General features: G+C 63.0%; 51 protein-coding genes (2 of these 51 cut by a window edge). 21 read left to right on the top strand and 30 right to left on the bottom strand.

Going from position 1 to position 57,671, the window contains the following annotated elements; all coding sequences use genetic code 11:
• Positions 1-65, top strand: the 3' end of a protein-coding gene (ubiA, locus tag KHO33_RS31370) for a 4-hydroxybenzoate octaprenyltransferase (protein ID WP_200563811.1). It extends 799 nt beyond the left edge of the window; only the last 65 of its 864 coding nucleotides appear in the window; its start codon lies off the left edge, out of view; it ends in the stop codon at positions 63-65.
• Positions 66-190: 125 nt separating this feature from the next.
• Here ubiA and proC read toward each other — a convergent pair whose 3' ends face one another.
• From proC to KHO33_RS31340, 6 genes are all read right to left on the bottom strand, one after another.
• Positions 191-1,006 carry a pyrroline-5-carboxylate reductase gene (gene proC / locus KHO33_RS31365; RefSeq protein WP_200563809.1) on the bottom strand — a complete coding sequence of 272 codons (816 nt, stop codon included), beginning with the start codon at positions 1,004-1,006 and terminating at the stop codon, positions 191-193.
• A gap of 53 nt (positions 1,007-1,059) precedes the next feature.
• Positions 1,060-1,758 (bottom strand): YggS family pyridoxal phosphate-dependent enzyme, encoded by a 699-nt coding sequence (locus KHO33_RS31360; protein ID WP_200563807.1) that lies wholly within the window; start codon positions 1,756-1,758, stop codon positions 1,060-1,062.
• Positions 1,759-1,909: 151 nt separating this feature from the next.
• Positions 1,910-3,136 (bottom strand): glycolate oxidase subunit GlcF, encoded by a 1,227-nt coding sequence (gene glcF / locus KHO33_RS31355; protein ID WP_054037770.1) that lies wholly within the window; start codon positions 3,134-3,136, stop codon positions 1,910-1,912.
• A gap of 8 nt (positions 3,137-3,144) precedes the next feature.
• Entirely contained in the window at positions 3,145-4,233 is a 1,089-nt protein-coding gene (gene glcE, locus KHO33_RS31350; RefSeq protein WP_054037772.1) for a glycolate oxidase subunit GlcE, read from the bottom strand.
• A gap of 269 nt (positions 4,234-4,502) precedes the next feature.
• The gene (locus KHO33_RS31345) at positions 4,503-5,996 is read right to left on the bottom strand and encodes an FAD-linked oxidase C-terminal domain-containing protein (protein WP_093644629.1); all 1,494 of its coding nucleotides are present in this window, start codon (positions 5,994-5,996) and stop codon (positions 4,503-4,505) included.
• Positions 5,997-6,096: 100 nt separating this feature from the next.
• A complete protein-coding gene (locus KHO33_RS31340; protein WP_200563805.1) occupies positions 6,097-7,512 on the bottom strand; it encodes an FAD-linked oxidase C-terminal domain-containing protein in 1,416 nt (471 codons plus the stop codon).
• 235 nt (positions 7,513-7,747) lie between these two features.
• Between KHO33_RS31340 and KHO33_RS31335 the strand changes: the two genes are divergently transcribed.
• Positions 7,748-8,302 carry a cob(I)yrinic acid a,c-diamide adenosyltransferase gene (locus KHO33_RS31335; RefSeq protein ID WP_054037776.1) on the top strand — a complete coding sequence of 185 codons (555 nt, stop codon included), beginning with the start codon at positions 7,748-7,750 and terminating at the stop codon, positions 8,300-8,302.
• A 99-nt stretch (positions 8,303-8,401) separates the two neighbouring features.
• Positions 8,402-9,607, top strand: coding sequence for an NO-inducible flavohemoprotein (gene hmpA / locus KHO33_RS31330; protein ID WP_200563803.1), 1,206 nt, complete (start codon positions 8,402-8,404; stop codon positions 9,605-9,607).
• Positions 9,608-9,662: 55 nt separating this feature from the next.
• On the opposite strand, the gene KHO33_RS31325 is transcribed toward hmpA, so the two are convergent.
• The 6 genes from KHO33_RS31325 to KHO33_RS31300 form a co-directional block, all read right to left on the bottom strand.
• Positions 9,663-9,995 carry a helix-turn-helix domain-containing protein gene (locus KHO33_RS31325; protein WP_054037778.1) on the bottom strand — a complete coding sequence of 111 codons (333 nt, stop codon included), beginning with the start codon at positions 9,993-9,995 and terminating at the stop codon, positions 9,663-9,665.
• A gap of 3 nt (positions 9,996-9,998) precedes the next feature.
• A complete protein-coding gene (locus KHO33_RS31320; RefSeq protein ID WP_054037780.1) occupies positions 9,999-10,337 on the bottom strand; it encodes a type II toxin-antitoxin system RelE/ParE family toxin in 339 nt (112 codons plus the stop codon).
• Between the two features lie 198 nt (positions 10,338-10,535).
• Positions 10,536-11,609 carry a 3-deoxy-7-phosphoheptulonate synthase AroG gene (aroG, locus tag KHO33_RS31315; RefSeq protein WP_054037782.1) on the bottom strand — a complete coding sequence of 358 codons (1,074 nt, stop codon included), beginning with the start codon at positions 11,607-11,609 and terminating at the stop codon, positions 10,536-10,538.
• 404 nt (positions 11,610-12,013) lie between these two features.
• Positions 12,014-13,480 (bottom strand): metalloprotease TldD, encoded by a 1,467-nt coding sequence (gene tldD, locus KHO33_RS31310; protein ID WP_200563801.1) that lies wholly within the window; start codon positions 13,478-13,480, stop codon positions 12,014-12,016.
• Between the two features lie 96 nt (positions 13,481-13,576).
• Positions 13,577-14,467, bottom strand: coding sequence for a carbon-nitrogen hydrolase family protein (locus tag KHO33_RS31305; protein WP_200563798.1), 891 nt, complete (start codon positions 14,465-14,467; stop codon positions 13,577-13,579).
• Positions 14,468-14,590: 123 nt separating this feature from the next.
• The gene (locus KHO33_RS31300; RefSeq protein WP_234480470.1) at positions 14,591-18,790 is read right to left on the bottom strand and encodes a YhdP family protein; all 4,200 of its coding nucleotides are present in this window, start codon (positions 18,788-18,790) and stop codon (positions 14,591-14,593) included.
• Positions 18,791-18,976: 186 nt separating this feature from the next.
• On the opposite strand from KHO33_RS31300, the gene glnE reads away from it, so the two are divergent.
• Positions 18,977-21,769 carry a bifunctional [glutamate--ammonia ligase]-adenylyl-L-tyrosine phosphorylase/[glutamate--ammonia-ligase] adenylyltransferase gene (gene glnE / locus KHO33_RS31295; RefSeq protein ID WP_200563794.1) on the top strand — a complete coding sequence of 931 codons (2,793 nt, stop codon included), beginning with the start codon at positions 18,977-18,979 and terminating at the stop codon, positions 21,767-21,769.
• Between the two features lie 29 nt (positions 21,770-21,798).
• On the opposite strand, the gene recN is transcribed toward glnE, so the two are convergent.
• Together recN and KHO33_RS31285 are read right to left on the bottom strand one after the other, a co-directional pair.
• Complete coding sequence (gene recN, locus KHO33_RS31290; protein WP_200563792.1) at positions 21,799-23,469, bottom strand: DNA repair protein RecN; 1,671 nt, start codon at positions 23,467-23,469, stop codon at positions 21,799-21,801.
• 93 nt (positions 23,470-23,562) lie between these two features.
• Positions 23,563-24,465, bottom strand: a complete 903-nt coding sequence (locus tag KHO33_RS31285; RefSeq protein ID WP_054040984.1) for an NAD kinase — start codon at positions 24,463-24,465, stop codon at positions 23,563-23,565.
• Positions 24,466-24,678: 213 nt separating this feature from the next.
• Here KHO33_RS31285 and hrcA point away from each other — a divergent pair, with 213 nt between their 5' ends.
• The 3 genes from hrcA to KHO33_RS31270 all read left to right on the top strand — a co-directional run bounded on the left by hrcA (position 24,679) and on the right by KHO33_RS31270 (position 27,360).
• The gene (gene hrcA, locus KHO33_RS31280) at positions 24,679-25,698 is read left to right on the top strand and encodes a heat-inducible transcriptional repressor HrcA (protein WP_054040981.1); all 1,020 of its coding nucleotides are present in this window, start codon (positions 24,679-24,681) and stop codon (positions 25,696-25,698) included.
• A gap of 175 nt (positions 25,699-25,873) precedes the next feature.
• Complete coding sequence (hemH, locus tag KHO33_RS31275) at positions 25,874-26,944, top strand: ferrochelatase (protein ID WP_154565839.1); 1,071 nt, start codon at positions 25,874-25,876, stop codon at positions 26,942-26,944.
• An 8-nt stretch (positions 26,945-26,952) separates the two neighbouring features.
• Entirely contained in the window at positions 26,953-27,360 is a 408-nt protein-coding gene (locus KHO33_RS31270; RefSeq protein ID WP_054040979.1) for an RNA-binding S4 domain-containing protein, read from the top strand.
• Here the strand turns inward: KHO33_RS31270 and KHO33_RS31265 are convergent.
• Positions 27,332-27,493, bottom strand: coding sequence for a hypothetical protein (locus tag KHO33_RS31265; RefSeq protein WP_012431795.1), 162 nt, complete (start codon positions 27,491-27,493; stop codon positions 27,332-27,334). The genes KHO33_RS31270 and KHO33_RS31265 overlap by 29 nt on opposite strands.
• Before the next feature lie 377 nt (positions 27,494-27,870).
• Between KHO33_RS31265 and grpE the strand changes: the two genes are divergently transcribed.
• From grpE to pabB, 5 genes are all read left to right on the top strand, one after another.
• Positions 27,871-28,455, top strand: coding sequence for a nucleotide exchange factor GrpE (gene grpE / locus KHO33_RS31260; protein ID WP_054040977.1), 585 nt, complete (start codon positions 27,871-27,873; stop codon positions 28,453-28,455).
• 69 nt (positions 28,456-28,524) lie between these two features.
• On the top strand, positions 28,525-28,743 hold the full coding sequence (locus tag KHO33_RS31255) for a hypothetical protein (RefSeq protein ID WP_407946206.1): 219 nt from the start codon (positions 28,525-28,527) through the stop codon (positions 28,741-28,743).
• Positions 28,744-28,896: 153 nt separating this feature from the next.
• Positions 28,897-30,852 carry a molecular chaperone DnaK gene (dnaK, locus tag KHO33_RS31250; RefSeq protein WP_175052137.1) on the top strand — a complete coding sequence of 652 codons (1,956 nt, stop codon included), beginning with the start codon at positions 28,897-28,899 and terminating at the stop codon, positions 30,850-30,852.
• Positions 30,853-31,118: 266 nt separating this feature from the next.
• The gene (gene dnaJ / locus KHO33_RS31245) at positions 31,119-32,261 is read left to right on the top strand and encodes a molecular chaperone DnaJ (RefSeq protein ID WP_175052138.1); all 1,143 of its coding nucleotides are present in this window, start codon (positions 31,119-31,121) and stop codon (positions 32,259-32,261) included.
• A 24-nt stretch (positions 32,262-32,285) separates the two neighbouring features.
• On the top strand, positions 32,286-34,166 hold the full coding sequence (pabB, locus tag KHO33_RS31240) for an aminodeoxychorismate synthase component I (RefSeq protein ID WP_200563790.1): 1,881 nt from the start codon (positions 32,286-32,288) through the stop codon (positions 34,164-34,166).
• 81 nt (positions 34,167-34,247) lie between these two features.
• On the opposite strand, the gene KHO33_RS42675 is transcribed toward pabB, so the two are convergent.
• From KHO33_RS42675 to KHO33_RS31205, 8 genes are all read right to left on the bottom strand, one after another.
• Positions 34,248-34,382, bottom strand: coding sequence for a hypothetical protein (locus tag KHO33_RS42675; RefSeq protein ID WP_267914820.1), 135 nt, complete (start codon positions 34,380-34,382; stop codon positions 34,248-34,250).
• A 140-nt stretch (positions 34,383-34,522) separates the two neighbouring features.
• Positions 34,523-35,338, bottom strand: coding sequence for a 3-methyl-2-oxobutanoate hydroxymethyltransferase (gene panB, locus KHO33_RS31235; protein ID WP_200563788.1), 816 nt, complete (start codon positions 35,336-35,338; stop codon positions 34,523-34,525).
• A gap of 35 nt (positions 35,339-35,373) precedes the next feature.
• The gene (locus KHO33_RS31230) at positions 35,374-36,054 is read right to left on the bottom strand and encodes a deoxynucleoside kinase (protein WP_200563786.1); all 681 of its coding nucleotides are present in this window, start codon (positions 36,052-36,054) and stop codon (positions 35,374-35,376) included.
• The gene (folK, locus tag KHO33_RS31225) at positions 36,051-36,599 is read right to left on the bottom strand and encodes a 2-amino-4-hydroxy-6-hydroxymethyldihydropteridine diphosphokinase (RefSeq protein ID WP_200563784.1); all 549 of its coding nucleotides are present in this window, start codon (positions 36,597-36,599) and stop codon (positions 36,051-36,053) included. Before folK ends, KHO33_RS31230 begins: the two co-directional genes overlap by 4 nt.
• A gap of 48 nt (positions 36,600-36,647) precedes the next feature.
• Positions 36,648-38,222, bottom strand: a complete 1,575-nt coding sequence (gene pcnB, locus KHO33_RS31220; RefSeq protein WP_200563782.1) for a polynucleotide adenylyltransferase PcnB — start codon at positions 38,220-38,222, stop codon at positions 36,648-36,650.
• Entirely contained in the window at positions 38,219-38,905 is a 687-nt protein-coding gene (locus KHO33_RS31215) for a histidinol-phosphatase (RefSeq protein WP_200563780.1), read from the bottom strand. Before KHO33_RS31215 ends, pcnB begins: the two co-directional genes overlap by 4 nt.
• Positions 38,898-39,671, bottom strand: a complete 774-nt coding sequence (gene hda / locus KHO33_RS31210) for a DnaA regulatory inactivator Hda (RefSeq protein ID WP_054040965.1) — start codon at positions 39,669-39,671, stop codon at positions 38,898-38,900. Before hda ends, KHO33_RS31215 begins: the two co-directional genes overlap by 8 nt.
• Before the next feature lie 93 nt (positions 39,672-39,764).
• Complete coding sequence (locus KHO33_RS31205) at positions 39,765-40,841, bottom strand: AI-2E family transporter (RefSeq protein ID WP_054040963.1); 1,077 nt, start codon at positions 40,839-40,841, stop codon at positions 39,765-39,767.
• 159 nt (positions 40,842-41,000) lie between these two features.
• Between KHO33_RS31205 and purM the strand changes: the two genes are divergently transcribed.
• A complete protein-coding gene (gene purM / locus KHO33_RS31200) occupies positions 41,001-42,056 on the top strand; it encodes a phosphoribosylformylglycinamidine cyclo-ligase (protein WP_200563778.1) in 1,056 nt (351 codons plus the stop codon).
• Positions 42,057-42,128: 72 nt separating this feature from the next.
• On the opposite strand, the gene miaA is transcribed toward purM, so the two are convergent.
• A complete protein-coding gene (gene miaA / locus KHO33_RS31195; protein WP_200563775.1) occupies positions 42,129-43,085 on the bottom strand; it encodes a tRNA (adenosine(37)-N6)-dimethylallyltransferase MiaA in 957 nt (318 codons plus the stop codon).
• Between the two features lie 43 nt (positions 43,086-43,128).
• The gene (gene mutL / locus KHO33_RS31190; RefSeq protein WP_200563773.1) at positions 43,129-45,174 is read right to left on the bottom strand and encodes a DNA mismatch repair endonuclease MutL; all 2,046 of its coding nucleotides are present in this window, start codon (positions 45,172-45,174) and stop codon (positions 43,129-43,131) included.
• A 273-nt stretch (positions 45,175-45,447) separates the two neighbouring features.
• On the opposite strand from mutL, the gene KHO33_RS31185 reads away from it, so the two are divergent.
• Positions 45,448-46,122, top strand: a complete 675-nt coding sequence (locus KHO33_RS31185; RefSeq protein ID WP_054040961.1) for a DedA family protein — start codon at positions 45,448-45,450, stop codon at positions 46,120-46,122.
• Positions 46,123-46,291: 169 nt separating this feature from the next.
• Here KHO33_RS31185 and KHO33_RS31180 read toward each other — a convergent pair whose 3' ends face one another.
• The 3 genes from KHO33_RS31180 to KHO33_RS31170 all read right to left on the bottom strand — a co-directional run bounded on the left by KHO33_RS31180 (position 46,292) and on the right by KHO33_RS31170 (position 48,625).
• Positions 46,292-47,104, bottom strand: coding sequence for a mechanosensitive ion channel family protein (locus tag KHO33_RS31180; protein ID WP_200563771.1), 813 nt, complete (start codon positions 47,102-47,104; stop codon positions 46,292-46,294).
• A 193-nt stretch (positions 47,105-47,297) separates the two neighbouring features.
• Entirely contained in the window at positions 47,298-47,762 is a 465-nt protein-coding gene (locus KHO33_RS31175; RefSeq protein ID WP_328822816.1) for a hypothetical protein, read from the bottom strand.
• Positions 47,763-47,965: 203 nt separating this feature from the next.
• The gene (locus KHO33_RS31170; protein ID WP_200563769.1) at positions 47,966-48,625 is read right to left on the bottom strand and encodes a hypothetical protein; all 660 of its coding nucleotides are present in this window, start codon (positions 48,623-48,625) and stop codon (positions 47,966-47,968) included.
• Between the two features lie 292 nt (positions 48,626-48,917).
• Here KHO33_RS31170 and KHO33_RS31165 point away from each other — a divergent pair, with 292 nt between their 5' ends.
• The 5 genes from KHO33_RS31165 to ugpC all read left to right on the top strand — a co-directional run bounded on the left by KHO33_RS31165 (position 48,918) and on the right by ugpC (position 54,463).
• Positions 48,918-50,156: an ABC transporter substrate-binding protein gene (locus KHO33_RS31165; protein WP_200563767.1), complete on the top strand. Its 1,239-nt coding sequence runs from the start codon at positions 48,918-48,920 to the stop codon at positions 50,154-50,156.
• Between the two features lie 22 nt (positions 50,157-50,178).
• Positions 50,179-51,051: a carbohydrate ABC transporter permease gene (locus KHO33_RS31160; protein ID WP_054040955.1), complete on the top strand. Its 873-nt coding sequence runs from the start codon at positions 50,179-50,181 to the stop codon at positions 51,049-51,051.
• Complete coding sequence (locus KHO33_RS31155; protein ID WP_054040994.1) at positions 51,048-51,899, top strand: carbohydrate ABC transporter permease; 852 nt, start codon at positions 51,048-51,050, stop codon at positions 51,897-51,899. The genes KHO33_RS31160 and KHO33_RS31155 overlap by 4 nt, the downstream gene beginning before the upstream one ends.
• A gap of 112 nt (positions 51,900-52,011) precedes the next feature.
• Entirely contained in the window at positions 52,012-53,217 is a 1,206-nt protein-coding gene (locus tag KHO33_RS31150) for a porin (protein WP_054040953.1), read from the top strand.
• 151 nt (positions 53,218-53,368) lie between these two features.
• Positions 53,369-54,463, top strand: coding sequence for a sn-glycerol-3-phosphate ABC transporter ATP-binding protein UgpC (gene ugpC / locus KHO33_RS31145; protein WP_200563765.1), 1,095 nt, complete (start codon positions 53,369-53,371; stop codon positions 54,461-54,463).
• A gap of 7 nt (positions 54,464-54,470) precedes the next feature.
• Here the strand turns inward: ugpC and KHO33_RS31140 are convergent, their stop codons facing one another.
• Complete coding sequence (locus KHO33_RS31140) at positions 54,471-55,499, bottom strand: LacI family DNA-binding transcriptional regulator (protein ID WP_054040950.1); 1,029 nt, start codon at positions 55,497-55,499, stop codon at positions 54,471-54,473.
• A 129-nt stretch (positions 55,500-55,628) separates the two neighbouring features.
• Between KHO33_RS31140 and KHO33_RS31135 the strand changes: the two genes are divergently transcribed.
• On the top strand, positions 55,629-56,516 hold the full coding sequence (locus tag KHO33_RS31135) for a phosphatidylinositol-specific phospholipase C (RefSeq protein WP_200563764.1): 888 nt from the start codon (positions 55,629-55,631) through the stop codon (positions 56,514-56,516).
• Positions 56,517-56,608: 92 nt separating this feature from the next.
• On the top strand, positions 56,609-57,412 hold the full coding sequence (locus KHO33_RS31130) for an inositol monophosphatase family protein (RefSeq protein ID WP_200563762.1): 804 nt from the start codon (positions 56,609-56,611) through the stop codon (positions 57,410-57,412).
• Positions 57,413-57,545: 133 nt separating this feature from the next.
• Here the strand turns inward: KHO33_RS31130 and KHO33_RS31125 are convergent, their stop codons facing one another.
• Positions 57,546-57,671 carry the final stretch of a hypothetical protein gene (locus KHO33_RS31125; RefSeq protein ID WP_234480493.1) on the bottom strand. Its footprint extends 177 nt past the window's final position, so the window shows 126 of its 303 coding nt (coding positions 178-303); the start codon falls outside the window, past its right edge; the stop codon is at positions 57,546-57,548.

Raw genomic sequence — 57,671 nt, 5'->3', positions numbered from 1 at the left:
ACAACTGGCTGGGCGGCGCGTTGTTTGTCGGTATCGCAGCGAATTACGCGGCGGCTTCGTTTTAATTCTTGCGCGCTTCTGTTCCGCCGCGGACGCCGCCTCGGATGAGTTCGAGGCGCAGCGTCCTTGGGCGTACTTTCTACTTTCCTGCCGTGCTGGCAATTGCCAGCTGATCGCCAGCTGAGCGCCCTTACAGCTTGCCGAACTCGTCGCCCATTTCCCTGGCGCGCGCATTGGCGGCAAGCGCGCCGCGTACGATCGCATCCTTGATCCCGCTCGCATCGAACGAGGCCAGCGCGGCCGCCGTGGTGCCGCCCTTCGACGTCACACGTTCGCGCAACAGGCTCGGCGGCTCGTCCGAGTTCGCCGCCAATTGCGCGGCACCCGTGAACGTCGCGACTGCCAGCGCGCGGCCTTGCGCTTCATCCATACCGAGCTGGCGCGCGGCTTCCTGCAGCGCCTCGATGAAATAAAACACGTAAGCAGGGCCACTGCCCGAGATCGCGGTGACGGCGTCGATTTTCGCTTCGTCGTCGAACCAGACGGTTTCGCCAACTGCGCCCAGCACCTGAGAGGCGAGCGCGCGGCCGGCTTCGTCGACGCTGCCGGTTGCGACGAGGCCGGTTACGCCCATGCCGATCAGCGCGGGCGTATTCGGCATCACGCGCACGATGCGCGCGTGGCCGTTCAGCCAGCGCGACATGTCATCCATGCGAATACCCGCGACGATGCTGATCGCCAGTTGCGACGCTGTCAGATGCGGCGCCAGTGCCTCGGCGACACTCTTCAGGATCTGCGGCTTCACCGCCAGCACGACGGCGTCGTACGACGCGAGCGCAGCGTCCGCGGCGGCGCCGGTCTTGACGCCGAATTGCTGCTCATTGCGTTTGCGCGCGTCTTCGTTGGGGTCGATTGCGTACAGGTCAGTGGGCGCGACGCCGCGCTTGATGAGACCGCCGATCAACGCGGCGGCCATATTGCCACCGCCGATAAAAGCAATTTTCATGATGTTCCGAAAGAAGTGCCGTGAGGTGTCGAGAAGAGAAAGGTCTGAAACGGTCAGTGAGAGTAATCGCGCGAGCCGAAAATCGCGGTGCCGACGCGCACGATTGTCGCGCCTTCCAGCACGGCGGCTTCGAGGTCGCTCGACATGCCCATCGAGAGCGTATCGAGTTCGAGGCCGTCGTTACGCAGACGCTCGAACAGTTCACGCAGTTGCCGATGCGGTGCGCGCTGTTCTTCGATGCTGCCGGCCGGCTCCGGAATCGCCATCAGGCCGCGCAGGTTCAGTTTCGGCAGCGCGGCGATTGCCTGCGCGACCTCGACGGCCTCGGGAATGCTCGCACCGCTTTTCGATGCTTCGCCGCTAATGTTGACCTGCAGGCAGACGTTCAAGGGCGGCAGGTTGTCGGGGCGCTGCTCCGACAGCCGTTGTGCGATTTTCAGGCGGTCGACCGAATGCACCCAATCGAAATTCTCGGCAACCGGGCGCGTCTTGTTCGATTGCAACGGTCCGATGAAATGCCATTCGAGCGCGGCCCGCAGATCGGCCAGCGCTTCGATCTTGGTGATGGATTCCTGCACGTAGTTCTCACCGAACGCGCGTTGGCCGGCTGCGTAGGCGGCGCGCACGTCTTCGGCGGGAAACGTCTTCGAGACCGCGAGCAGGGTGATCGAACGCGGATCGCGTCCGGCTACCTGCGCGGCGAGGACAATGCGCTGCTGCACCGCTTCGAGGTTGTGAATCAGATCGGGCATGGAACGGAACCGGAAGTCTGGCGAAAGGCGATGATCGAATTATACGGACGCCGCCATCTCGTGCCGCTTTATGCCCCTGCGGGATAGGCGCACGCACTTGCGGTGATGTACCGCAAGCCACGTGCCGCGCTTATTGTCGAAATCGTTCGCCTCAGGCGGACAACATGTGCTCCACCAGTTCGATCCAATGCGCGACCGGCGTGGACGTGCCGCTTTGCAGATGCGCAATGCAGCCGACGTTGGCCGACACGATCACCTGCGGCTCCTGCGCCTGCAGCCGCTCGAGCTTCTGGTCGCGCAGTGCGTACGAGAGCTTGGGCTGGGTCAGCGAATAAGTCCCGGCCGAGCCGCAGCAGAGATGATTGTCGGCGGGCAGGCGCACTTCCACGCCGAGCGCCGTCAGCAGATGTTCGACCTTGCCGCGCACCTGCTGACCATGCTGCAACGTGCACGGCGGATGGAACGCCACCGTATGGATCGCGCGGCGGCGTGTCACGGCGACGAGCGCTTCTTCGAATTCCGGCAAAATCTCCGCGACGTCGCGCGTCAGCTCGGTCACGCGGCGCGCCTTCTCCGCGTACGCGGGGTCGTTGCGCAGCAGATGCCCGTATTCCTTGACCGTCGCGCCGCAGCCGGACGCGTTCATCACGATCGCTTCGACACCCTGTTCGATATACGGCCACCACGCGTCGATGTTGGCGCGCAGGTCGTCGAGCGCTTCGTCGTTGTAGCCCAGGTGCAGACGGATCGCACCGCAACAGCCTGCGTCGGGCGCGATCAGCGTTTCCACGCCGAGCGCATCGAGCACCCGTGCCGTCGCGACGTTGACGTTCGGCATCATCGACGGTTGCACGCAGCCGGCGAGCATCAGCATCTTGCGCGGATGTTTCGCGGTCGGCCATTCGAGCGGACGCTGGCGCGCGGGCACCTTGTCGCGCAGTTTCTTCGGCAGGAGCGGGCGGATATGCTGACCGATTCGCATGGTCGGCGTGAACAGCGCGCTGTTCGGCACGAAGCTCGCGAGCAGCCGGCGCACCATCCGTTGGCCGAACGGGCGCGTGACCTTTTCCTCGGTGATCTTGCGACCGATCTCGACCAGCCGGCCGTATTGCACGCCGGAGGGGCAGGTCGTCTCGCAGTTGCGGCAAGTGAGGCAGCGGTCCAGGTGAACCTGGGTGCTGCGCGTGACCGCCGCGCCTTCCACCATCTGCTTGATCAGATAGATGCGGCCGCGCGGGCCGTCGAGTTCGTCGCCGAGTATCTGATAGGTCGGGCAGGTCGCGGTGCAGAAGCCGCAGTGCACGCAATTGCGCAGGATGGCGTCGGCTTCGTCGCCATCGGGCGTGTTGCGAATGAAGTCCGCGAGGTTGGTTTGCATCGCGTCGCTCAGAAGTCGGGGTAGAGGCGGCCGCGATTGAAGATGCGGGCCGGGTCGAAGGCGGTTTTCAGGCCGCGATGGATTTTCATCAGCGGTGCGGGCAGCGGTGTGAAGACTCCGGCGCTGCGGTCGTAGCCATAGCCGCTACGAAAGATGGTGGCGTGGCCGCCGGCCTGTTTGGCGCTGATGCGCACGGTTTGCGCGTCAGTGTCGGTGATCCACCAGCGCTGGCCGCCGCCCCATTCCATCAGTTGCGCGCCGGGCAATTGCATTGGCTCGGTGATCGACGGCAGCGCGAGGCGCCAGAGCGCGGCCTTCGGCGGGATGGCCGCAAAGAACGAGTCGGTCTGTTCGCGCAGGCCGGCCCAGAAGCGCTCCGCTTCGACGGCATCGACGACTTCGCCGCCGAGCGCCGTGCGCGCCGCTTTGACCGCGGCTTCCGCGCCGGCCATCCGCACGGCCAGCGTGCCGTGACGCCAGGCGCTCGCCGTGATCGGCAGCGGGCGGCCGCCCCATTCGTTGAGCTTGCGGACTGCATCGGTGCCGTTCATGTCGAATTTGAGCGTGGTTTCGGCCTGCGGCAGCGGCAGTACCTTGACCGACAGTTCAAGGATCAGTCCAAGGGTGCCCAGCGAACCCGCCATCAAGCGGGAGACGTCGTATCCGGCGACGTTCTTCACCACCTGGCCGCCAAAATGCAGCACCTGGCCCTGGCCGTTCATGATGACCGCACCCAGCACGAAGTCGCGCGCCGCACCGGCCGACGGGCGGCGTGGCCCGGCGATGCCTGCCGCGATGCAGCCGCCGAAGGTGGCCTGCGGCCCGAAGTGGGGCGGCTCGAAGGCGAGCATCTGATGGTGTTCGGCGAGGGCGGCCTCGATCTCCAGCAGGGGCGTGCCCGCGCGCGCCGTGATGACCAGCTCGGCCGGGTCGTAGGCGATGATGCCGCGATAAGCGCGCGTGTCGAGGATGTCACCTTCCAGCGTCTGACCGTACCAGTCTTTGGTGCCGCCGCCACGGATGCGCAGTGTGCGCCCTTCGGCGCTGGCTGAACGCACGCGTTCAGACCAAACGGCGACGATGTCGTCCTCTTCCATGGTGTCCTGCTTCGTTGTGTTTCGATTGATTGTACCGGGCGGCAGCGCGCTGGCAACCCGGAGCGGACCCGCATCGGGTAATCAGGGTGGGAGCGGGGAAGCGCTTGGGGCTTGGGACTTGTGGATGTGCCGGTGGGAAGCGCACGCAGGGAGGCGGGCTGGTCGTGGGCGGGGGGTCCCGCTATGTGGACAGGCGGCGCGGAGCCGGGCGTCGGCCGCACCATATGACGCTGCGGGCCCGTCTTGGGCCGGCAGCGGCATCAGCCGTCTTAAAACCGCGGCAGGTCCGGGTGCGGCAGCAAGCCGCCGCGCACGTGCATCTTGCCGTACTCGGCGCAACGCGCGCGGGTGGGAATGCCCTTGTCGGGATTGAGCAAGCCCGGCGCGTCGAAGGCGCGTTTGACCGCGTGGAATGCGTCGCGCTCTTCGGGCGAGAACTGCACGCACATCGAATTGATTTTCTCGATGCCCACGCCGTGCTCGCCGGTCACCGTGCCGCCCAGCTCCACGCAGGTTTCGAGAATGTCTGAACCGAAGGCTTCGGCCCGGTGCCACTCGTCCATATCGTTGCCGTTGAACAGGATCAGCGGATGCATGTTGCCGTCGCCGGCATGGAATACGTTGATGCAGCGCAGGCCGTATTTCTTCTCCATGACTTCGATGCGCGCCAGCAGCGGCCCGATACTGCGGCGCGGCACGGTGCCGTCCATGCAGTAGTAATCGGGCGAAATGCGGCCCGCCGCGGGAAACGCATTCTTGCGCCCGGACCAGAAGCGCAGCCGTTCATTCTCCGAGCGCGAAATCTGGATGCGGGTTGCACCCTGTTCGCGCAGCACCGCGGTCATGCGCACGATTTCGTCGGCGACTTCTTCAGCCGTGCCGTCCGATTCGCACAGCAGGATCGCCGCCGCGTCGAGGTCGTAGCCCGCGTTGACGAATTCTTCGACCGCGCGCGTAGCCGGTTTGTCCATCATCTCCAAACCGGCCGGAATGATGCCTGCTGCAATGATGCCGGCGACCGCGTTGCCGCCTTTGACGACGTCGTCGAAACTGGCCATGATGACCTGCGCCGTTTGCGGCTTCGGGATCAGCTTGACAGTGACTTCGGTGACGATCGCGAACATGCCTTCGCTGCCGATCAGCACCGCGAGCAGATCGAGCCCGGGCGCGTCGGGCCCGAGCGAACCGAATTCGACGATGTCGCCTTCCATCGTCACGGCGCGAACACGCAGCACGTTATGCACGGTAAGGCCGTACTTGAGGCAGTGCACGCCGCCCGAATTCTCGGAGACGTTGCCGCCGATCGTGCAGGCGATCTGCGACGACGGATCGGGCGCGTAGTAAAGGCCGTAGGGCGCGGCGGCTTCGGAGATCGACAGATTGCGCACCCCCGGTTGCACGGTCGCGGTCCGGGCGTACGAGTCGACTTCGACGATCTTGCGGAAGCGCGCAAGCGACACCACCACGCCGTGCCGGATCGGCATTGCCCCACCGGACAAACCGGTGCCCGCGCCGCGCGGCACGATCGGCACGTCGAGCCGGTGGCAGATCTGCACGATGCGCTGGACCTGCGATTCCGTCTCGGGCAATGCGACCGCGAGCGGCAGACGTCTGTACGCGGCGAGGCCGTCGCACTCGTAGGCGACGGTGTCTTCTTCGCGATACAGCAGACAGTGGTTCGGCAGCACGGCCATCAGCGCCTGCACGACTTCGCGCTGGCGCTGGGCGAGAACTTCAGCCGTCAGTTCGACGGGTGCGTTCATATGACTTGTCTCCTCGTGTCTTTCACGCTGCGTGCCCGGTCAAGCCTGGTTGTGCGGCAGTTGGCGTTGCCGCTGCCGCCCCTTGAGCGTTGACGATTTCTCAAGCCGCCCAGGAAAAGATCTTGCCCGGGTTCATCAGATTGTGCGGATCGAGCGCGTGTTTGATGGAGCGCATCGTGTCGACCGCGACTTCGCCGTGTTCTTCGAGCAGGAAGTTCATCTTATGCAGACCGACACCGTGCTCGCCCGTGCAGGTGCCGTCCATGCGCAGCGCGCGTTGCACGATGAGATGGTTCAGGCGCTCGGCCTCGACGAGCTCTTCGGGCTTGTTCGGATCGATGAGGATCGCGACGTGGAAGTTGCCGTCGCCGACATGGCCGACGATCGGGCAGGGCAGCGGCGACTCCTTCAGATCCAGCTCGGTTTCCATCACGCATTCCGCGAGACGCGAGATCGGCACGCACACATCCGTCGTGACGGCGCGGCAGCCGGGTTTCAGTTGCAACATCGCGAAATAGGCGTTGTGGCGCGCGTTCCACAGGCGGCTGCGGTCTTCCGGCCGGGTGGCCCATTCGAAGCCTTCGCCGGCATTCTGCGCGGCGAGCTCCTGCACGAGTTCGGCTTGCTCTTTCACACTGGCTTCAGTGCCGTGGAATTCGAAGAAGAGCGTGGGAGCCTCACGCAACGTCAGGTTCGAATGGCGATTGATCGAGCGGATCGCAAGCGAGTCGACGAACTCGACGCGTGCAATCGGCACGCCCATCTGAATCGTTTCGATGACCGCGTGCACCGCATCGCCCATCGATGGGAACGTGCAGACCGCGGCCGAGACCGCTTCCGGTTGCGGATACAGGCGAACGGTGATTTCGGTAATCACGCCGAGCGTGCCTTCCGAGCCGACGAACAAACGCGTGAGGTCGTAACCCGCCGACGACTTGCGCGCGCGCGTGCCGGTCTTGATCACGCGGCCGTCGGCGAGAACCACCGTCAGCCCGAGTACGTTCTCGCGCATCGTGCCGTAGCGCACGGCGTTGGTGCCCGAGGCGCGCGTGGCCGACATGCCGCCGATGCTCGCGTCAGCACCCGGGTCGATCGGGAAAAACAGGCCGGTGTCGCGCAGTGCTTCGTTCAACTGCTTGCGCGAAATACCGGGTTCGACGGTGACGGTCAGGTCTTCGGCGTTGATCGACAACACGCGGTTCATTTCCGACAGGTCGATCGATACGCCGCCTTGCACCGCCAGTAGATGCCCTTCGAGCGACGAACCGTTGCCGTAAGGGATGATCGGTACGTTGTACTGGCCGCACAGCCTGACGATGGTTTGCACGTCTTCCGTATTGCGCGCGAATACGACGGCGTCGGGCAGTTGGGGATCGAACGGCGATTCGTCGCGGCCATGGTGGGTGCGCACGGCTTCCGCGGTGGACACGCGTTCGCCGAAAACGGCTTTGAGGGCAGTCAGCAACTCGGCGGGAAACGGCCGGCGTAGCGGGGCCGGCGGCACGGGATGATTCACGCATGTCTCCTGATATTGGGGCGGAGCTGTTCTACAGCTTGTGCTTCATTTTACGCCGATCACCCACGGGGCGGCGTTGGGGACGGCTGCCGCTCCTATAATGGCGGCGACCTCACGATGCGCGCAATATGGATAACCCGGTGGCCAGCCTGGTGGCTTACTTACCGGATTCACCGGATGGATTCGCCGGCGTCGCGCAGACGCATCGTTACTGAATGAATGGATGGGAGACATCATGGGCAACCGCTTGAACAAGATCGCCACCCGTACGGGCGACGACGGCAGCACCGGCCTCGGCGACGGCCGGCGCGTGCGCAAAAACAGCGCGCGCATTGCCGCAATCGGCGACGTCGATGAACTCAATTCGAATCTCGGCGTGTTGCTGTGCGAAACGCTGCCCGACACGGTGCGGGCGGCGCTGGTTGCGATTCAGCACGACCTGTTCGATCTTGGCGGCGAGCTCTGCATTCCCGGCCACACAATGATTACCGACACGCATCTCGGCCAACTCGACGACTGGCTGGCCGATTACAACGCGACCCTGCCGCCATTGAAGGAATTCATTCTGCCCGGCGGCTCGCGCGCAGCCGCACTGGCGCATGTGTGCCGGACAGTGTGCCGGCGCGCCGAACGGTCGATCGTTGCCCTCGGTGAAAGCGAGGCGGTCAATGAGGCGCCTCGCCAGTACGTGAACCGCTTGTCCGACCTGCTGTTCGTGCTCGCGCGCGTGCTCAATCGCGCGGAAGGCGGCAGTGACGTGTTGTGGCAGCACGATCGCAGCGCCGGCTAACACGGTGCTTCGGTCCCTTTAAACACCTGTGACAATCTGTCCGGGGCAAAACTCCTCCTTAAAGATGTATCGTAAATGAATCTTTAAGGAGGAGTCGTTATGACCGCACTTACCGCCGACCAGATCGCCCGTGTCAAAGCCACCGTTCCTGTGCTTGCCGTACACGGCACGACCATCACCAAACACTTTTACAAGCGCATGTTCGCGCACCATCCCGAGTTGAAGAACGTCTTCAACCAGACTCATCAGAAGAGCGGCAATCAGCCGGAGACGCTGGCGAAGGCGGTATATGCATATGCCGCCAATATCGATAACCTCGGCGCGCTGGGTCCCACCGTCTCACGTATCGCGCATAAGCACGTGAGTCTGAATATCCGGCCGGAACAGTATCCGATCGTGGGACGCCACCTGTTAGGCGCAATCGTTGATGTGCTCGGCGACGCAGTCGATCAGGAGACGCTCGGCGCATGGGAAGTCGCTTATGGGCAGCTCGCGGATATTTTCATCGGCACAGAGGCCAAGCTCTACGAAGGTGCTGCGTGGAGCGGCTTCCGGCCGTTCAAGGTGGCGCGCAAGGAAGTGGAGAGCGATGAAATCACGTCGTTCTATCTGACGCCCGCAGATGGCTCGCCAGCCTGCGGCTTTGAGCCTGGCCAATATCTGAGCGTGAAGCGTTTCGTGGATGAACTCGGCGTCGATCAGCCGCGGCAGTACAGCTTGTCGGATGCGCCGAACGGCAAGTGGCTGCGTATCTCGGTGAAGCGCGAAGCCGGCCGCGAAGATACAGCACCCGGCCATGTATCGAACCTCCTGCACGACGGTGTGGAAGTGGGCGCGGTGGTGCATGTCAGCGCACCAGCGGGCGACTTCACGCTGGACCGCAAGAAGACGACACCCGTGGTGCTGATGAGCGGCGGCGTGGGCGTGACCCCGATGACCTCGATGCTCTCCACGTTGCTTGCCGACCAGAGTGCGCGCAGCGTGACCTTCGTGCATGCCTGCCGCAATGGCCGGGTGCACGCGTTCCGGCAGTGGCTGAACGATACGGTCGCAGCGCATCCCAACGTCACGCGTGCGGTGTTCTATGAAGCCATTGAAGCGTGCGACCGCGCTGGTATCGACTACGACTTCGAGGGCCGCCTTGACCTCACGAAAATCGCCGGCAAGGTGATCGTTCCCGACGCGGACTACTACATCTGCGGGCCGGTGCCGTTCATGCGCGCGCAATGCGAGGCGTTGGCCTCGCTCGGTGTGGATGCGGCGCGGATTCACACCGAAGTGTTCGGTTCAGGCGCGGTGGAGTAAAACAAAGGCGCACGGCAAGCGACGTGTGAAAGCACGCGAGGGCGCGCCGTGCGCGTTACCCAACTGCCAGCGTGACCGGCTTCCCGATCCGGCTCATCATTTCGACCAGGGTATCGATAGTGAACTTGGTGGTCTTCTTGTTGACCACGTCTGACACGCGCGGACGCGACACCATCAGAATTTCGGCCGCCTCGGCCTGCTTCAGATGATGTTGTTCGATCCAGCTGGACAGCTCGGTCATCAGCTGTTCCTTGAGCAGCCGCGTGTCGTTGATCTGTTTTTGCGAAGCGGCGTGCAAGCGCTTCGCTTCTCCGGCGGAAAAGCCGAGTTCGAGAAACAGGTTTGCGCCGGGTTTTGTTACGTGACGGATTTTCGTGTCGATCGTCATTTGTTAAGTTTTCCTATCATTGATGATGGCGCGGTACCGCATCTCGGCGATCTTTCTATCCTGCGGCGGTAGCTTCTGCGTTTTCTTCTGGAAACAATGCAGTACATACAGCGCTTCCACGAACTTGGTGACATACATCACGCGGTAAATACCGTCAGCCTCCTTGATGCGAATCTCGCGTGTTCCAGCACCGATCGAGTCAAACGGCTTCCAGTCGTCTGGGTCGAGACCTGCCTGAATCTTGCCAAGCTGAAATCCAGCCCGCCGACGTGGCTCTTCGGGAAAGGCGAGTAAATCGTGATAGCTGGAACCCATCCAGCGAATTTCTTTTTCGTGCTCCATAACCGCCTTTCATGTACAAAATCTTATACGCAACACTCAGCCTGGTCAAGTCGTATCCGACCCGGCAACGAGTTGTTACGGTACAGAGGCGGCGAATGGAGCACCATTCGTCCGTTCGGCTAACAAAAAACCCGGCTACGTGAGCCGGGTTTTCGTTGAGTCAACTACAGCGATTGCGCAGAGGCGCGTAGAGACTTTTTAGTTGCCGCTGCCGCGCGCCACACGCCGTTGCTTGATCGCTTCGGCGAGACCCTCCAGCACGGTGACGCTTTCGTCCCAGCCGATGCAGGCATCTGTGATGCTCTGGCCGTACGTCAGCGCGCAGCCTTCCTGCAGATCCTGGCGGCCCGCGATCAGGTGCGATTCCACCATCACGCCGACAATCCGTTCGTCACCCGAAGCAATCTGACGGCCGATGTCCGCGCACACCGGAATCTGGTTCTCGTGCTTCTTCGAGCTGTTCGCATGGCTCGCGTCGATCATCAGGCGCGCCGCGAGGCCGGCCTTGCCGATGTCGGCGCATGCCGCGTTGACGCTGTCTGCATCGTAGTTCGGCGTCTTGCCGCCGCGCAGGATGATGTGGCAGTCCTCATTGCCAGCGGTCGAGACGATAGCCGAGTGACCGCCCTTGGTGACCGACAGGAAATGGTGCGGCTGCGACGCGGCCTTGATCGCGTCCACGGCGATCTTGACGTTGCCGTCCGTGCCGTTCTTGAAGCCGACCGGGCACGACAGTCCCGAAGCCAGCTCACGGTGCACTTGCGACTCGGTCGTGCGCGCGCCGATCGCACCCCACGAGATCAGATCTGCAATGTACTGCGGGCTGATCATGTCGAGGTATTCGGTGCCAGCCGGCAGGCCGAGTTCGTTGATACGCAGCAGCAGTTCGCGCGCGGTGCGCAGGCCGTCGTTGATCTTGAAGCTGTTGTCCATGTGCGGGTCGTTGATGAGACCCTTCCAGCCCACCGTCGTACGCGGTTTTTCGAAGTACACCCGCATCACGATTTCGAGTTCGCCGGCGAAGCGCTTGCGCTGTTCGACGAGACGCCCGGCGTATTCCATCGCCGCCTTCGTATCGTGAATCGAGCACGGTCCGATGATGACGATCAGACGGTCTTCCATGCCGTGCAGGATGCGATGCATCGCGTTGCGCGAGTTGTAGATCACGTCGGACACCGTTTCGTCGCAAGCGAATTCGCGGATCAGGTGAGCGGGCGGCGTGAGTTCTTTCAATTCGCGGATGCGGACATCGTCGGTGTTGTGCGGGGGCATGTTTGTTCTCCTGAATCGGTCGTAGCGTGTTCGCGCGGGCAATGAAGGCTGCAATCAGACGGCAATCAGGCAGCGATGCCACGGCGAACAACAATCAAAAAGATTTCAACGGCAAAAGTTTCAAAGGCGTGAGGCGAAAAAAAAACCGCCAGGCTAGCTGGCGGTTTTCGTGAATTCTGGGTGTCTTGCGTGCACTAACACCCCTCTCGATCCGCCAGCGGTCTGAGATGCCAAAAAAAGTAAAAGTAAAACTTGGCGGACATGGCGAAATTGGGTCGCTGGTCAAAAAGGGTGAGTGACTTTATAACCCGTGCAGGCTGGGCTGGCAAGCTGCAGGGGGTAAAAATGCGGCAAATCCGCATACTTCGAACATTATATGCACGAAGTATGCGTCTACACCAAAATCAGGCCGTACCGCCGACCGTCATCTTGTCGATACGCAGCGTCGGCTGACCGACGCCCACCGGCACGCTCTGGCCTTCCTTGCCGCACACGCCGACGCCCGAATCGAGCTTCATGTCGTCGCCGATCATGCTGACGAATTTGAGCGATTCCGGCCCGCTGCCGATCAGCGTCGCGCCCTTGACCGGGTAGGTGACCTTGCCGTTTTCGATCATGTACGCCTCGGAGGCCGAGAACACGAACTTGCCGTTCGTGATGTCGACCTGGCCGCCGCCGAAGTTCACCGCGTACAAACCGTTCTTCACGGACGCGATGATTTCCTGCGGGTCTTTGTCGCCGTTGAGCATGTACGTGTTGGTCATGCGTGGCATCGGCAGCGCGGCATACGATTCGCGGCGCGCATTGCCCGTGACCGGCATCTTCATCAGGCGTGCATTCAGCGTGTCCTGGATGTAGCCCTTCAGGATGCCGTCTTCGATCAGCGTCGTGCACTGGGTCGGATTGCCTTCGTCGTCGATGTTCAGCGAGCCGCGGCGGTTCGGCAACGTGCCGTCGTCGACCACGGTCACACCCTTCGCCGCAACCTGCTCGCCGATTCGACCCGCGAACGCCGACGATCCCTTGCGGTTGAAGTCGCCTTCGAGGCCGTGGCCGATCGCTTCGTGCAGCAGCACGCCGGGCCAGCCCGGTCCAAGGACCACAGTCATCGCGCCGGCCGGAGCCGGGCGGGCGTCGAGGTTCACGAGCGCGGCATGCACGGCGTCGTCGACATAACCCGACAGCACTTCGTCAGTGAAATAGCCGTAGTCGAAGCGGCCACCGCCGCCGCCGCTGCCGATTTCGCGGCGGCCGTTCTGCTCGGCGATCACCGTGACCGACACGCGCACGAGCGGACGGATATCGGCCGCAAAGCCGCCGTCGCTGCGTGCGACCAGCACCACGTCGTATTCACCGGCGAGGCCAGCCATCACTTGCTGGATGCGCGGATCGCGGCCACGCGCCATCTGTTCGATGCGCTCGAGAAGCTTGACCTTGGCGGTCGCGTCGAGCGAATGCAGCGGATCGGACGGCAGGTACAGATCGCGCCCGGCAATGCCGGTCAGCGACGAGGCCACCTTGATCTTCTGCTTGCCGCCGCCCGCCTTGGCAATCGAACGGGTGGCGAGCGCCGCCTGACGAATTGCCTCGGGCGACAGATCGTCCGAATACGCGAAGGCAGTGCGATCGCCCGCCACGGCGCGCACGCCAACACCCTGGTCGATGCTGAAGCTGCCCGACTTCACGATGCCTTCTTCGAGACTCCACGCTTCGCTGCGCGTGTACTGGAAGTACAGGTCGGCGTAATCGATCTTGTGCGTGAAGATTTCGGCGAGCGTGCGGGTGAGCAGGGATTCGTCGAGACCGTAGGGCGTCAGGAGAATGTCCTTGGCGGTGGCGAGATTACGGATACCGGGTTCGATGATGTTCATGCGAAGTATGTTCTGCTCGATACGAAGGATTCGGTTAGCGCTTCTATCACCACTATATGAGTGACGGGCGCCGCACTTTCAATGTCAGGTAATACGTCAGCAGCTCAGCACGCGGTGACGCCAGGCGGGCAGGCTCTGCCGCACTTCGTCGATGCGCGCACGCTCGAGATTGCCGCTCACCACGCCGGCGCCTTCGTCGCGCACCGCGACGACTTCGCCCCACGGGTCGATCAGCATGCTGTGGCCCCATGTCCGGCGGCCGTTTTCATGTTTGCCGCCTTGCGCGGCGGCCAGCACGTAACACTGGTTTTCGACCGCCCGGGCGCGCAGCAGCATCTCCCAATGCGCGCGGCCGGTGGTGTAAGTGAACGCCGACGGAACCACGATCAGCGCGCAGTCGCCCATGCGCCGGTACAGCTCCGGAAAGCGCAAATCGTAGCAGACCGACAGGCCGACCCGGCCGAACGGCGCCTCGAAGGTGCGGACTTCGCCTCCGGGGCAGATGGTGCGCGCCTCGTCGAACGATTCTTCGCCCTTTTCGAAATTGAATAGATGGATCTTGTCGTAGCGCGCGGCCTCGTTGCCTTGCGGGTCGAACACCAGCGTGGTGTTCAGGACGCGTGCGGGTTCCTGCGACATCAACGGCAAGGTGCCGCCGATCACCCACACCTTGTGGCGGCGCGCGGCGTCGGCGAGAAAGCGCTGGATCGGGCCGTCCTGGTAGGGCTCGCGCACGGCGAGTTTGTCTGTGTCCTTGAAGCCCATGAAGCAGAAGTATTCGGGCAGCAGGACCAGTTGCGCGCCGTCGGCGGCGGCTTCGGCGATCAGGCGCTCCGCTTCGGCCAGATTGCGTTCGCGATCCGGCGTGCTCACCATCTGCAACGCAGCAAGGCGAAAGGCGCTTTCGGGGGACCCGCCGGACGCCGCAGTGGGCGAGGCGGTGGACGACGCAGCGGACGAAGATGAAGAGACGTGTGTTTCGCTCATGAGCGTTTCGAAAAACTCCCGGCAAGGCCGCGGCGCGAACCGTTGGCGCCGCAAACGTCGTTCAAGGCTGGCTGGGGACCGCGGCGCGGCACGGCGCTCTTCTGATCAAACACAGGATTGGGCTCAGTGCGCTTCCACGGTCGAAGCCGGAGCGTCCATCTTACCGCGATCGCCCTTCACCCGCTCGATGTGCGGTTTCGACCACGGGCCGGTGATTGCGTACTCGCGTGCAAACGCCGTGGACACTGATTTGCTGAACGCCAGATCGGCCACCAGCGCACCCAGCCCGAGCAGCGGATTGATCACGGTCGCGGCGATCACGGCGGCGCCGGCGCTGACGGTCGGCACGATCTGCACGTGCAGATCCTGGGTTTCCTGTGCCAGATCCACCGAGCCCTTCATTTCGGCGCGCGCCGGCGCCGTCACCATCTCGAAGTTCTCGGTGCGGCCAATGCCATTGTGAATCTCGCCCGTGCCGGTGACGCGCTCGAACGGCAACCCTTCGCCGATGACGTCGCGGAAATTGAGTGTGGCGAAGCGTGCGAGGCTTTGCAGGCTGAGTACGCCCAGCAGTTTCGCGACGCCCGGATCGACCTTGAGGATCTGCCCATGGCGCAGGTCGACGGCCAGATTGCCGTTGAGCGTCGGATAGTCGATGGTGGTCGGCCCGCCGCGCCACACCACCTTACCCGACAGCGTGCCGTTGCCGGCCTTGATCGTGTGCGGCTGGCCGAAGCGCTCCAGCAGCCCGCCGGCGTCCTTGATGTCGAGTTTGAAATCGAACACGGTACGGCGCGGCGTCGCTTCGTCGGCGGTGTTGCCGAGACCCGTCGAGGTACGCCAGTTCGCGGTGGCGGTCAGCGTGGCGGCGGGGTTGGTGATGTCCAGCTTGTCCAACTGCCAGACCGGCACACCGTCTTCTTCGAAGTTGTGCGCGTCGACTTCGAGCCGGCCTATGTCGCGATCGCGCACGATCAACTCATTGACCACCAGATCGATCGACGGCATGTTCTGCGCCGGCGCCGAAATGGCCTGGCCGAGCAGGTCTTTATCGGTGGCCGAGGGGATGACCACCCGGGCAAAGCGCGCCTGCAGCGTGCCCGGCGATTCCTTATTGGCACCCGGCAGCCAGGAAACGTGGCCCGACACCTGGTTCGACGCGATATTGGCCTGCCATTTGCCGTCCGCATGCGACGCGCCGACGATCACGCTGTCCCAGTGCCGCTTGAGCAGTGTCAGTGTGCCGACGTGCACCGCGAAGCGGCTCGGCAGGAATTGCGCAACGGTTGGATTCGGTGTGGCCGGCGCGGCTGCAGCGGCGGGCGCAGGAGTGGGCGCGTCCTTGTTGCGCATCTGCGTGACGAGCGCGCGCCAGGCATCGGCATCGAACGCTTCGACGTCGACGGCGGCGATCACGCCCTCGGACGGCAAGTCGGCGGGCTTGTTGACGCCGATCGCGCCGCTCACGACCGTCGGCGGCGTTTTCGGCTGGTAACGCAGCAGATAGGTGGCGGCAATCGGGCCGAAGGTGAGGTCGGCTCGTTCCAGGCCGGCTTCGCTTGCGCTGGCGTACGGGCTGACCGCGAAGTGCAGCGGCATCGGCGTGCCGACGGGCTTATTGAACGGTGCGGGGAAGTCGAGCGCGAGGCCGGTCAGATCGGAGTTCGCCGTGACTTCCGGCAAGCGCCCCTTGGCACCGCGCACGTTGAGCGCATAGGGAGCGCTGCCGCTCATGCGCGTCAGCACCTGCGCGGCCGGACCGTGCAGATTCAGGCCGCGCGCGGCATCGACGGCGATATGGCCGCCGAGGTCGAGTGCATACGTGCCGTCCTGCTTCAGGCCGCCGTTCGCGTGCACGTCGCCGCCGAGGAACTGGCCAGAGAGCCGGTCGACCTGCGCTGTATGCTCGGTAAAGCGCACCTTGCCGTTCAGTTGCGACAGTGGTGGCACGTTGTCGACCGTCAAACGGTTGTTCTGAAAGCCCACTGCGCCTTCCACGGCGATATGCGGCTTCGGCGTGCGCGGCACCGTCAGCTTGAGCGCCAGCGCGGCGGGCCCTTCGGCGCGCACTTTCTCGGTCGCATGTTTGGACATGATGCCGAGCGAGCTTTCGTTGACGTAGTCGAGCATGTCGGCAAGCGGCCCACGGCCGTTGCCCGTGATGATGAGGTCGGACGCCCTGGTGCCGAGATCGTCGATCTTGCCGTTCACCTTGTTCAAAGCGACCCGCTTGTAATGGGCGCGGTCGATATCGAAGCGCAGCAAGTTCTCTTTGAGTTCGAACACGCCGTCGATGCCATCCAGCGGCGGCCACACGTTCGGCGTGCCGTTCTTCATCTTGCGCGGCGGGTACGGCGAAGGGTCGAACTTGCCGCCCTTGAACGGCGCGACGATATGGAAGACCCCGGCCTCCGGCGCGCGGGAGTACGGGAATTTGGTCAGATCGCCGTGGATTTCGATCGTCGCGCTGCGCGAGACACCGGCTTGCAGCCCATGGCCCAGGTAGATGCGCAGCTTTTCGCTGATGCTGGTCGGCAGATAGCGGACGATGCGCGTGACCTGTGCGCGCTGGAAGTCAGCCTTCAGGTCGAGCGAGCCGCGCCCATGGCCTGGATTGCTGTAATCGACGGTGGCGGTGGCGTCGGCGTCGGCGTTCGAGATGCCGAAGTCGGCCAGCTTGACGCTGAAGGCCGGGTGATTTTCGCCCGGCGCCTTCGGCGTGATGGTCCAGTCCGCCCGGCCGTGCAGGCGGTCGAGTGTCAGGCGCGGGTCGTCGAACACGCCCGGCAACGTAATCGCGACGTTGGAGGTGTTGAGCGTCGCGGTGCCGTGGTTTTCGTCTGCATCGACGCTGCCCCACAGGTTCTCGATGCCGGGAATGCCCGCGCGCGGGTGATTCAGCGGGGTGAGCCCCGGCGGCGGTTCCTGCGCGGCGATGCTGATGCCCTGCAGATCGCCCTTGAAACGATAGCGCTCGATCGGCTCGGCGCCGCTTGGCCGGTGGTCGCTGCCCGCTTCGCCCGATTCCGGTTTGCCGCGTTCGACCTCGATCACATAGTTCGACACCATGCCGCGTGGATTGAAGCGCACCAGGTTGTTCAGCAGGGGGCGCGGCAACGGCAACGCGCGGCTGAATTCGGCGAGGATGCCCAGGTCGACGCGGTCACCACTGACGCTGACGAGTTGGCCGTGCTGCAGCGAGGCGGTCCGGTAGCGGCCGTGCAGCGTGGTTAGCGCGAGGGTGCGGGTGAGCGGCGTGCCGTCGTCAAGCGGCGGCTGGCCGAGCTCGGCGTGCAAGTGGTTCAGTTGCAGCGTGTAGTCGCCCTGGTTGACGTCGAGACCCCAGGAGAAATTGGCGATCGGCACCAGCAGCTTGGGCTGGGTCGGGCGGACCCGCATCGCGACATCCGTGCCGGCCAGTTGCCCGCTCGCCGACTTCATGCGGCCATCGGCGAAGTCGGCCCAGATCGCATTGTCGATGCGGCCGGCGAACATCTCGATCGGGAAGTTGATGTAGCGCGCGAGGGTCGGCAGATCGACCGGACCGGTCGACATATAAACCTGGCCCGCCCAGTTGACCGGCTTGCCGATCGCCGAGAGGCGGGCGTGTTTGAAATGCGTACGGAAGTCGATCGGCCCGTGCAGGACCTGGCCGTCGGCGGGCGCCTGCAACGCGAGGCGGTGATCGTAGCCTTCGTTGAGAATCGCGATCCGGATGTCGCGCAGGGCGAGTTCCGGTGCGTCATGCTCGGCATCGCGCCAGCGCAGCACGCCGCCGCGCACCACGATCGCCTGCTGGCGCAAGAGCCACGTGGACAGGGTGTCGTTGCCGCTGTGCCGGGTGGGAACCGGCACGCCCGCCACCGAGATCACGCCGTCGCTGCTGCGCGACACCAGCACGTCCGGTTGATCGACGATCAGGCTGGAAAGCGCGGGATGAAACTGCCAGAGCGACTTCCACGAAAGCGCGGCGGTGGCGTGCGGAATGGTTAGGGCCGCTTTGCCTTCCGGGTCGCGGATGACAATATCGGTGACGTCGAGGCCCGGCTGAAAGCCGCTCCAGTGCGGCGCCAGCTTGCCGATGGTGAACTGTGCGTGCAGCTTCTCGGAAACGATGGCTTCGATGCGCGGACGGAACGAGTCGACGCGCGGCAGCAGGACATAACGCAAACCGAGAAACAGACCCGCCGCGATAAAGTAGAAGGCGAGTGCAAGCGCCAGCACCACATGGGACGTCCGATGCAGCACCATGTGGGCGCTTCCGCTCGCAGGCCGGACCTGCCTGGTTTCGTGCGGGTCGGCGGATTCGTTTCGCTCGGACATGCTGCGGCGGGTGGGCGTATGGTAGTTTTGCGAATTAACGACGAAATGTAACACACGGGAAAGCGTCGGCGGACCTCCGGCAAACCCTTTCTCCATGCCGTCTCGCGACCTGCGCGAGGCTGCCGGACCCGTGTGCTGCGGCGAACTGAACAACGCTGATCAAGCAACGAGCGAGCCAGACCCTTGATGACTGACGCAACACTCCTGAGTTCCAGCTATTCACATTACGCGGCGCGTGCCGCGGCGGCCCGTCCGCAAATTGTGGCGCAGGTGGTGGCGCTCGCCTCCGCACCCCTCACGCGCGAACGGATCGACGCGCGCTTCGACGCGCTGTGTGCCGAGGCAGCCGGTGGGGGCGACGGTCCGTTAAGCGAGGATGCACTCAAACGGGCCTTACGCCAATTGCGCACCGAGGTATTTTGCGCCGTGATGGAGCGTGACCTGGCGGGCGAAGCGGATGTCGCCGAAGTCACCGGCGCGATGACGGATCTGGCGGAGACGACTATCCAGCGTGCGCTCGCGGTCGTGTCCGCCGAGCTCGAAACGCTCTACGGCGAACCGCGCGGACCGCAGGGCGAGCGGCTCGCGCTCGGTGTGGTCGGGATGGGCAAGCTGGGTGGGCGTGAGCTGAACGTGTCGTCGGATATCGATCTGATCTTCATTTATGAAGAGGACGGTGAGACCGCGGGCGGTCAGCGTTCACCGATCGCGACGCAGGACTTTTTTACGCGTCTCGGTAAGCGCCTGATCGGCGCATTGGCCGAGGTGACCGCCGACGGTTACGTGTTCCGGGTCGATATGCGCTTGCGGCCGAACGGCGATTCCGGGCCGCTCGTGTGCAGCCTCGGCATGCTCGAAGAGTATTTCTACGTGCAGGGCCGCGAGTGGGAGCGCTATGCGTGGATCAAGGGCCGGCTCGTGTCCGAAGGTGCGAGCGACGCGGCGCGGCGGTTGCAGAAGCAGCTCGACGCGATCGTTACGCCGTTCGTCTATCGGCGTTATCTCGACTTCGGTGTGATCAGCGCGATTCGCGCGTTGCATTTGCAGATTCGCCAGGAAGCGCAGCGGCGCGCCTCGATGCGCCCCGACAAGGCCGACGACATCAAGCTGGGCCGTGGCGGCATCCGCGAAATCGAGTTCAGCGCTCAGGTGTTTCAGTTGATCCGCGGCGGCCAGGATGCTGGCTTCCGGGTTCGACCGACACTCGCCGTCTTGCGGCACGCGGCCACGCACGGGCTGCTCGATACCTCGGTCTGCGTGAAGCTTTCACAGGCGTACCGTTTCCTGCGCGAACTCGAGCACCGTCTGCAATACCGCAACGACGCGCAAACTCACGCGATGCCGGTCGATCCTGAGGAGCGTGTGGCGCTCGCGCAAGCCATGGGTTGCGACGACTATGCCGCGTTGATGCTCAAGCTCGACGCGCACCGCGAGTTCGTCGAACAGCAGTTCGACCAGATTTTCGCCGACAAGGTGAGCGGCCGCGATGGCTGCGGCGCCCCGGAAGACGGCGCGGCGGTGTGGATCTGGAGCAGTGCGCTCGCCGACGACAGCGCTGAGGACGCGCTTCGCGCGCGTCTGATCGAACTGGGTGTGTCCGAGCCGGACGAGTTGCTGGCGCGCTTGCGTGCGATATGGCAGTCGTCGCGTTACGCGGGGCTCGCCGAGCGTAGCCGCCAGCGCTTCGATATCGTCGCGCAGCGTGCGCTGGAAGCCGCGCGTACGCTGGAGCCGGTCGAACGGCGCGGCGATACGGTGGCGCGTTTTTTCGACTTGCTCGAAGCCGTGAGCCGGCGCGGCGCGTACCTTGCGCTGCTGACGGAATATCCGCAGGCGCTGCATCGGGTGCTGTCGGTGCTGGGTGGTTCGCGCTGGGCCGCCGGTTATCTGATCCGCCACCCGCAATTGCTCGACGAACTCCTCGACGACGAGGCGATGGACAGTCCGTTCGACTGGCCTGAATTCAAGCGCACGCTGCGCTTGCGTCTGGCCGCGGCGGATGGCATGGAGCAGCAAATGGACCTGCTGCGCCACGCGCACCAGGCCGAGGTGTTCCGCATCCTGCTCATCGATCTGGCCGGCAAGTTGAGCGTCGAGCATGTGAGCGACCGCCTGTCCGAGCTCGCTGACGCCGTGCTCGACGTCACGCTCGAAGCCGTCTGGAACCAATTGGCCAAACGCCACCGCGAGGTGCCGAAGTTTGCGGTGATCGCGTACGGCAAGCTGGGTGGCAAGGAGCTCGGCTACGCATCCGACCTTGACGTCATCTTCCTCTATGACGATCCGGACGATGCCGCTGCGGACGTCTACGCTACCTACACCCGCCGTCTCATCACCTGGCTGACGACGGCGACCGGCGCGGGCACCTTGTTCGACGTCGACTTGCGGCTGCGGCCAAACGGCGAATCGGGCTTGCTCGTTACCGATCTGGACGCGTTCCGCCGTTATCAACTACGCGAAGGCGATGCCGCCAACACGGCGTGGGTGTGGGAGCATCAGGCATTGAGCCGCGCGCGCTACTGTGCGGGCGACGCTGAAATCGGCGCGAAATTCGAGCAGATCCGCGAACAGGTGCTGACCACGCCGCGCGAGGCCGCGCCGCTCGCGAAGGAAATCGTCGAGATGCGCGAGCGCGTCGAGGCAGGGCATCCGAACCATACGGCGCTGTTCGACCTGAAGCACGATCGCGGCGGCATGGTTGATATCGAATTCACCGTGCAGTACTGGGTGCTGCTGCATGCGGCGAGCGATCCCGAACTGATCCGCAATACTGGCAACATCGCATTGCTGCGCGAAGTGTCCCGCTTCGGCCTGATGAGCGAGGCGGAAGCGGAGACGGTCGGGGCGGCTTATCGGACCTACCGGAAGTTGCAGCACCAACTGCGGCTGGATGGGATGGAAAAGGCGCGCGTCGATCCGGCGCTCGTGGTGACGGAGCGCGAAGCGGTGCTGAGGCTGTGGAAGCGGGTGTTTGGCTGAGGATCAGCGACGATTTCCAGCCCGCGTTCCTAGGCCGCCAGCATTTCCTTCGCGTGCTTGCGGGTGGTGGCGGTGATCTCCAGGCCGCCGAGCATGCGCGCGACTTCTTCGACGCGGCTCGCGCGGTCGAGTGAGGTCACACTGCTGACCGTGCCGCCTTTACCGTTGCCCGACTTCGCCACCTGGAAATGATGGTCGCCGCGCGCGGCGACTTGCGGCAAGTGCGTGACGCACAGCACCTGACGTGCTTGCCCCAGTTGATGCAGCAAGCGCCCAACCACTTCGGCGACGCCGCCGCCGATTCCGGTATCCACTTCGTCGAAGATCAGGGTTGGAGTCGGACTCGCAGCGCTCGCAATGACCGCGAGAGCGAGGCTGATCCGCGCCAGTTCCCCGCCTGAGGCGACCTTCGCGAGCGGCCGCAGCGGCACGCCGGCATGACCGGCGACGCGGAATTCGACTTGCTCGAGCCCGTGAGCGCCACCTTCCGGCAACGGCATCAAGGCCACTTCGAAGCTGCCGCCTTTCATCGACAGTTCCTGCATGCCGGTTGTCACCGCTGCGCCCAAGGCCTTGCCGGCCTTGGCGCGTGCCTTCGACAGCTTTTTCGCTTCCGCGAGGAAGGCTTCTTTGGCTTTGGCTTCGGCCGCGTGGAGGCTGTCGAGATCGGCGGCGGCGTCGAGCGCGGCAAGTTGGGCGCGACGCGCTTCGTGTTCTTCGGGCAGCGTCTCAGGTTGCAGGCGGAATTTGCGTGCGGCCGAGTGCAGCGCGTCGAGACGCTTTTCGACCTGGGCGAGCCGGTCGGGATCCAGTTCGAGCTTTTGTGCGTAGTGGCTGAGTGAATAGGCCGCTTCCTGCAACTGGATTTCTGCCGGTTCCAGCGCCGCCAGCACGTCGTTCAGCGCCGGGTCGATCTCGGCGAGGTCGCGCACCTTCGACACGATCGAGGCGAGATGCGTGATCATCGCTTCATCAGATTCGGACAGCGCGCCGAGCGCCCCTTGAACACCGTCGATCAGATTGGCCGAGTGCGACAGGCGCCGGTGCTCGGTGTTGACCTCCTCCCATTCGCCCGGTTGCGGCGAAAGTTTGTCCAGCTCGGTGAGCTGCCAGGCGAGACGCTCGCGCTCCAGTTGCAGTTCGCGGTCGCGCGTTTGCGCATGTTCGACCGCCTGAACCTTGTCGCGCCACGACCGCCATGCACGCGTGACGGCTACCGCGGTCTCCGTGAGGCCCGCGTGGGTGTCGAACAGTTCGCGCTGCGCGTCCGGACGCATCAGCAACTGGTGCGCATGCTGCCCGTGAATATCCACCAGCATCTCGCCGACTTCGCGCAACTGCGCGAGCGTCGCCGCCGTCCCGTTGATGAACGCGCGCGAGCGGCCGTTCGCGTCCACCACCCGACGCAGCATGACGGTGCCGCCGTGATGGCCGTCGTCGGCGGTCGTGCCGAGCGCCTGCTCGTCGAGCCATTGCTCGACTTGCGCATGCGTCTCGAATTCCGCGGTAATGTCGGCACGGCTCTCGCCGGTGCGCACCACGTTCGCATCGGCGCGGGCGCCGAGCGCGAGGGCCAGCGCGTCGATCAGGATCGACTTGCCGGCGCCTGTTTCGCCTGAGAAAACGGTAAAGCCGCTGTCGAATTCGAGGTCGAGCGCGGCGACGATGACGAAGTCGCGTATCGAGAGGTGGCGAAGCATGGAGGTCGTCTGGTGAGCTTGAGATTCAGGGTTCGGCGGCGGCGTTCGTGTTCCGGCGGCCCGGCGTTCCGGTTTTCCGGCGTTCGGGGCCGCTCAGGGCTTGGTATCTTCTTCGTGCGACGGGTATTCGTTCCAGTGCAGCTTCTTGCGCAACGTGGCGAAATGGCTGTAGCCGACCGGGTGCAGCATCGGCACCGTATGGCGCGAGCGGCGCACTTCGATCGTGTCGCCCAATTCCAGCGAAGTGAACGACTGCATGTCGAAATTGACGTTCACTTCGCGGCCCGAGACGATCTGGATGCTCACCTTCGAGTCGTCCGGCAGCACGATTGGCCGGTTCGACAACGCATGCGGCGCGATCGGCACCAGTACGATCCCTTGCAATTGCGGATGCAGGATCGGCCCCTGCGAGGATAGCGCGTAGGCCGTCGAACCCGTTGGCGTGGCGACGATCAGGCCGTCCGAGCGCTGGTTGTACATGAAGCGCCCGTCCACCGAGACATGCAGTTCCGCCATCCCCGAGAAACCGCTGCGGTTGACCACCACGTCGTTGAAGGCAAGTGCGTGATAGATCGGGGTGCCGTCGCGCATGATGCGCGCCTCGAGCAGCATGCGCTCTTCGCGCTCGAAGTTCCCGGAGAGCATTTGCGGCACGATCTCGCGCATGTCGGAGATCGGAATGTCGGTAATGAAGCCCAGGCGGCCGTGGTTGATGCCGATCAGCGGCGTGCGGTAGGGCGCAAGCTGGCGGCCAATGCCTAGCATCGTGCCGTCGCCGCCTAGCACCACGGCAACGTCGGCGCGCGCGCCGATCTCGGCCGGACGCAGCGCCGGATAGTCGGTGACGCCGATTTCGGCGGCGGTGTCGGCTTCAAATACGACCTCGAAGCCGCGCTTCGCGATGCACGAGGCGAGCGCGGTCAGCGGCTCGCCGATGCCCGGCGTATTGTTGCGCCCGACGAGCGCGACGGTCTTGAACTGGCTGGTCACTTGCATGCCGGCATTACACCATAGGTAGGGCCTGAAAAGAACCGCAGACAGACCCGGTGACGGGCCTGCGCAAACGGGCTGCCAGCGCATTGGAGGATTATCGTTAGAATGGTGAAACATTGATGACAGGCGCTGCCCCGCCAACAGGTGGCGCGATAGTCAGGGGTTGGCGCCGTTAGCGCTCGCTGTGGCCGCGTCATTGAGCTAAAATTTTCCGTCATGCTAGATCCCCGCGCACAAACCCTCCTCAAAACGCTGATCGAGCGCTATATCGCCGAAGGTCAGCCGGTCGGCTCGCGCACGTTGTCACGCTATTCCGGCCTCGAACTGAGCCCGGCCACGATCCGCAACGTGATGTCCGATCTCGAGGACCTGGGGCTCGTCATCAGTCCGCATACGTCGGCCGGCCGGATCCCGACGCCACGCGGCTACCGGCTGTTCGTCGACACCATGCTGACGGTGGAATCCGCCGCTGACGAAGAAGCGGTGATGCGTATCGTCAAGACTACGCTGCAGGCGGGCGAACCGCAGAAAGTCGTCGCCGCAGCGGCCAGCGTGCTGTCCAATCTGTCGCAGTTCGCCGGTGTGGTGCTTACGCCGCGCCGCAGCCACGTGTTCAAGCAGATCGAATTCATGCGCCTGTCGGACAAGCGCATCCTGCTGATCATCGTGACGCCCGAGGGTGACGTACAGAACCGCATCATGGCAACCCAGCGCGACTTTTCGCCGTCGCAGCTGGTGGAAGCCTCCAATTACATCAACGCGCACTTCGCGGGCCTCTCGTTCGACGACGTGCGCCGCCGCCTGCGCGAAGAAATCGACGAATTGCGTGGCGACATGACCACGCTGATGCATGCCGCGGTCACGGCCAGCACGGATGAGTCCGACACCGGCGAGACCGTGCTGATTTCCGGCGAGCGCAACCTGCTTGAAGTCGCCGACCTGTCGTCGGATATGGCGCGCTTGCGCAAGCTGTTCGATGTGTTCGACCAAAAGACCAGCCTCCTTCAATTGCTCGACGTGTCGAGTCACGCCGCGGGCGTGCAGATCTTCATTGGCGGCGAGTCGAATCTCGTGCCGATCGAGGAAATGAGCGTCGTCACCGCGCCTTATGAGGTGAACGGCAAGATTGTCGGCACGCTCGGCGTGATCGGGCCGACCCGCATGGCTTACAACCGCGTGATCCCAATCGTGGACATCACCGCGCGGCTGCTTTCCCTGACGCTCAGCCAGCAGTAACCTGCGGCCACCGTTGGCCGCGGCACATCTCATGCTGCAAATGATGCGCGACGGCGCGCGTCTTGCCAATTGGCCGAATGGCCAGGGGTCCCTGGCGGACCTTGCAATGGACCGCGCCGCTATAATGAATTCCACCTGAACGACTCTCCGCCCCAAGCGGTTATCCCTGCTGCCTATGCGCTTCGACCTCGAGCGGCCATCACAGAACGCCACGTCACACCGTGTCGCCGTGTTGCTGATCAATCTCGGCACGCCCGACGCGCCGACGCCGCGTGCGGTCCGGCGCTATCTTGCGCAGTTCCTGTCCGATCCGCGTGTGGTCGAAATTCCGGCGCTGCTGTGGCAGGTGATCCTGCGCGTGTTGATTTTGCCGTTCCGGAGCCCCGCGTCAGCGAAGAAGTACGCGGCCGTGTGGATGCCGGAAGGTTCGCCGCTGCGTGTCTTTACGGAGAAGCAGGTGGAGGGTTTGCGCCATCTGCTGCAATTGAACGACTACACGGTGCTGGTCGACTACGCGATGCGCTATGGCACGCCCGGCATTCCGGCCATGCTGAACCAGCTCAAGCTGGCCGGCGCCGAGCGCGTGTTGCTGATGCCCATGTATCCGCAATACTCCTCGTCGACCACGGCCACGGCTTTCGACGACGCCTTTTCGGCCTTGAAGCGCATGCGCAATCAGCCGGAAATCCGTACGGTGCGCCAGTACGCCGATCATCCGGCGTATATCGCCGCGCTCGCCGCTCAGGTGCACCACTACTGGCACCAGCACGGCCGGCCGGATTTCGCGGCAGGCGACAAGCTGGTGCTGAGTTTTCACGGCGTGCCCAAGCGCACGATGGATCTCGGTGATCCGTACCACGAGCAATGCCAGCAGACCGGCGCATTGTTGACGCAGGCATTGGGCTTGACGCAGGTGGAATGCCGCGTCACGTTTCAGTCGCGCTTCGGCAAGGCTGAGTGGCTGCAGCCGTACACCGCACCCACGCTGAAGGAATTGGGCTCGGCGGGCGTGCGGCGTGCCGACGTGTTCTGTCCGGGTTTTACCGCCGACTGCCTTGAAACGATCGAAGAAATCGGCATGGAGGTGCGCGACGAGTTCCTGCAGGCGGGCGGTAAGGAATTTCATCGGATTCCCTGCCTGAACGCCTCGCAGCCGTGGATTGCCGCGCTTGGCGAGATCGTCGCGCAGAATCTGCAGGGCTGGCCCGTGCAAGCAGTGCCGGTGCCGCACACGACTGGGGCTTAAGCAGGCTCATGAACTACAGGATTTCAACCGAACCGGGCGCGAAGCTGCGCATCGACAAATGGCTTTGGGCGGCGCGCTTCTTCAAGACACGCTCGCTCGCGGCGGATGCCGTCGAAAAAGCGCACGTGCGCATCGGCGGCGCGAGCGTCAAACCGGCCAAGGAGGTGCGCGTAGGCGACCTGGTCGAGATCGAAATCGAGCGGATTGTCTGGCAGGTGGAAGTGCTGGGCGTATGCGACGTGCGCGGCCCGGCCAGCGTCGCGCAGACGCTTTATGCGGAAACGGAAGAGAGCAAGGTGAAGCGGCAGGTCGAGCAGGAGCGGCGCAAGACATACCGCGAACCGGCCGCCGCTTTGCATGGCAGGCCGACCAAGCGCGACCGGCGCACTATCGACAAACTTTCAGGTGGGGATTGAACAATTGTTCCATCGTCGCGTGCACACCGCCGTATTCGGTGGTGTGATCGTTGACGGCCCCGGACATGCAGATGGTCGTGGTGCCCGCGATCAGTACCAATGCGACCACCGATATTGCAAAGGTCAGTTTCACGGTACTCCCCTTGGGAAGATTCAGATGGAAACAGGCGAATCAGGTGGAATTGAAAATTATCGGTAAGGCTTACGTTAGATTAGGGTTAACGTGTCTTTTCCGACGCTTTAATGGAGCATAGGCCACTTGTTGAGCGCACTCAATCTCAATCTGATTGCGACGCAATAATGGTTGTAACCGGGCATTTCTGCCGCACGTCCGCGGTGTGAAAAGTTCCGGGAGAGGCGCTTGAATTGGGTCTTTCCGGCCCCATCTGCCGTTTCGATACGCGTTAACGTAGTAAGTTGTCTGTCGCAATTTTGCAACGCACAAATTGCGGCGGTTTTCGACGCGTTGCCGCCACCGATAGCTTTAACTTTTAAACGACTTTCAGCGACATGGAAAACACGCAAGAGAACCCGACGAGCCAGAATCCCACGCCCGCCGACGAAACCGCGCGCCAGGCCGCCGAGGCTGCGGCGCCCCAGCAGGACGCGGCTGCAAACGCAGCGCCTGAAGCGCCGGCAACCGGCGCGGAAGCCGCATTGGCCGAAGCAGAAGCCAAGCTTGCCGAGATGCAGGAAAGCTTCCTGCGGGCAAAGGCGGAGACTGAGAACGTGCGCCGCCGCGCCCAGGAAGATGTCGCCAAGGCCCACAAGTTCGCGATCGAAAGCTTCGCTGAGCATTTGCTGCCGGTGGTCGACAGTCTCGAGGCGGCGGTTGCCCACTCGTCCGACGACCTGCAGAAGGTCCGCGAAGGCGTCGAACTCACGTTGCGCCAGCTCTCCGGCGCGCTGGAAAAGGGCCGCGTCGTCGCCCTGAACCCGGTTGGTGAGAAGTTCGACCCGCACCGCCATCAGGCTATTTCGATGGTGCCGGCCGACCAGGAACCGAACACCGTCGTTGCTGTGCTGCAAAAAGGCTTCGTGATCGCCGACCGCGTGCTGCGTCCGGCCCTTGTGACTGTCGCGGCGCCGAAGTAAGCAGCCCACGCTGCGGCACGGGCCGCAGCAGAAGCCGTTTATCAGCCGGGCCGCCTGACAGGCGCCGTTATGGCCAACATTCCCGTCGACGCCACTGCGGTCATGCTCTGCAGCGTGCCCACATGGCTCTTCTTTTGCCGAGGCCAGCGGCTCGGCCGGGCAACCGGCCAGCACGGCCTTGGGCAGTTCGAGGCGACGGTCGCGGTCGCGCGGGAAACGATCCGTGCGGCCAATGTGGTCGGCAGCGCGGCAAATGGTGAAAAAAGCGGCAAAAGTTCGACCGATTGAAAAAAATTAAAGACCGCATCGCAAAAGAGGTCTTGAAAACGATGCGGACGCACTTATGTTGAGTGCAGGTAGGAATTCAGAGCGGATCGCCGTACCGCCAGATGGGCAAAAACGGCGATTCCCGCAGCGATCAAAGTCAGGAGATTAGTAAAAATGGGCAAAATCATCGGTATCGACCTCGGCACGACCAACTCGTGCGTGGCGATCATGGAAGGCAATTCGGTCAAGGTGATCGAGAACTCGGAAGGCGCGCGCACCACGCCGTCGATCATCGCTTACATGGAAGACGGCGAGATTCTCGTCGGCGCGCCTGCGAAGCGTCAGTCGGTCACGAACCCGAAGAACACGCTGTACGCGGTCAAGCGCCTGATCGGTCGCCGCTTCGAAGAAAAGGAAGTGCAGAAAGACATCGCTCTGATGCCTTACAAGATCATGAAAGCCGATAACGGCGATGCATGGATCGAAGTGCGCGACCAGAAGCTCGCACCGCCGCAAATCTCGGCGGAAACGCTGCGCAAGATGAAGAAGACCGCTGAAGATTACCTCGGCGAGCCGGTCACCGAAGCCGTGATTACGGTTCCCGCGTACTTCAACGACAGCCAGCGTCAGGCTACCAAAGACGCAGGCCGCATCGCCGGTCTGGAAGTGAAGCGGATCATCAACGAACCGACCGCAGCCGCTCTGGCATTCGGTCTGGACAAGGCCGAAAAGGGCGACCGCAAGATCGCGGTGTATGACTTGGGCGGCGGCACGTTCGACGTGTCGATCATCGAAATCGCCGACGTTGACGGCGAAATGCAGTTCGAAGTGCTGTCCACGAACGGCGACACGTTCCTCGGCGGTGAAGACTTCGACCAACGCATCATCGATTACATCATCGGCGAGTTCAAGAAGGAACAGGGCGTCGACCTGTCGAAAGACGTGCTCGCGCTGCAACGCCTGAAGGAATCGGCTGAAAAGGCGAAGATCGAACTGTCGTCGAGCCAGCAAACCGAAATCAACCTGCCGTACATCACGGCCGACGCGTCGGGTCCGAAGCACTTGAACCTGAAGATCACGCGCGCCAAGCTGGAAGCGCTGGTTGAAGAACTGATCGAACGCACGATCGAACCTTGCCGCATGGCCATCAAGGACGCGGGCGTGAAGGTCGGCGAAATCGACGACGTGATTCTGGTCGGCGGTATGACCCGCATGCCGAAGGTGCAGGAAAAGGTTAAGGAATTCTTCGGCAAGGATCCGCGCCGTGACGTGAACCCGGACGAAGCCGTGGCCGTTGGCGCCGCGATTCAAGGCCAGGTTCTGTCGGGCGACCGCACGGACGTTCTGCTGCTCGACGTGACCCCGTTGTCGCTCGGCATCGAAACGCTCGGTGGCGTGATGACGAAGATGATCAACAAGAACACCACGATCCCGACCAAGCACGCACAGGTCTACTCGACGGCTGATGACAATCAGGGCGCCGTGACGATCAAGGTGTTCCAGGGCGAGCGCGAAATGGCAGCGGGCAACAAGCTGCTGGGCGAGTTCAACCTTGAAGGCATTCCGCCGGCACCGCGCGGCACGCCGCAGATCGAAGTGAGCTTCGACATCGACGCGAACGGCATTCTGCACGTCGGCGCGAAAGACAAGGCAACCGGCAAGGAAAACCGCATCACGATCAAGGCGAACTCGGGTCTGTCCGAAGCCGAAATCGAGAAGATGGTGAAGGACGCCGAAGCGAACGCGGAAGAAGATCACAAGCTGCGTGAGCTGGCCGATGCCCGCAACCAGGGCGACGCGCTGGTCCACAGCACGAAGAAGGCGCTCACCGAATACGGCGACAAGCTGGAAGCTGCTGAGAAGGAAGCGATCGAAACCGCGCTGAAGGACCTCGAAGAAACGCTGAAGAGCGGTTCGAGCGACAAGGCCGCGATCGAAGCCAAGATCGAAGTGGTGGCCACCGCCTCGCAGAAGATGGGCGAAAAGATGTACGCCGACATGCAGGCTGCGCAAGGTGCCGAAGCTGCGGCAGCGGGCGCAGCAGGTGCGGGCGCATCGGCCGGTGGCGCGAGCCACCAGCAGCAGGACGACGTGGTCGACGCCGAGTTCAAGGAAGTGAAGAAAGACTAAAGCCGGGTCGCAATCTGACCGTAAAGCCGCACACAGCGATGTGTGCGGCCTGGCTGCAAAACGGTTTGCTCCCGTCCGGGTGCATGAACCTGCAAAGCGGTTATCGCGCCTGGTGAGCCTTTTTGGGCTCTCCGGGCACATTTGTTTTATGGAGGGCGTTGTTTGAGCCGCGTAAAAACGGCGTGAACAGCGGCCGGACGAGTCGCAAGACTCCAGCATTCAAGAGGAGCCACCGCGTCGCATTGCGCGAGTGGCGTTGAACCGATATGGCGAAACGGGATTACTACGAGGTTCTGGGCGTCGCAAAGAACGCGAGCGACGACGAAATCAAGAAGGCTTATCGCAAGCTTGCGATGAAGCACCACCCCGACCGCAATCCCGGCAACAAGGATGCGGAAGAGCATTTCAAAGAGGTGAAGGAAGCCTATGAAATGCTATCGGACTCGCAAAAGCGTGCAGCGTACGACCAGTACGGCCACGCAGGCGTCGACCCCAACATGGGCGGAGCCGGTGCGCAGGGCTTCGGCGGTTTTGCCGATGCATTCGGCGATATTTTTGGCGACATCTTCGGCCAGGCGGCCGGTGGTGCCGCACGCGGCGGTGGCGGCCGCGCAGGCCCGCAGGTGTACCGCGGCGCCGATCTGCGCTACAGCATGGAAATCACGCTGGAACAGGCGGCGCACGGCTACGACACGCAGATTCGCGTGCCGAGCTGGGTGTCGTGCGAAATTTGTCACGGCTCGGGCGCGAAGCCCGGCACGAAGCCGGAAACCTGCCCGACCTGTAGCGGTTCGGGTTCGGTGCGGATGTCGCAGGGCTTTTTCAGCATCCAGCAGACCTGCCCGAAGTGCCACGGCACCGGCACCTATATCCCTGAGCCGTGCGGCCATTGCCACGGCGCGGGCAAGGTGAAGGAAACCAAGACGCTGGAAGTGAAGATCCCGGCAGGTATCGACGACGGGATGCGCATCCGCTCGGCCGGCAACGGTGAGCCGGGCATCAACGGCGGTCCGTCGGGCGATCTGTACGTCGAGATCCACATCAAGCAGCACTCGGTGTTCGAACGCGACGGCGACGACCTGCATTGCCAGATGCCGATTCCGTTTACCACGGCGGCGCTCGGCGGCGAAATCGAAGTGCCGACCCTTGCGGGCCGCGCGAGCTTCACGGTGCCGGAAGGCACGCAGTCGGGCAAGACGTTCCGTCTGCGTGGCAAGGGGATCAAGGGGCTGCGTTCGAGCATTGCCGGCGACCTTTACGTGCACGTGCAAGTCGAAACGCCGGTCAAGCTCACAGAGTCGCAGCGCGAGTTGCTTCAGCAATTCGAGAAGGCACTTGTGGAAGGCGGTGCACGGCATAGCCCGCAGAGCAAAAGCTGGTTCGATCGGGTGAAGAGCTTCTTCGACTAATAGCGGTTTGATGTGGCGGTAAGCATGACGGCAGATGAGCGCGATGCAGTGTTCGCGTTGCTCGACGATTGCGACGCGACGGCGGCGCGCCGTTCGAGTCGTCTGTACACGGGTTTTGTGCATGAGCGGGTTTGCGCGGACGCCGCGCAACTCGAAAATGTGTGCGAGACCGTGGCCGCGGACACTCGGCGTGGTTTGCATGCCGTCGTGCTCGCCGACTACGAGTTTGGCCGGCATCTTCTGGACGGCGGCCTTTCTCGCCAGGCACTGAAAGAAACGCAGCGTGGCAATGCCACGCTGCGTTTTTTATTGTTCGAACGTTGCGAGAAGCTGTCGCGCGACGAGGTCGACGCGTGGCTCATGGCACGCGATGACGGAGCGGCTGAAGCGTCGGTGGCGGGTACCGCAAACGTGCGTGCGAGCGTCGATCCAACGCAATTTAACGAAGCGATCGATGCGATCCATGCCGCCCTGCGCGCGGGCGATTCTTATCAGGTCAACTACACGTATCGGCTTGGTTTCGATGTATTCGGCTCGCCGACCGCGCTCTATCGGCGGCTGCGAGTGCGTCAGCCGGTTCCATACGGCGCGTTGATCGCGTTGCCGGGCGACGATTGGGTGCTATCGTGCTCGCCGGAGTTGTTCATCGAGAAGGGAGGCGCGCTGTTGCGCGCCCGTCCGATGAAAGGCACGGCGCCGCGCTCGGATGATCCTGACGCGGATCGCGGCGCCGCCGATTTCCTCGCGAACGACCCGAAGAATCGCGCAGAAAACGTGATGATCGTTGACCTGTTGCGTAATGATCTGTCGCGGGTGGCGCAGACGGGCTCGGTCAGTGTGCCGGCGCTGTTTTCTGTGGAGCCTTATGCGTCGGTCTGGCAGATGACGTCGACGGTGCATGCGACGTTGCGCGCCGGCACATCTTTCGCCGAAATCATGCGCGCGCTGTTTCCATGCGGCTCGATTACCGGTGCGCCGAAGCATCGCACGATGCAGTTGATCGAGGAGCTCGAAAGCACGCCGCGTGGCCTCTACACTGGCGCGATCGGCTGGCTCGATGTCACCACAAGCGAAAACGCTTGCGGCAACTTCTGCCTATCCGTCGCGATCCGCACGTTGACCTTAACCCCGACCGCACAACCGGGCGAACTGCAAGGCAAGATGGGCGTCGGCGCAGGCATCGTGCTCGACAGCCTCGCTGCCGACGAATATGCGGAGTGCCAATTGAAGGCCAGCTTTCTAACCGGCGCCGAGCCGGGTTTCGAACTCTTCGAAACGATGTATGCGACGCGGGAAGAGGGCGTGCGGCACCTGTCGCGCCATCTCGCGCGACTCTCGGCGAGCGCCGCGACACTGGGTTTCAAACTCGACGACGAAAACGAAATTCGCGTGCAAATCGCGGAGAAATGTGCGGCGCTGCCGATGCACACTCCGCACCGCATGCGCCTCGCGTTGAGCAAAAACGGCACGCTACAAATAACGACGGCCGTGCTGACGCCGCTGGCCGACGCGGCGGTCGGCGTGCTGCTCGGGCCGGATTACGATTTCGCCGCGACGGACGCCAATGATCCGCTGCTGCGCCACAAAACCACACGCCGCGCCGAATACGATCGCGGTTGGCGCGAAGCCGAAGCGAAGGGTGCTTTCGACACGCTGTTCTTCAACGAGCGCGGTGAGTTGACCGAAGGCGGCCGGTCGAACGTGTTTGTGAAACTGGCGGGACGGTGGTGGACGCCGCCATTGGAGTCGGGCGTGCTGCCCGGGATCATGCGAGGTGTGTTGCTGGAGGATCCCGGCCTTCGTGCTGTTGAACGCGTGCTGACTCGAGTCGATGTGCAGAATGCTGAAGCGCTTCTGGTGTGCAACGCACTGCGAGGCGCGGTAAAGGCGCGCGTGCTGAGCTAAGGCAGGAAGGGCTACTAAGGGCAGGGCTAAGGCGTGGGCCCAGCTGCGCCGCCGCCTCTGACCGCCGCGAGCCGCGCCAGCTCAACGCTGGCGAACGTGCAGTACGCGCATCACCCATCCAGACAGGCGTGCGCGCCAAGTCGATTCCCGCACGTCATGCGGTGTGGTGGTGTGCTCGCGGATTCCCGCTACGTCGATCAGGCAAAAGGGGCTCATGGTCATCTCTCTTCGGCTCGCGGCAGGGCCGCGTTAATGGGTAGACGAAGATAGACGACCACGTTTTCAGGCGATATCAGACGGGTCCCAAACAGGCGCAACCGCGCCCGATCAATGCAGTCCGCGAACGGACCGCATGTTCAGAACGTATGCTCCGGCCCCGGGAACGAGCCGTCCTTCACGGCACGCACATACGCTTCCACGGCAGCTTGAATGTTCGGCTGCCCCTGCATGAAATCCTTCACAAAGCGGGGCCGCTTGCCTGGGAAAATTCCCAGCATGTCGTGCAGCACCAGCACCTGACCCGAGCAATCCAGACCCGCGCCGATGCCGATCGTCGGAATCCGCAATTGCTTCGTGACTTCACTGCCGAGCAGCGTGGGAATTGCTTCTATCACGATCAGTTGGGCGCCCGCATTCTGCACAGCGAGCGCGTCGCGCAGCACCTGGCTCGCGCCAGCGTCGGTCTTGCCCTGCACCTTGAAGCCGCCAAACGCGTGCACCGATTGCGGCGTCAGGCCGACGTGCGCACACACCGGAATCGACCGTTCGACCAGAAAGCGTACCGTGTCCGCGAGCCACTCACCGCCCTCGAGTTTCACCATCTGCGCGCCGGCGCGCATGAGTTCCACGGAGTTCCTGAAGGCGTCCTCCGGCGTACCGTATGTGCCAAACGGCAGATCGGCGACTACCAGCGCCGAGGGCCGCGCCCGCGCGACGCTCGCCGTGTGATACGCGATTTCGCTGAGCGTGACCGGCAGCGTGGTCGTCTGGCCTTGCAGCACATTGCCGAGCGAGTCGCCGATCAACAGCACGTCGACGCCCGAGCGATCCAGCAGAGCGGCGAAGCTCGCGTCGTAACAGGTCAGCATGGCGATCTTTTCGCCCGCGTCGCGCATCGCCTGCAGTTTCGGCACGGTGATGGCGTTCCGGCTCGCTTCCTGCAAATAGGTCATGGGGAAATCCGTTGGAAAGAAGAGCGGCGCGCCGCTTAAAGCGACGTGCCTTTGACAAAGAATTCCTTGCGGCCGCGCATGGTTTCGATGCGTTCGGCGAGTAGCGCAAGGTCCGCGTCCGAGTCGAGCGGATTCAGGTGTTCAGCGTTGACCGTCAGCACGGGTGTGCGGTCGTAGTGATAGAAAAACTCGTTGTAGGCGTCGCAGAGCGCGTGCAGATACGCGTCGGAAATCTGCAGTTCCATTGGCACCGCGCGTTTCTGGATGCGTGCGAACAGCACTTCAGGACTGGCTTGCAGATAGACCACGAAATCCGGCGCCGGTGCGCTCACGTCGATTCGCGCGGCGAGGGCGCGATAAAGCTGCCACTCGTCTTCCTGCAGTGTCAGGCGCGCGAAGATGTCGTTCTTCTGCGTCATGAAGTCGGCGATCAGCGGTGTGCCCGCCACGTGCGCGGCCGCCACGTCCTGGGCCTGCTGCGCGCGCTGCAAGGCGAAGTGCAATTGCGTAGGCAGCGCATAACGCGTGGTGTCGCGATAAAAACGTTCGAGAAAGGGATTGTCCTGCGGCCGCTCGAACAGTTCCTGCATCGACCAGCGCTGGGCGAGCCGCCGCGCGAGCGAAGTCTTGCCAACGCCGATCGGCCCTTCGATCGCCAGATAGCCGAAGGGCGCTCGCAATTGAGGCGCGGTGACAGTGAGTGGCGGCGAATTCATTCGCAACGGCCCTTGTCCACAGCTGGGGCGCCGGCGGTCAATGCATTGAGCATCGGACACTGGCACGGCCCCTTCACCTTTTCGATGCGTTGATCGCTCACGCCATTCAGCAGCGCCTCGGCACGGCCGTGTTGCGGGATGATCAGCGTTGGGTCGATCTCGATGAGCGGCACGAGTGCAAAGGCGCGTTCGATCAAACGTGGATGCGGCACGATCAGATCGGCTTCGTCGATCGATTGATCGCCGTATAGCAGGATGTCCAGATCGAGCGTGCGTGGGGCGTTGCGAAACGGCCGTTCACGGCCGAACTGATGCTCGATTTTGTGGCATAGCGCTAGCAGATGCCGCACGGGGAGCGTCGTGTCGACCTTCACGACACAGTTGAAATAGTCGTCACCGCCCGCGTCGATCGGGGCAGTGCGATACAGGCTCGACTTGGCGAGCACGGAGATGGTGTGCTGTTGTGCCAGGCACACCACCGCGTCTTTCAGGGTCTGGCGCGCGTCCCCGAGATTCGCGCCGAGGCCGAGATAGGCAACCGTCATGGCATAACTTCCTGCAACTATCGTTCGACGGCAATAGCCAACGCTGTGTCAGTCTTCGTGCGGGCCGTCATGACCCGCATCGCTGGCTGTGCGTTCGGCTTGCGTGCCGCCCTCCATTCCGTCGCCCGGTTTGCGGCTCCTCGCGCCACTGCTGCGCCGCCGTCGTTTTCTGGGGCTTCGGTCCTTCCCGCCTTGCGTGAGCAATGTCTCACGCGCAGCGACGTCTCCTTCGATGAACTCCGTCCACCACGCTCCGACCGACTCTTCGAGTTCGCCCGATTCGCAGCGCAACAGGAGGAAATCATACCCCGCTCTAAATCTTTGGTGTTCCAGCAGCTTCAGCGCGCTTCTTCCGGAGCGTTTCTCGAGGCGCAGCTGCAGACCCCAGATCTCGCGCATATCCGACGAAAAGCGCTTGTGGATCGCGAGTTTCTCGGTTTGCATGTCGAGGACTTCGTCCATCGCGCGGTGCAGGGCCGGCACCGGATACTCACCGTTCGCTTCAAATTGCTGCCAGCGCGTCTGTACGTCGTGCCACAGCAGCGTGGCGAACAGGAAGCCCGGCGAAACCGGCTTGCCGGCGCGTACGCGGGCGTCCGTATTGGTCAGCGCGAGCGTGATGAATTTCTCGCCGATCGGCTGCTCCAGCACCACGTCGAGCAGCGGCAGCAGACCGTGATGCAGGCCTTCCTGGCGCAGACGCTTCAAACAGGCGAGCGCGTGGCCCGACAGCATCAGCTTGAGCATCTCGTCGAACAGACGCGCGGCCGGCACGTTGTTGATCAGATCGGCCATTTTGGCGATCGGCGCGCGGGTCGTGTCTTCGATCTCGAACTCGAGCTTGGCGGCGAAACGCACCACACGCAGCATGCGCACCGGATCCTCGCGATAACGCGTGGCCGGGTCGCCGATCATGCGCAACAGACGCGCGCGCATGTCGGCCATGCCGTTGTGATAGTCCAGCACGGTTTGCGTGGCCGGATCGTAGTACATCGCGTTGATCGTGAAGTCGCGGCGCGTGGCGTCTTCGTGCTGCTCGCCCCAGACGTTGTCGCGCAGCACGCGGCCGCTGGCGTCCACCGCGTGCGTGCGGCGGTCGAGCTCGTCGCGCTTCAGGCGGCGCGGCGGCGCCGCGTCGGCTGCGGGCGGATCGACCAGTGCACGGAACGTCGAGGTCTCGATGATTTCCTGGCCGAACTGCACGTGCACGATCTGAAACCGCCGGCCGATGATGCGCGCGCGGCGGAACAGCTTCTGCACCTGCTCGGGCGTGGCATCGGTCGCGACGTCGAAGTCTTTCGGTTTGATGCCGAGCAGCAGATCGCGCACCGCACCGCCGACGATAAACGCGCGATGCCCCGCTTCCTGCAGACCCTCGGTGACGCGAATCGCGTTCCTCGAGATCAGCGACTGATCGATGCCATGCACGTCGTGCGGAATGATGACCGGCACGTCGGGGTCCCGCACGGTTTTGGCGGCCGGGCGCGCCGGTTTGCGGCGCGCTTTGGTGGCGCTGGACGCGCGTGCCGGCGCGTCGCCGGCTTCGTCTGCTTCGGCGGGCGGGGTGTCGTCAGCGGGCGCCGGGTCCTGGCCGAATAGCTTGCGGATAAGTTTTTTGATCACGAGGGTTGAAAGAGTTCGAGGATGCGCCAGCCTTTGGCCTGCGCATGGGCGCGCAATGTGTCGTCGGGATTGGTCGCGATCGGATCGGTGACCTTTTCGAGCAGGGGGATGTCGTTGTGCGAGTCGCTATAGAAATAGCTGTGCTCGAAGTCGCTCCAGGTCTTGCCAAGCGATGCCAGCCACGCCTCGGTACGGACGATCTTGCCTTCCTTGTAGCTCGGCGTGCCGGTGGGGCGGCCGGTGTACGGCGAATGCGGCTGGCCGTCGACGGTTTCCGCTTCGCAGGCAATCAGCGCGTCGACACCGAACGCTTGCGCGATCGGACGGGTGATGAATTCGTTGGTCGCCGTGACCACGCAGCAGAGGTCGCCGGCTTCGCGGTGCTCGCGGACCAGCTCCAGCGCGACCGGGAAGATGGCCGGCGTGATCACTTCATGCATGTACTGCGCGTGAAGTTCGGCCAGCTGCGCGCGCGTGTACTTTGAGAGCGGCGTGAGCATGGCGATCAGATAAGCGTGAATGTCGAGCTTGCCGGCCTTGTAGTCGGCGAAAAAGCGGTCGTTTTCACGAGCGAAGTTTTCGGCGTCGACCATGCCTTGTTTCACCATGAAGCGGCCCCATTCGTGGTCGCTGTCGGTGGGAATCAGGGTGTGGTCGAGGTCGAAGAGTGCGAGGTTAGCCATGGGGGCCTATTTTACTTGAAGCGGCGGCGGGGGACGCGGATGAGGCGGATGAAGGCGGCGCGGCTCGCCGATCGTCGGCGTCGGGCGAGGCCAGCATGGTGCGCAGGAGCGGCAGCGTGACCGCGCGTTTCTGTTCGAGCGAGAAGCGGTCGAGCGCGTCGAGCAAGGCCATCAGGCTCGGCATATCGCGGCGAAAATGCGTGAGCAGGTAGGCGGGGACGTCGTCCGCGAGCATGATGCCGCGTTCGCGCGCCGCGTGTTTGAGCACTGCGGCCTTGCCTTCGTCCGGCAGCGGTGCGAGATGAAACACGAGGCCCCAGCCGAGACGGGTGCGCAGATCCTCACGCACCGTCATGCCGATCGGTGCCGCATTGCCCGCGGCGACGAGCGCGCTGGTAGGATGCGCGCGCACTTCGTTGAACAGGTTGAACACGGCAATCTGCTGTGCAGCAGACAGGCCGTCGCAATCGTCGATCGCATACAGCGCGACGCGCGGGTCGAACGTGAAAGCGGCGAGGCTGCTCTGCGGACCGGCAAAACGTGCATGACCCGGCGGCGCTTCGTGGACCAGCGCCTGCAGCAGATGCGTGCGGCCGCTGCCGGCTTCGCCCCAGACATAGAAGGTGCGATCGGCCACTGGCCCGGCCGCGAGCGCGTTGTCGAGCTCGCGCAGCCGCGTGACCAGCTCGGCGTTGGCGCCGGCGAAGAAATTGTCGAATGTCGATGGCGGCGGGGTGCCGAGATCGAGCGTCAGTTGACGAAGCACAGTAGGTTAATGCCGAAAATGAGGCTTAGGCCGCAAATGGCCCTGATCGCAGGCCCTAAAACGTCCATGAATAGTCAATGAGCAGTCAGTGACTCAGTTGTTGTAAAGCGTGCTCGTCAGATAGCTTTGACGCAACTCGCGCATGGCTACCGACAGAATGGCGCTGACTGGCAACGCCAGCAACACGCCGAAAAAGCCGAATAGTTGACCGAATGCGAGCAACGCGAAGATGACCGCGAGCGGGTGCAGGCCGATCCGTTCGCCGACGAGGCGCGGCGTGAGATAAAAGCTCTCCACGATCTGGCCGACGCCGTAAATCAGCGCGACCGCGCCGAAGCCGTACCAGTCGCCGAACTGTAGCAGTGCCGCGAGGAGCGCCAGCGCGAGACCGGTTGCAAAACCGATGTACGGGATGAACACAGCGAGGCCCGTGAAAATACCCACGGGCAGCGCGATCTCGAAGCCGGCGATGGTCAGCGCAATCGCATAATAGACCGCGAGCACGCCCATCACGAGCAACTGGCCGCGCAGGTATTGCGACAGCATCTGGTCCATGTCGCGCGCGAGTTGCAGCGTCTTGTCGAGCCAGCGGCGCGGCACCGTGCTCTGCATGCGGGCGAGCATGCGGTTCCAGTCGTACAGCAGATAAAACAGCACGAGCGGCACCATCACGAGGTTGCCGACCACCGTCATCATCACGTTGCCGCTGGTGCGAACGGAGGTCCATACGTAGAGCGCGACCTGCTGCGCGCTGCCTTCGAGCTGGCCCATCACGAGATCGCGGATGCTGGCGAAATCGAGCGAGTCGGCGAGGCCCAGCAGCGCAAGCTTGGGTTGCAGCCAGGCGCTCACGTGAGCGAACAGCACGGGCACCTGCTGCTTCAACTGCGGCCCTTCTTTCTGGATGACGGCCAGCACCAGCAGTACGAGCAGCGTCATCAGCAACGAGAACAGCAGCATCATCAGCAAGGCGGCGAGTCCGCGCGGCACACGCCGGCGCACCATCCACGCGACGCCCGGTTGCAGAATGTACGCGAGAATGGCGCCCAGCAGGAACGGCGTGAGCACCGGGCTCAGTAGCCAGAGCAGAATGCCGACGACCAGCGCGATCGCCAGCCAGATGAAGGCGCGGCGCTGCACAGGCGTCAGAATCGAGGGGTTCTGTTGCAAAGTTGTTTCCCAGGTGTCGTCCCGACCGGAAGATTCAGGATGATTCAAATTCCAGCCAGGCGGCCGGCAACTCTGTATGGGACCAGAGTAAGCGCTGAAGCGCCAACTCTGGTCGGCATCGGGTAAAATCGCATTTTACCGACCTTCTTGCTCTTCCCCATGAATCAACCGAAATCCGCCTCTGACGCTCAAGGTTTGTCGTATCGCGACGCCGGCGTGGACATCGACGCGGGCGACGCCCTTGTCGACGCGATCAAGCCCTTTGCCAAAAAGACGATGCGCGACGGCGTACTGGGCGGCATCGGCGGGTTTGGCGCGCTGTTTGAAGTGCCGAAGAAATACAAGGAACCGGTGCTGGTTTCGGGCACCGACGGTGTCGGCACCAAGCTGCGCCTAGCGTTCCAGCTGAACAAACATGACACCGTCGGCCAGGATCTGGTGGCGATGAGCGTGAACGACATTCTGGTTCAGGGTGCCGAACCGCTGTTCTTCCTCGACTATTTCGCTTGCGGCAAGCTGGACGTCGGTACCGCGGCGACGGTCGTGAAGGGCATCGCGCATGGCTGCGAACTGTCGGGTTGCGCGCTGATCGGCGGTGAGACGGCTGAAATGCCGGGCATGTATCCGGACGGTGAATACGATCTGGCCGGTTTTGCGGTCGGTGCGGTGGAAAAGAGCAAGATTATCGACGGCAGCACGATCGCCCCGGGCGATGTGGTGCTGGGCCTCGCTTCCAGCGGTATCCATTCGAATGGGTTTTCGCTGGTTCGCAAGATCATCGAGCGCGCGCAGCCGGATTTGAACGCGGATTTCGATGGCCGCTCGCTAGCCGATGCGTTGATGGCGCCTACGCATATTTATGTGAAGCCTTTGCTGGCCTTGATGCAGCAGATCGCCGTGAAGGGTATGGCGCACATTACCGGCGGCGGGCTGGTCGAAAACATTCCGCGCGTTTTGCGCGAAGGTCTGACGGCTGAGCTGGATCAGGGTAGCTGGCCGATGCCGCCGCTGTTCTCGTGGCTGCAAAAGCACGGCGGCGTGGCGGATGCGGAAATGCACCGCGTGTTCAACTGCGGGATCGGCATGGCGGTGGTGGTTGCCGCCGCGGATGCTGACGCTGCGATCGCGTCTTTGTCGGCGGCTGGCGAGCAGGTGTGGAAAATCGGCGTGATTCGCGAAAGCGCGGCTGGCGAAGCTCAGACGGTAGTCATCTAACCAGCCCCTGCTTGACTCAAGGTTTGTTTGCCTGCGCGGCGTACAGAAAGAACGCGTCGCGCGGGTAAAACCTCAAATTAGCTCTTCAATCAAGCTCACGACCTGCCCGGTAGCATTGGGGTCGCAGCAATCAACAACAACCCGCTCTGTCATGCTGCGCAGCCACGTGAGCTGCCGTTTGCACAATTGCCGGGTAGCAAACACCCCCTTATCCCGCATGGTCGAGTAATCGACCGCTCCGTCGAGATATTCCCAGGCCTGCCGATATCCCACGCAGCGCATGGACGGCATCTCGGGCAACAGATCGCCACGTTCGCGCAATTTCACCACTTCGTCGATAAAGCCGTCGGCCAGCATGGCGTCAAAGCGCTTTTCGATGCGCGCATGCAGCCAGCTCCGTTCGGAAGGCTCGAGCGCAATGGGCACAAAGCGCCAGGCCAAAGCGGCGTCGTCCGTTCGAGCGGGCGCGGCCAGCAAAGCGGACATCGCTTGCCCCGTCAGCATGAAAACTTCGAGCGCGCGTTGAATTCGCTGCGAATCGTTCGGCGCCAGACGCGCGGCCGTAACGGGGTCGACAGTGGCAAGCCGCGCATGCATTGCGGGCCAGCCTTCGCGTGCGGCATCGGCATCGAGTGTCGCGCGCACGTCGGCATCGGCGCCGGGCAGGTCGTTTAGCCCTTGCGTGAGCGCCTTGTAGTACAGCATCGTCCCGCCGACCAGCAAGGGCAGCCGGCCACGCGCACTGATCTCGCCGATCAGGCGCAACGCGTCACTGCGAAATTCCGCCGCCGAATATGCGTCCGTCGGATCGACGATGTCGATCAGATGATGCGGCGCCACCGCGCGTTCTTCCGCTGTCGGCTTGGCGGTGCCGATATCCATCTCGCGGTACACCAGCGCCGAATCGACACTGATGATTTCTACCGGGCGCCGCGCGGCCAGCGCCAGCGCGGCAGCGGTTTTGCCGGATGCTGTCGGGCCGAGCAGGCAAGGGATCGGCGTAGGTGTGCGTGAGGTGCTCGAGGTCATGGGCAAGACGGCGCGCGCCGAATTCGCGTAATCAGGCGCACCGTCATTGCCCACGCATGAACAGCCGATCGAGATCGGACAGCGTCAACTGATACCACGTCGGACGCCCGTGGTTGCATTGGTCGGCGCGCTCGGTCGCCTCCATCTGGCGCAGCAGGGCGTTCATTTCGTCGAGCGTCAGACGCCGGTTCGCGCGCACCGCGTGATGGCAGGCGAGCGTGCCGAGCAGTTCGTGCTGACGCTCGGTCAATACGCGTGAACCACCGAACGCGTGCAGGTCCGTGAGGACCGCACGGGCCAGCGCCTGCAGATCGGCGTCTTTCAGCAAGGCAGGCACGGCACGGATCGCGAGCGTGGTCGGCGATAGCACGGCGAGGTCGAAACCGAGCGCGTCCAGCGTGTCGCGCTCTTCTTCGACCGTGCCGATTTCGATCGGATCGGCCTGCATGGTCTGCGGGATCAGCAGCGGCTGCACGGCAATCGTGCGATCGGCCAGCGCGTTCTTGAACTGCTCGTACAGGATGCGCTCGTGCGCGGCGTGCATATCGACAATCACGAGTCCATGTGCGTTCTGTGCGAGCACATAGATGCCGTGAATCTGGCCGAGTGCGAAGCCGAGCGGCTGCTCGTCCGAGGCATTGAACGCAGGTGATGCGTACGGCGTTGAGGCGTTGTACGGGGACGGCGCGTCCGTAGCCGAGTCGCGCGCTTCGAAGAGCGTCGCGCCTTCCGCTGTGCCGGTGTTCGTGTCTCTACGGCCGAAGAGGGCGTCGTAGAAGGCCAACGGCTGGGCAACCGGCAGCGTGCCTTGTGTCATGCGCGCCTGACGCATCCAGGTATTGCCCGGCTGCGAGGATCCGGATCCGCTACCAAAGCCGCCGCCGAAGCCGCCTACGCCTGCACTGGGGCCAAAGCCACCGCCGCTTCCAACGCCCGCGCCGCCGAGCGGCGTAGCGCCGAACGAAGCCGGTCCACCCGGAGACGCTTCCAGATGCGCTGCATGCCCACCGGCGGTCGTTTCCGGCGACGCGCCCGCGTGCCGCGCCAACGCACGCTGCACGGCGTGGAATACGAACTGGTGAATCGAGCGGGAATCGCGAAACCGCACTTCGATCTTCGACGGATGCACGTTCACGTCGACCGCTTCTGGCGGCAGATCGAGAAACAGTACGTAGGACGGATAGCGGTCGCCGTGCAGCACGTCTTCGTAGGCGGCGCGCACGGCGTGCGTGAGCAGCTTGTCGCGCACGAACCGGCCATTGACGAAGAAATACTGCTGATCGGCGCGTCCGCGGCTCGCGGTCGGCAGGCCGGCGCAGCCGTAGACGGCGAGCGGTCCAGCGGATTCGTCGAGCGGCAAATGAGCCGTCGCAAAGGTTTCGCCGAGGATCTTGGCGACCCGAACGGGCGGTTCGCTGGCGTTCCAGTGTTCGACCGCCTTACCGTTATGCAGGACCGAAATCGCCACATCCGGCCGCGCCAGCGCAGCGCGACGAATCTGTTCGAGGCAATGGCCGAGTTCGGTTTGCTCGCTTTTGAGGAATTTGCGGCGCGCGGGCGTGTTGAAGTACAGCTCGCGGACTTCGATCGTGGTGCCCTGGGTGCCCGCAGCGGGGCTCAGCACTCCTGTCTGCGCGTCGACGCGCACGGCGTGCGGCGCGTCGGCCGTGCGGCTCGTGATCGCCATCTGCGCGACGGATGCAATCGACGCCAGCGCTTCACCGCGAAACCCCAGCGTGGCGACCGCTTCCAGCTCGGCGAGCGAGCGGATCTTGCTGGTCGCGTGACGCATCAGCGCGAGCGCAAGTTCGTTTTCGGGGATGCCGCAGCCGTCGTCGGTGATCGCGATGCGTTTGACGCCGCCTTCGTCGAGCAGGATGCGCAGCGTCTGCGCGCCGGCGTCGAGCGCATTTTCCAGCAATTCCTTGACCACCGAGGCCGGCCGCTCGACCACTTCGCCGGCGGCAATCTGGCTGATCAACTGATCGGGCAGGGGCTGGATCGCCCGCAACGGGCGTGGGACGGGCGCGGCGGCGGAAACTGCGGCCGCGTCGGCGATGCCGGCAGGCGTTTCGGAGAATTCTGACATGGCGAAATTATAGCGATTCGGCGCGAACAGGCTGGATGCGGGCCGAAGGTATGGATCGCCGCGGTCTTGCAGCCGGGGACCGCAGAATCACCGAATCGCCGCAAGGCGCCGAAATTGTCCGCGCGCGGCAGTTTTTTAATCGCGGCCGGGCACTTTCGGTATCATGACGCGGTCAATTTCCGGCGGCGAGCATGTGCTCGCCGCTCATCGCCCGCAAGGCTGCCGACGCGGCCGCTCCCGCCACGCTCACATTCGCTTAATAAAGGACGCTTTTTGGACACGCTGCTACAGTTCGCCAACCTTGTCTTGCACATCGACAAGTTCCTGGGAGTCTTTATTCACGAGTACGGCGCCTGGGTCTACGCGGTGCTGTTTCTGATCGTGTTCTGCGAAACCGGGCTGGTCGTCCTGCCGTTTCTGCCGGGCGATTCACTGTTGTTCATTGGCGGCGCCTTTTGCGCCACCGGCGAAATGAACCTCGGTTTGCTGATTGTGCTGCTGCTCGTCGCTGCGGTCGTCGGTAACACGGTTAACTATATGGTCGGGCGGTCTATTGGGCCTCGGGTGTTCAATTCGCACATCCCTTTCCTTGAACGCTTCCTCGACCGCAGCGCGCTGCAGAAGACCCATAACTTCTACGAGAAGCATGGCGGCAAGACCATCGTGCTGGCGCGTTTCATTCCGGTGGTGCGGACTTTCGCCCCATTCGTGGCGGGTGCGTCGGAGATGACGGTTAGCCGGTTCCAGCTTTTCAATGTCCTGGGTGCGCTGCTCTGGGTGTTGCTGCTGGTGTTCCTCGGTTACTTCTTCGGCAACATTCCGTTCATCCGGCAGTATTTGAACCTGATCGTGCTGGTGGGTATCGGCGCAGCCGTGGTGCCGGTTGTGCTCGGCGCGGTATGGAAGATGACACGTAAGAACGCCGCGGCCAAGCCGGGTAGCCACTAACGCTTCACCTAGTAGGAAGCTGAACGAACAAACGGCGTCGCGAATCTCGCGACGCCGTTTTCGTTTTGAGCTCTAGCGTCTGATCGGTTGAAGCGCTGAGACAGCGAAGAACGCTTCACCTTAGTGGACGTCGGCCTGGATCTAGAGACCTACTAAGCCCCAATCATGCTCAACTGACGATGCGCGGTGCGATCGGTGTTTCCGGTGTCGGATAGCCTGCATCTTTGAAGGTCTGGATGATCGCGCGGTTGGTGTCGAAATACACCTGCCAGTAATGGTCGGTGTGCGTGTAGGGCCGCACGCAGAGCAACGGTCCTTCCGGCGTGAAGCTCAGCACTTCGATATCCGGTGCGGGACTCTCGGCCACGTTGGGGATCTGCGTAACAGCCGCCTTCAACCGGACCATTGCATCCGTAGGATCGACGCCGTTCGCAATCTTCGCGGTCAGCTCGACGCGCCGTACCGGCAATGCGCTGTAGTTCGAGATTGTGTCCGAAAAGATCTTGTTGTTGCCCACAATGGTTACCACATTGTCGGGCGTCACGATGGTCGTGCCGAACAGGCCCAGTTCCGAGACCGTGCCCGTCACGCCGCCTGCCATGACGAAATCTCCCACCTTGAACGGCCGCAGCACCTGCATGAAGATGCCAGCCGCGAAGTGAGCGAGCAAGCCGCCCCACGCCGTGCCGATTGCAAGACCGAGGCCGGCGAGCAACGCGGCGAACGAGGTAGTCTGGACGCCGAACACCTGCAGGATCGCAAGGATCAGCAGCAGGTTCAGCAGTGCGCCGAGAATCGAACCGAGGTAGTGAGCGAGTGTTGGATCGACGCGGCCGTTTTTCGATAACAGTTTGCGAAGCAAGCCGGTGATGATGCCGATGACCCACCGGCCGACGATCCACAAGACAATTGCGCCGAGTACCTTGGTGCCGAGGTCGATGCCTCGGGTCATGATGAATACGCGTACGGTTTCGAGATCCAAGATGTTCCTCGCTGGTTGAGTTGCCTTTGACTGATTGAACGGCGGTAGTGCAATACAGCGGCAAATGCCCGGTGACGGGCGCAAACGGTAAATCTCGATCTTCGAAAGTTATACGCGACGGCGCGCGCAACCGCAAGGTCCGTTCCTGTTGATGATGCGGATTGCGTAATGGAAGAAAACGGACCGCGTGGGCTTACATCGGCAGATGAGATTCGGAATACGGGGATGTGCGAATGGCCAGCGTGTTGTGGTTAGTTTTGGCGGCACGCGCGCGACGTGCCACGTAGCGCGACGCCAATGCGGCAACGGCTGAAAGCACATACGCGCTGGCGCGTTCGACGAACGCGGCCGGTGTGCTGAATGTGCCATAGCGGCTCTGCGCATCGGCGAACACGAGAAAGGTTAGTGCGGCATCGAGCAGCAAGGCGGCCGAAATCAGTGCGACGAAAACGTGTGCACCATTGAGCGCGGCACCGGGTACGAGCCGGTTGCACAGATGACATACGCTCAGCACGATAGCGAGCAGGACAAGGTTCGAGACGAGGTCGAACAGAAAATTGGTCATGTTGACGGAATGAAAGCGCAGGGATCTGCGGCGTTGCCAAAGCGTCTGCTCACGCAGCGTTGCAGCGTGATTCACAGAATCGGCGGCGATCATTGCACGTCTTTGTGTCTCAATAAATATCAATGTTCGGAGTCCGTTGTATCTGTTCCGAATCGAAGAGACGCGATGTAAGAGGGGGCCCCTGGTTGCGTGGGGCATTGTGATTTTCGCTGTGAGAATGTTTCGCGCCCAGGCGAAAGACCGCGGCGATATAGTTCAGATTCCGTCTTATGCCTTTCGAACTCCTCGCCTTCTGATCAGAAGTGGTACGAAACGCCAATTTGCAGCGTCGGATACCATCGATAGGGCGAGGCCTTGTCCCGCAGTTGCTGCAAGCCGGTCGCGATGATCTCCTGGCTCATGGCGGGACCCGCAGCCTGAGCCAGAGCCGGTGACAACGTATAGGACGAGCGCGGTATGCCATAAGCGACGCCGAGATCGACCACCAGGCCAAATCCTCTGGCTGTGGGGTGCAAGCCGTAACCCACACCCAGATAAGGCATCACGGTAGGGTACTTGACGGTGGCGGTTGCATACTCGCCCGGAAAGGCCGGTGTGGTCCTGCCTTTGAATGTGTAGGTGCCGTTCGTGGGAACGGAATTGCCGCTGACCTCGTCGTCCGTGAAACGAAGGCCGGCGGTGACGCGAAAGCCGCTGTTCGACCACGGGAACAGATCGCCGTAGAGCCCTCCCTGGTGAAGACGCACGCCGTCGTCGTAGCGATTTCCGCCCACCGTAAAGTCATGCGAGAGGTTGATCGCGTTAAAGTCCGCGTGCATGCCGAACCAGGACGTGACGTTCAGCGCCGCGCCAACGCCGACCCCGAGCGTCCCGCCTTCCAGGAATATTTCCTGAGCGTGCGACGTTTCAATCGAGATCGCCAAACCTACTACCCAGATTAACTTTGCAGTGTTCATGGGCGCCCCCCTGGGCGGTTGGGCAGCGGGGGGCGTTTGGCCTGGCAGCCCTGTCTCGTGGTCTTTTTTTGGGCGCTCTTCCGGCACCGTGAAGCGATCATGCTTGCACAAGACGTGGGCGGTCTGTGGGGTGCCGAACTATTTGGACAGTCATACCTTTCCGTTTGCCTGCCACAAATCTTTAATGATCCGCGGCGAGAATGGCGCTCGTGCCTTAAGTGGCATTTGTAGGTCGCTTTGCACACGTGTGCAATCGCGCCGTGCCGAATCCGTCAATCCAATGAGAGATCGCATGAAACTGTTCAGCAGCCTGCGCGCCGTATCCGTCGCCGTCGCCCTATCAGTCGTGACGTTGAGCGTCAGCGCAGCCGATCTCGTGATCGCCGGCCGCGACGACATCTATGGTCGCGGGTTGGCGGAGGCCGTCGCCGGTTTCACGAAGCTGCATCCCGGTGCCGATATCGAGTTGCTGAAGCTGCCGAATGCAAACCTCTATCAGAAGCTGAAGTTGTCGATGCGCGAAGGGACCGGCGCATACGACCTCGTCATGATGGACGACACCTGGTCGCCCGAATTCATCGCGAACGGCTGGCTCAAGCCGCTGCCCGCTACGCTGGCCGATGCGGACATGGTCGCGTCGACCGTCGCGCTCGGCCGCGCGCAGTCGGGTGGTTTGTACGCGTTGCCGGTGGTTGGCAACGTCGAAATGTTCGCCTACCGCCGCGACCTGCTCGCGAAATACAAACTGCAGCCGCCGCGCACCTGGGACGAGGTGCTGAAGATCGCCCAGGTCGCCGGCGGTGCCGATGCGAACGTGTCCGGCGTAGTGTTTCGCGGCACCAAGGGCAACCCCGTCGTGACGGGTTTCCTGCCGATTCTGTGGGCGTACGGCGGTGACGTGATCGACCAGGGCGGCAAGGTGACGATCGATTCGCCGCAAGCGCTGGCGGCATTGAAGATGTTCGTCGCGCTGAAAGCCTATGCGCCGAAGGACGTCGCGGTCTACGGCGCAGCCGAAGTGCGCGACGCCTTGCAAAAGGGTGCCGCGGTACAGGCACTCGAGGTGTGGCCGGCATGGATCCCGGCGCTCGACGACCCGAAACAGTCGCGCGTGGTCGGCGAGGTTGCGCTGCAGGCGCCGCCCGGACAAGTCAAAGGACCGTCGCCGATGTTAGGCATCTGGCAGATGGCCATTCCGAAAGACGCGCCGCATGCGCCGCTGGCGCAGGAATTCCTCACCTATCTGACCGCGCGCGACACGCAGACGCGCCTCGCCGCGATGGGCATTCCGCCGACCCGTAAGAGTGTGTTCGAGGCCCCGGCACTCGTGCAGCAATTCCGCTGGTATCCGGATCAGCTCAAGGCGCTCGAGGCAGGCCGTGCCCGCCCGCGTGTGAAGGACTGGCAGCAGATCGAGAGCATTCTGGGGGACGCTTTGCAACTTGTGCTGACAGGGCAGCTCGCGCCTGACGCAGCACTGCATCAAGCCGCCCAGAAGATCACGCCGGCGATGGCCGCGGTAGCCAAATAACGACGCGACATTGAACCATCCCATGAGCGCCGTGCGTCGTTTTCTGCCGCTGGTCTTGCTGGTCGGGCCGTCTGTGCTGGTACTCGGCGTACTGGCGCTGTACCCGATCCTTCGAGTGCTGGTCGATTCGTTCTTCAACGTCGACTATGCGTCGGGGCAGCGTGCATTTACCGGGTTGGCAAATTATCGTGCGGTGCTCGCAGACAGTGAATTTTCGGCGAGTTTCTTCAATACGCTGCAATTCACGGTCGTGGCATCGGTTAGCGAGGTTGTGCTGGGCGGCGCGTTGGCGCTGCTGTTTTTTCGTGCGTTTCGTGGCCGCCGCTTCGTCATACCGCTCCTGATTCTGCCGATGATGCTGTCGACACTAGTGTGTTCGGCAATCTGGCGCAATTGGTTGAATTACAGCGGGTTTCTGAACGCCTTGCTCGCGGTGTTCGGTTTGCCGGGCGTGCAATGGCTATCCGATCCGAATCTGGCGATCTGGTCGCTCATTCTGGTGGATGTCTGGCAATGGACACCGATGGCATTCCTGATCATTCTCGCCGGCTTGCAGTCAATTGCCCCCGAGCTATATGAAGCTGCCCGTACCGATGGTGCGAGCGAGTGGCAATGCCTGCGCCACATCACGCTGCCGCTTATCGTTCCGCAGATCGTGCTGGCGATGCTGCTGCGCTCGATCGACACCTTCAAGCTGTTCGACAAGGTCTATGCACTAACAGGCGGCGGTCCTGGGAACGCGACCCAGACGCTATCGACCTACATCTATGACACAGGCTTCCGCTTCTTCAATATGGGGCCGGCCAGCGCGGCTTCGGTGATGATGTTGCTGGTATCGGCTGTGCTGGTCTCGGCGAACGTATGGTTGTCGATCCGCAAGGCGGGCACACGATGAACGCCGCTACGTCATCCCCTGCTTTTCGTCTGACGGGCCAGCATGCGGTGCTTTGGCTGCTGCGGGCCGCCGCACTGATTCTGTTGCTGTTGCCCTGCATCTGGATGCTCGGCGCCGCGTTCACGCCGACCCTCGAGCGTCTCGATCATCCACTCGCACTATGGCCGCAGGTGCCGACCTTGCAGCACTTCGAGTCGGTATGGGCGAGCGGCATCGGCCGCCAGTTGCTGAATTCGCTGCTCGTCAGTTGCGGCACCACGCTGCTTTCGCTGACGCTCGCGTTTCCGGCCGCCTATGCACTCGTGCGCCTGCGGTTTCCGGGCCGCCTCGATCTGCTGTTCCTGATGCTGGTGCTCGCGGTCAAGCTGATGCCGCCGATCACGGTGGCAGTGCCGCTGTTCACGCTCGCGAAAAATCTGCATCTGCTCGATTCCGAACTCGGACTGATGCTCGCCTACCAGGTGTACACGCTGCCGCTGTCGATCTGGATGCTGCTTTCGTTCGTGCGCGAAGTGCCCTTCGAGTATGAAGAGGCGGCCTGCCTCGATGGCGCCGGCCTCACCCGGCGGCTCGTGCATATCGTGCTGCCGCTGTGCGCGCCTGGGCTCGTCGCCACTGCGATTTTCGTGCTGATTACCGCCTGGAATGAATTTCTGCTTGCACTGCTGTTTCTCTCCACGCCGAGCCGCTTCACGCTGCCGCTCGCGGTGGCGGGCTATGTCACGGAAAACGGGATCGATTGGGGCGACCTGATGAGCGTCGGGATGATCGCCTCGTTGCCGACCCTGGCAGTCGCGGGATACGTGCAGCGTTACCTGTTGCGCGGTTTTTCCGGCGGGCTGAAGTAGATCGAATAAAGCAGGCGGCACGCGCTGTTCGATGGCGTCTGCGTCAGGTGACATTGTCAATGTGCCGGGTGCCTGGGCGCCCGTCTAACTACCACACTGGAGATCCATTCAAATGAAGAAGCACTTGGTGGTCGCGATGGCGGCTGCAGGCCTTGCAGCAACCACGACGGCCCAGGCTCAGAGCAGCGTCACGCTCTACGGGGTAATCGATAACGGCATCGTCTATCAGAGCAGCAGTACGTCGCGTGGTTCGACGACGGGTGGCCACTCGGCAGTCACGATGTCGAACGGCGCGTGGGCCGGCAGCCGGTTCGGCCTGAAGGGCGGCGAAGATCTCGGCGGCGGTACGAAGGCGATCTTCCAGCTCGAAGCCGGCGTGAACAGTGCAAACGGTCAGTCGCAATTCACGGGCGGGATGTTTACGCGCCAGGAATGGGTGGGCTTGACGAATCCGGCCTACGGTACGCTCACGGCGGGTCGCCAATACACGTCGTACTACTCGCTGCTCTCGCCGTACAGCCCGACGACCTATCTGACGGGTTTCTTCGGCGCACACCCAGGTGACATCGATTCGCTCGACACGACGATCCGCGCGAACAATTCGCTCGTCTATACGTCGCCGAAGTTCTACGGCTTTACGGTGAGCGGTTCGTATGCGCTCGGCGGCGTAGCGGGCAGCACCAATGCCGGTTCGACCTGGAGCGCGGCGATCCAGTATCTGAACGGCCCGTTCGGTATTGCGGCCGGTTTCCAGCGCGTCAACAATTCGACGCCTGGCGGTGGGGCATGGGGCGCGGCCTCGACGACGAACTCGGGCGGCCAGCCTGGCGTCTCGGCCATCAACAATGGCTACCAGACCGCGCAAGGACAGCAGCGCGTCGCGGTAACGGCCGGTTATAAGTTCTCGCCGGCATGGGACGTGTCGGTGTCGTACTCGAACGTTCAGTACATCCCGGGCGTCGGCTCGTCGTTCCGCAGCACGGCGATCTTCAACACGGCGGGTGCAGCACTGCACTGGAAGCCGACGGCGAGCTGGGATTTCGCGGGCGGCTACAGCTACACGCGCGCGACACAGTCGAACGGTATCTCGAGCGCCGCGCAATACCAGCAGATCTCGCTGACGCAGTACTACAGCCTGTCGACGCGTACGGGCCTGTATCTGGGTGAAGCGTACCAGCACGCGAGCGGCAAGACGATCGGCTCGAACGGCGTGAGCATCATCAACGCCACGGCGTCGATCGGCGATGGCTTTAACGGCTCCCCGTCGTCGACGGGAAGTCAGGTCGCCGCGGGTGTCGGCATCCTGCACCGGTTCTGACAATGGCCGCCGCCGCTGCAAGGCGGCGTGCGGTACTTGGCTCCGCAGTTGTATGGGCTTCCCCTCGCCGCTTACGAGGCAGGGGAGGCGGCCATGTGCAGCGGCATTGCTCCGTGGCCGGAATCGACGGTAATACGACAAGGAATACAGGGTGGCTACACTCACACTCCGTGGGGTCTGCAAGACGCGGAACGGTCGGCAGCAGGTTTTGCGCGACATCGATCTCGATGTCACGGACGGCGAATTTGTTGTGCTGGTGGGTCCGTCGGGTTGCGGCAAATCGACCCTTTTGAGGATGACTGCCGGACTCGAGAGCATCACGTCCGGCGACATCAAGATCGGCTCGCGCATCGTCAATCAGGTTGAGCCGCAGGACCGCAATGTCGCGATGGTATTTCAAAGCTACGCACTGTATCCCCACATGACGGTCGCGCAGAACATCGCATTCGGTCTGCGGATGCGCGGCATGGCGCCGGAGAAGGTTCGCGAGCGCGTCGCAGCAACGGCACAGATGCTTTCGCTCGACGCCTTGCTTGAGCGCAAGCCGCATGCGTTATCGGGCGGACAACGCCAGCGGGTCGCGATGGGGCGCGCGATCGTGCGCGAACCGGAGCTCTTTCTGTTCGACGAGCCGTTGTCCAACCTCGATGCCAAACTGCGTAGTCAGATGCGTGCGGAGATCCGCAACCTGCACACGCGCCTCGGCACGACGACGCTCTATGTCACGCACGATCAGGTTGAGGCGATGACGCTCGCGCAACGCATCGTCGTGCTGAATCAAGGCAGCATCGAGCAGATCGGGACTCCGGAGCAAATCTACGAACGCCCGCAGAGCACATTTGTAGCCAGCTTTATGGGCGCGCCCGCGATGAATCTGCTGCACGGCCGCCTGTCCGATGACCGGCTGCACTTCGACGTCAACGATGGACCGCGGATTTCCATTGGCGGCGCGAGCGATTCCGGCGCGGCCATCGTGGCCGGCCGCGAGTACGTGCTTGGCGTTCGCCCCGAGCACGTGATGGTTGCGGTTGGCGGCGAAGGATCCGATCAGCAGATACGCCTGTCCGTCGACGCGTGTGAGATGTTGGGCGCCGACAATCTCGCATTCGGCAGGCTGGGCAAGCAGAGTCTGGTGGTGCGTCTGCCGTATCACCGGCGACCCGCGCCGGGCGAGCTGCTCGGCGTCACGTTGCCGGCCGCACAACTCCATTTTTTCGATGGGCAGAGTGGCCGGCGCGTAGCTTGAGCGGCGCTCAGGCGCAGCTTTTTCGCACCACGCCCGCTATCGGCACCACACAGGTACGGGAGGCGCCGGAGAACGCGTCCATACGGTCGACCAGCATGTCGGTCGCGGCATTCGCCAGACCGTGCGTGTCCTGCTGGATGGTGGAGAGTTGGTAGTTTTCATAGCTGGCGGCGGGGATATCATCGAAACCCACTACCTGAAGTTCCTCAGGCACGCGTATCGCGAAGTGTTGCCGTGCGGCGTCGATAAAACCCAGTGCGAGCAAATCAGACGAGCAGAACACGCCGTCGGGCCGCGTTTTCTGTTTCAGCAGCGCATGCGCGGCCGCTATGCCGCATTCGTAGGTGTCGGCTGCCGTCATGTGCGTCTCGACCGGGTGGGCGACCTGCGGGTTTTGCTTCGCAATGCGCTGGATGGCGCGAGCAAAACCGGTGCCGCGCGCTTTGCCGTTGTAGCTGGTCTTCGTCGGTCCAACGAAAGCAAGCCGGGTAGCACCGGCATCGACCAGCATTTGCGCGGCCAGCGCGGCGCCCGCCATGTTATCGCTCACCACGACGTCCGCGCCGGGCAGATTCGATGCGCGGTTGATCATCACCACGGGAATCTCGCCTTCGAGGTACTGGCGAGCAAGGCCGAGCGGGGGAGAGGCGGAGGTCATGATGATGCCGGCGATCCGGTAGCTCAGCAGCATTTCGAGCGAGTGCTTGATTTGCACGGGATCTTCCGCGTTCATCACGAGCGGTGTGAGCTTGTGGCGCCCGAGCGCCGCGATGATCTGGGAAAGCAGCTTCGCGCGAAACGGGTTTTCGAAACCCGCGGTGACGACGCCGACCATGCTGCTGCGCTGCATGATCATTTCCCGCGCGATCAGATTGACTTGATAGCCGAGCGTGCGGGCAGCCTCCATCACGCGCTCCCGTGTTTCGGGTGCGATGCTGGCGGTCGGCGAGAAGGCGCGCGATACGGCAGAACGCGACACACCGGCGCGGCGCGCCACATCGGCGGCGGTAACCCAAAGCGTTTGTTTCTTCGGCATGTATTAACGAGTGAAGGGATGCGAAGCCAGCTTCGCCCAGCTTGCCCGATCAAGAGGACAAGAAGATGACCGTCAAACAATATACAACGGAAGAAAGTGATTTCCAGGCCACTTAACCCATTACAACCCATGAACACTGATATTGCCGCCCCGGCGCTGGCGTGCTGGATGTCGACCCTGTCCGACGATTTCGCGTTGAACCAATTGACTTTGCCGGGCAGCCACGACAGCTGCGCTTATACCGTCGAAGATTCGCTCGCGAAGACGCAGGGCGCAACCCTGGCGGAACAGTTGAAGAATGGCGTGCGGGTACTCGATATTCGCTGCCGGCATGAGGGCGATGTATTTCACATCAATCACGCGCGCATTCCGCTTGGCCTGATGTTCGACGATGTCATCGCGACGTGCGCGGGTTTTCTGGTGCTGCGTCCTGGCGAATGCATCGTGATGTCGGTCAAGGACGAATGCGGCGACCAGGACTGCACACGCAGCTTCGAAGAGACGTTCGAGTCATATATCGAGCGCTATGCAGAAGTACGCTGGTATCTGGGCGACACCATTCCGCGTCTGGGCGAGGTGCGCGGCTCGATTGTGCTATTGCGACGCTTCGCAAGCGAGTCTGCGCTGGGGATCGATCTGTCGATGTGGCCCGACAACGCCACGTTCGAACTCGACCGGCCGGGGGCGGCCTTCGCCATTCAGGACGAATTCCGCGTACCGGTGGAGGCGTCGATAGACTACAAATACCGTGCGATCGAGGCGCTGCTTGTTCTCACCGGACAGCGCATGCTGGAGCGCTGGATCGTCAATTTCTGCAGCGGCACCGGGATGGGCGCCGACCCACGCAGGGTGGCCTGCGGGAGCGACAGGCGTCGCGGTATCAATGACATGCTGGCCGAGCGCCTCGTGACCTACGAGGGGCCGTGCGGAACCCTGATGATTGACTTCTGCGAGTACGCGGACTGGGCGCTGGTTCGTGCGCTGGTGGCACGCAATGTGAGCAGGCTTCTGACATAGAGGTAGCTCGACTTATCGCTGTTTCCCCTTTGTTTTCAGCCAACTTTGCCATTGGACGGTCGCCATGCCTGTCCGCAAAAGGATTCAGATTCATGCATCCCATGCTCAATATCGCCATCAACGCCGCACGCCGCGCAGCCCAGATCATCACCCGCGCGTCGCTCGATCTCGATCTGCTCCAGGTCAGCAAGAAACAGCACAACGATTTCGTCACGGAGGTCGATAAAGCGTCAGAAGCGGCCATCATCGATACGCTGACGACCGCCTACCCTGATCACGCGATCCTCGCCGAAGAATCTGGCCAGTCGGACAACGAGTCCGAATACCAATGGATCATCGATCCGCTCGATGGCACCACGAATTTCATCCACGGCTTTCCGTACTACTGCGTGTCGATCGCCCTCGCGCATAAGGGTATCGTGACGCAGGCCGTGGTCTACGACCCGACCCGCAACGACCTGTTCACCGCCACGCGCGGCTGCGGCGCATTCCTGAACGACCGTCGCATTCGTGTGGCAGGACGTGACCGTCTCGCCGACGGCCTGATCGGCACCGGCTTCCCGTTCCGCGATACAGCCGACCTCGATGCCTACACACGCCTGTTCGCCGAGATGACCGGGGCTTGTGCCGGGCTGCGCCGTCCGGGCGCAGGCGCGCTCGATCTCGCCAACGTCGCGGCCGGGCGCCTCGATGCCTTCTTCGAACAGGGCTCCAGCGCGTGGGACATGGCGGCAGGCAGCCTGCTGATCACGGAGGCAGGTGGCCTCGTTGGCGACTATGCTGGCGGTTCTGATTTCCTGCGCCTCGGTGAAATCGTCGCGGGCAATCCGAAGTTGTACGCGCGGATGGTGCCCATGCTCACGGGCTACAGTCGCACGAAACAACGAGTGTCATGAGGTTTGTCGAGCAGAAGAGGGGGCGTTCATTTTGCCCCCTCTTTTCAGGCGTTTTTCACGCAGTTGCATGCGCAATTGCGGCTGCTACAACACGCAACCGAAATAGGCCAACGAGACAGACCAGCGAGACAGGTCAGCTCGCCACATAGCGTGAAGGCAGCGGCGGCGCGCCGGGCGGAATCGTCACGAGCGACGTATTCAGCCAGCTTTGCGGCGTACCGTTTGAATTGGCGTACGCGCCGACGTAAGGCATCATCAG

The sequence above is a fragment of the Paraburkholderia nemoris genome, from assembly GCF_905221015.1.
GTDB lineage: Bacteria > Pseudomonadota > Gammaproteobacteria > Burkholderiales > Burkholderiaceae > Paraburkholderia > Paraburkholderia nemoris.
The sequence above is the reverse complement of the archived record's forward strand: the minus strand, read 5'-3'. Positions and strand labels throughout refer to the sequence as shown.

Coding starts and splice junctions, on each gene's coding strand:
- proC (WP_200563809.1), bottom strand. CDS start 1,006: ATGAAAATTGCTTTTATCGGCGGTGGCAATATGGCCGCCGCGTTGATC.
- KHO33_RS31360 (WP_200563807.1), bottom strand. CDS start 1,758: ATGCCCGATCTGATTCACAACCTCGAAGCGGTGCAGCAGCGCATTGTC.
- glcF (WP_054037770.1), bottom strand. CDS start 3,136: ATGCAAACCAACCTCGCGGACTTCATTCGCAACACGCCCGATGGCGAC.
- glcE (WP_054037772.1), bottom strand. CDS start 4,233: ATGGAAGAGGACGACATCGTCGCCGTTTGGTCTGAACGCGTGCGTTCA.
- KHO33_RS31345 (WP_093644629.1), bottom strand. CDS start 5,996: ATGAACGCACCCGTCGAACTGACGGCTGAAGTTCTCGCCCAGCGCCAG.
- KHO33_RS31335 (WP_054037776.1), top strand. CDS start 7,748: ATGGGCAACCGCTTGAACAAGATCGCCACCCGTACGGGCGACGACGGC.
- hmpA (WP_200563803.1), top strand. CDS start 8,402: ATGACCGCACTTACCGCCGACCAGATCGCCCGTGTCAAAGCCACCGTT.
- KHO33_RS31325 (WP_054037778.1), bottom strand. CDS start 9,995: ATGACGATCGACACGAAAATCCGTCACGTAACAAAACCCGGCGCAAAC.
- KHO33_RS31320 (WP_054037780.1), bottom strand. CDS start 10,337: ATGGAGCACGAAAAAGAAATTCGCTGGATGGGTTCCAGCTATCACGAT.
- aroG (WP_054037782.1), bottom strand. CDS start 11,609: ATGCCCCCGCACAACACCGACGATGTCCGCATCCGCGAATTGAAAGAA.
- tldD (WP_200563801.1), bottom strand. CDS start 13,480: ATGAACATCATCGAACCCGGTATCCGTAATCTCGCCACCGCCAAGGAC.
- KHO33_RS31305 (WP_200563798.1), bottom strand. CDS start 14,467: ATGAGCGAAACACACGTCTCTTCATCTTCGTCCGCTGCGTCGTCCACC.
- KHO33_RS31300 (WP_234480470.1), bottom strand. CDS start 18,790: ATGTCCGAGCGAAACGAATCCGCCGACCCGCACGAAACCAGGCAGGTC.
- glnE (WP_200563794.1), top strand. CDS start 18,977: ATGACTGACGCAACACTCCTGAGTTCCAGCTATTCACATTACGCGGCG.
- recN (WP_200563792.1), bottom strand. CDS start 23,469: ATGCTTCGCCACCTCTCGATACGCGACTTCGTCATCGTCGCCGCGCTC.
- KHO33_RS31285 (WP_054040984.1), bottom strand. CDS start 24,465: ATGCAAGTGACCAGCCAGTTCAAGACCGTCGCGCTCGTCGGGCGCAAC.
- hrcA (WP_054040981.1), top strand. CDS start 24,679: ATGCTAGATCCCCGCGCACAAACCCTCCTCAAAACGCTGATCGAGCGC.
- hemH (WP_154565839.1), top strand. CDS start 25,874: ATGCGCTTCGACCTCGAGCGGCCATCACAGAACGCCACGTCACACCGT.
- KHO33_RS31270 (WP_054040979.1), top strand. CDS start 26,953: ATGAACTACAGGATTTCAACCGAACCGGGCGCGAAGCTGCGCATCGAC.
- grpE (WP_054040977.1), top strand. CDS start 27,871: ATGGAAAACACGCAAGAGAACCCGACGAGCCAGAATCCCACGCCCGCC.
- KHO33_RS31255 (WP_407946206.1), top strand. CDS start 28,525: ATGGCCAACATTCCCGTCGACGCCACTGCGGTCATGCTCTGCAGCGTG.
- dnaK (WP_175052137.1), top strand. CDS start 28,897: ATGGGCAAAATCATCGGTATCGACCTCGGCACGACCAACTCGTGCGTG.
- dnaJ (WP_175052138.1), top strand. CDS start 31,119: ATGGCGAAACGGGATTACTACGAGGTTCTGGGCGTCGCAAAGAACGCG.
- pabB (WP_200563790.1), top strand. CDS start 32,286: ATGACGGCAGATGAGCGCGATGCAGTGTTCGCGTTGCTCGACGATTGC.
- KHO33_RS42675 (WP_267914820.1), bottom strand. CDS start 34,382: ATGAGCCCCTTTTGCCTGATCGACGTAGCGGGAATCCGCGAGCACACC.
- panB (WP_200563788.1), bottom strand. CDS start 35,338: ATGACCTATTTGCAGGAAGCGAGCCGGAACGCCATCACCGTGCCGAAA.
- KHO33_RS31230 (WP_200563786.1), bottom strand. CDS start 36,054: ATGAATTCGCCGCCACTCACTGTCACCGCGCCTCAATTGCGAGCGCCC.
- folK (WP_200563784.1), bottom strand. CDS start 36,599: ATGACGGTTGCCTATCTCGGCCTCGGCGCGAATCTCGGGGACGCGCGC.
- KHO33_RS31215 (WP_200563780.1), bottom strand. CDS start 38,905: ATGGCTAACCTCGCACTCTTCGACCTCGACCACACCCTGATTCCCACC.
- purM (WP_200563778.1), top strand. CDS start 41,001: ATGAATCAACCGAAATCCGCCTCTGACGCTCAAGGTTTGTCGTATCGC.
- miaA (WP_200563775.1), bottom strand. CDS start 43,085: ATGACCTCGAGCACCTCACGCACACCTACGCCGATCCCTTGCCTGCTC.
- mutL (WP_200563773.1), bottom strand. CDS start 45,174: ATGTCAGAATTCTCCGAAACGCCTGCCGGCATCGCCGACGCGGCCGCA.
- KHO33_RS31175 (WP_328822816.1), bottom strand. CDS start 47,762: ATGATCGCCGCCGATTCTGTGAATCACGCTGCAACGCTGCGTGAGCAG.
- KHO33_RS31170 (WP_200563769.1), bottom strand. CDS start 48,625: ATGAACACTGCAAAGTTAATCTGGGTAGTAGGTTTGGCGATCTCGATT.
- KHO33_RS31165 (WP_200563767.1), top strand. CDS start 48,918: ATGAAACTGTTCAGCAGCCTGCGCGCCGTATCCGTCGCCGTCGCCCTA.
- KHO33_RS31160 (WP_054040955.1), top strand. CDS start 50,179: ATGAGCGCCGTGCGTCGTTTTCTGCCGCTGGTCTTGCTGGTCGGGCCG.
- KHO33_RS31155 (WP_054040994.1), top strand. CDS start 51,048: ATGAACGCCGCTACGTCATCCCCTGCTTTTCGTCTGACGGGCCAGCAT.
- KHO33_RS31150 (WP_054040953.1), top strand. CDS start 52,012: ATGAAGAAGCACTTGGTGGTCGCGATGGCGGCTGCAGGCCTTGCAGCA.
- KHO33_RS31140 (WP_054040950.1), bottom strand. CDS start 55,499: ATGCCGAAGAAACAAACGCTTTGGGTTACCGCCGCCGATGTGGCGCGC.
- KHO33_RS31135 (WP_200563764.1), top strand. CDS start 55,629: ATGAACACTGATATTGCCGCCCCGGCGCTGGCGTGCTGGATGTCGACC.
- KHO33_RS31130 (WP_200563762.1), top strand. CDS start 56,609: ATGCATCCCATGCTCAATATCGCCATCAACGCCGCACGCCGCGCAGCC.